General features: G+C 72.3%; 49 protein-coding genes (2 of these 49 running past the window's edge). 31 read left to right on the top strand and 18 right to left on the bottom strand.

Translation table 11 applies throughout. From position 1 onward, the window contains the following. Window positions 1–1,039, top strand: partial view of a hypothetical protein gene (locus K8Z49_RS21185; protein ID WP_412520434.1) — the 3' portion only. The gene continues 461 nt to the left of window position 1, outside the view; the window shows 1,039 of its 1,500 coding nt (coding positions 462–1,500); its start codon lies beyond the left edge, outside the window; its stop codon occupies window positions 1,037–1,039. On the opposite strand, the gene K8Z49_RS21180 is transcribed toward K8Z49_RS21185, so the two are convergent. The 8 genes from K8Z49_RS21180 to K8Z49_RS21145 all read right to left on the bottom strand — a co-directional run bounded on the left by K8Z49_RS21180 (window position 1,036) and on the right by K8Z49_RS21145 (window position 13,758). After that, window positions 1,036–2,217, bottom strand: a complete 1,182-nt coding sequence (locus K8Z49_RS21180; protein WP_412520432.1) for a glycosyltransferase family 4 protein — start codon at window positions 2,215–2,217, stop codon at window positions 1,036–1,038. The two genes, K8Z49_RS21185 and K8Z49_RS21180, sit on opposite strands and share 4 nt — an antisense overlap. Next, window positions 2,214–2,993 (bottom strand): hypothetical protein, encoded by a 780-nt coding sequence (locus K8Z49_RS21175; protein WP_143118345.1) that lies wholly within the window; start codon window positions 2,991–2,993, stop codon window positions 2,214–2,216. The genes K8Z49_RS21180 and K8Z49_RS21175 overlap by 4 nt, the downstream gene beginning before the upstream one ends. A gap of 91 nt (window positions 2,994–3,084) precedes the next feature. Then, the gene (locus K8Z49_RS21170; RefSeq protein WP_412520430.1) at window positions 3,085–6,486 is read right to left on the bottom strand and encodes a CDP-glycerol glycerophosphotransferase family protein; all 3,402 of its coding nucleotides are present in this window, start codon (window positions 6,484–6,486) and stop codon (window positions 3,085–3,087) included. Window positions 6,487–6,598: 112 nt separating this feature from the next. Further along, the gene (locus K8Z49_RS21165) at window positions 6,599–8,809 is read right to left on the bottom strand and encodes a CDP-glycerol glycerophosphotransferase family protein (protein WP_412521111.1); all 2,211 of its coding nucleotides are present in this window, start codon (window positions 8,807–8,809) and stop codon (window positions 6,599–6,601) included. Window positions 8,810–8,904: 95 nt separating this feature from the next. Next, complete coding sequence (locus K8Z49_RS21160) at window positions 8,905–10,077, bottom strand: acyltransferase family protein (protein WP_021594364.1); 1,173 nt, start codon at window positions 10,075–10,077, stop codon at window positions 8,905–8,907. Between the two features lie 16 nt (window positions 10,078–10,093). Then, complete coding sequence (locus K8Z49_RS21155) at window positions 10,094–11,344, bottom strand: acyltransferase family protein (RefSeq protein WP_412520428.1); 1,251 nt, start codon at window positions 11,342–11,344, stop codon at window positions 10,094–10,096. Window positions 11,345–11,356: 12 nt separating this feature from the next. Continuing rightward, window positions 11,357–12,778, bottom strand: coding sequence for an LCP family protein (locus K8Z49_RS21150; RefSeq protein ID WP_412520426.1), 1,422 nt, complete (start codon window positions 12,776–12,778; stop codon window positions 11,357–11,359). Between the two features lie 113 nt (window positions 12,779–12,891). After that, window positions 12,892–13,758, bottom strand: coding sequence for a TIGR03089 family protein (locus K8Z49_RS21145; RefSeq protein ID WP_412520424.1), 867 nt, complete (start codon window positions 13,756–13,758; stop codon window positions 12,892–12,894). A 70-nt stretch (window positions 13,759–13,828) separates the two neighbouring features. Between K8Z49_RS21145 and K8Z49_RS21140 the strand changes: the two genes are divergently transcribed. From K8Z49_RS21140 to K8Z49_RS21130, 3 genes are all read left to right on the top strand, one after another. After that, on the top strand, window positions 13,829–15,922 hold the full coding sequence (locus K8Z49_RS21140; RefSeq protein ID WP_412520422.1) for a hypothetical protein: 2,094 nt from the start codon (window positions 13,829–13,831) through the stop codon (window positions 15,920–15,922). 130 nt (window positions 15,923–16,052) lie between these two features. Further along, window positions 16,053–16,958 (top strand): glycosyltransferase family 2 protein, encoded by a 906-nt coding sequence (locus tag K8Z49_RS21135; RefSeq protein ID WP_021594359.1) that lies wholly within the window; start codon window positions 16,053–16,055, stop codon window positions 16,956–16,958. A gap of 4 nt (window positions 16,959–16,962) precedes the next feature. Beyond that, window positions 16,963–18,111, top strand: a complete 1,149-nt coding sequence (locus K8Z49_RS21130) for a glycosyltransferase family 4 protein (RefSeq protein ID WP_412520420.1) — start codon at window positions 16,963–16,965, stop codon at window positions 18,109–18,111. Here the strand turns inward: K8Z49_RS21130 and trxA are convergent. Then, window positions 18,086–18,409: a thioredoxin gene (gene trxA, locus K8Z49_RS21125; protein ID WP_021594357.1), complete on the bottom strand. Its 324-nt coding sequence runs from the start codon at window positions 18,407–18,409 to the stop codon at window positions 18,086–18,088. The genes K8Z49_RS21130 and trxA overlap by 26 nt on opposite strands. Beyond that, the gene (locus K8Z49_RS21120; protein ID WP_033330243.1) at window positions 18,406–19,374 is read right to left on the bottom strand and encodes a lysylphosphatidylglycerol synthase domain-containing protein; all 969 of its coding nucleotides are present in this window, start codon (window positions 19,372–19,374) and stop codon (window positions 18,406–18,408) included. Before K8Z49_RS21120 ends, trxA begins: the two co-directional genes overlap by 4 nt. A 66-nt stretch (window positions 19,375–19,440) precedes the next feature. On the opposite strand from K8Z49_RS21120, the gene K8Z49_RS21115 reads away from it, so the two are divergent. The 5 genes from K8Z49_RS21115 (at window position 19,441) to K8Z49_RS21095 (ending at window position 24,607) form a co-directional block, all read left to right on the top strand. Beyond that, on the top strand, window positions 19,441–20,145 hold the full coding sequence (locus K8Z49_RS21115; protein ID WP_024934314.1) for a class I SAM-dependent methyltransferase: 705 nt from the start codon (window positions 19,441–19,443) through the stop codon (window positions 20,143–20,145). A gap of 124 nt (window positions 20,146–20,269) precedes the next feature. Continuing rightward, the gene (locus K8Z49_RS21110) at window positions 20,270–21,418 is read left to right on the top strand and encodes a glycosyltransferase family 4 protein (RefSeq protein WP_024934315.1); all 1,149 of its coding nucleotides are present in this window, start codon (window positions 20,270–20,272) and stop codon (window positions 21,416–21,418) included. Between the two features lie 38 nt (window positions 21,419–21,456). Beyond that, window positions 21,457–22,524 carry a sugar phosphate nucleotidyltransferase gene (locus K8Z49_RS21105; protein WP_075020707.1) on the top strand — a complete coding sequence of 356 codons (1,068 nt, stop codon included), beginning with the start codon at window positions 21,457–21,459 and terminating at the stop codon, window positions 22,522–22,524. Window positions 22,525–22,604: 80 nt separating this feature from the next. Then, window positions 22,605–23,792 carry a hypothetical protein gene (locus K8Z49_RS21100; RefSeq protein WP_412520417.1) on the top strand — a complete coding sequence of 396 codons (1,188 nt, stop codon included), beginning with the start codon at window positions 22,605–22,607 and terminating at the stop codon, window positions 23,790–23,792. Next, on the top strand, window positions 23,789–24,607 hold the full coding sequence (locus K8Z49_RS21095) for a class I SAM-dependent methyltransferase (protein WP_143118347.1): 819 nt from the start codon (window positions 23,789–23,791) through the stop codon (window positions 24,605–24,607). Before K8Z49_RS21100 ends, K8Z49_RS21095 begins: the two co-directional genes overlap by 4 nt. A gap of 20 nt (window positions 24,608–24,627) precedes the next feature. Here K8Z49_RS21095 and K8Z49_RS21090 read toward each other — a convergent pair whose 3' ends face one another. Continuing rightward, window positions 24,628–25,299 carry an ATP-binding protein gene (locus K8Z49_RS21090; RefSeq protein WP_412520415.1) on the bottom strand — a complete coding sequence of 224 codons (672 nt, stop codon included), beginning with the start codon at window positions 25,297–25,299 and terminating at the stop codon, window positions 24,628–24,630. Between the two features lie 284 nt (window positions 25,300–25,583). Here K8Z49_RS21090 and K8Z49_RS21085 point away from each other — a divergent pair, with 284 nt between their 5' ends. Together K8Z49_RS21085 and K8Z49_RS21080 are read left to right on the top strand one after the other, a co-directional pair. Then, on the top strand, window positions 25,584–26,441 hold the full coding sequence (locus K8Z49_RS21085) for a helix-turn-helix domain-containing protein (RefSeq protein ID WP_412520413.1): 858 nt from the start codon (window positions 25,584–25,586) through the stop codon (window positions 26,439–26,441). A 4-nt stretch (window positions 26,442–26,445) separates the two neighbouring features. Beyond that, window positions 26,446–26,661, top strand: coding sequence for a DUF397 domain-containing protein (locus tag K8Z49_RS21080; protein ID WP_412520411.1), 216 nt, complete (start codon window positions 26,446–26,448; stop codon window positions 26,659–26,661). A 51-nt stretch (window positions 26,662–26,712) separates the two neighbouring features. Here K8Z49_RS21080 and K8Z49_RS21075 read toward each other — a convergent pair whose 3' ends face one another. After that, window positions 26,713–27,195, bottom strand: coding sequence for a hypothetical protein (locus tag K8Z49_RS21075; RefSeq protein ID WP_412520409.1), 483 nt, complete (start codon window positions 27,193–27,195; stop codon window positions 26,713–26,715). A gap of 161 nt (window positions 27,196–27,356) precedes the next feature. On the opposite strand from K8Z49_RS21075, the gene K8Z49_RS21070 reads away from it, so the two are divergent. Together K8Z49_RS21070 and K8Z49_RS21065 are read left to right on the top strand one after the other, a co-directional pair. After that, window positions 27,357–28,205, top strand: a complete 849-nt coding sequence (locus K8Z49_RS21070; protein ID WP_412520407.1) for a DNA-3-methyladenine glycosylase family protein — start codon at window positions 27,357–27,359, stop codon at window positions 28,203–28,205. 288 nt (window positions 28,206–28,493) lie between these two features. Next, window positions 28,494–29,438 (top strand): LysR family transcriptional regulator, encoded by a 945-nt coding sequence (locus tag K8Z49_RS21065; protein WP_021594347.1) that lies wholly within the window; start codon window positions 28,494–28,496, stop codon window positions 29,436–29,438. Window positions 29,439–29,791: 353 nt separating this feature from the next. Here the strand turns inward: K8Z49_RS21065 and K8Z49_RS21060 are convergent, their stop codons facing one another. The 3 genes from K8Z49_RS21060 to cofD form a co-directional block, all read right to left on the bottom strand. Then, window positions 29,792–32,350: a bifunctional FO biosynthesis protein CofGH gene (locus K8Z49_RS21060; RefSeq protein WP_412520405.1), complete on the bottom strand. Its 2,559-nt coding sequence runs from the start codon at window positions 32,348–32,350 to the stop codon at window positions 29,792–29,794. A gap of 87 nt (window positions 32,351–32,437) precedes the next feature. Beyond that, complete coding sequence (locus K8Z49_RS21055) at window positions 32,438–33,724, bottom strand: coenzyme F420-0:L-glutamate ligase (RefSeq protein WP_021594345.1); 1,287 nt, start codon at window positions 33,722–33,724, stop codon at window positions 32,438–32,440. Next, window positions 33,721–34,674, bottom strand: coding sequence for a 2-phospho-L-lactate transferase (gene cofD, locus K8Z49_RS21050; RefSeq protein WP_075020715.1), 954 nt, complete (start codon window positions 34,672–34,674; stop codon window positions 33,721–33,723). Before cofD ends, K8Z49_RS21055 begins: the two co-directional genes overlap by 4 nt. Window positions 34,675–34,795: 121 nt before the next feature. Between cofD and K8Z49_RS21045 the strand changes: the two genes are divergently transcribed. The 4 genes from K8Z49_RS21045 to K8Z49_RS21030 all read left to right on the top strand — a co-directional run bounded on the left by K8Z49_RS21045 (window position 34,796) and on the right by K8Z49_RS21030 (window position 41,091). Beyond that, window positions 34,796–35,761, top strand: a complete 966-nt coding sequence (locus tag K8Z49_RS21045) for a hypothetical protein (RefSeq protein WP_021594343.1) — start codon at window positions 34,796–34,798, stop codon at window positions 35,759–35,761. A 236-nt stretch (window positions 35,762–35,997) separates the two neighbouring features. Beyond that, the gene (locus K8Z49_RS21040; protein ID WP_021594342.1) at window positions 35,998–36,261 is read left to right on the top strand and encodes a WhiB family transcriptional regulator; all 264 of its coding nucleotides are present in this window, start codon (window positions 35,998–36,000) and stop codon (window positions 36,259–36,261) included. A gap of 148 nt (window positions 36,262–36,409) precedes the next feature. Beyond that, window positions 36,410–39,628, top strand: a complete 3,219-nt coding sequence (locus tag K8Z49_RS21035; RefSeq protein ID WP_412520402.1) for a glycosyltransferase — start codon at window positions 36,410–36,412, stop codon at window positions 39,626–39,628. Next, entirely contained in the window at window positions 39,628–41,091 is a 1,464-nt protein-coding gene (locus K8Z49_RS21030; protein ID WP_412520400.1) for a DUF5719 family protein, read from the top strand. Before K8Z49_RS21035 ends, K8Z49_RS21030 begins: the two co-directional genes overlap by 1 nt. Here the strand turns inward: K8Z49_RS21030 and K8Z49_RS21025 are convergent. Continuing rightward, the gene (locus K8Z49_RS21025) at window positions 41,070–41,507 is read right to left on the bottom strand and encodes a metallopeptidase family protein (protein WP_235206307.1); all 438 of its coding nucleotides are present in this window, start codon (window positions 41,505–41,507) and stop codon (window positions 41,070–41,072) included. The genes K8Z49_RS21030 and K8Z49_RS21025 overlap by 22 nt on opposite strands. 166 nt (window positions 41,508–41,673) lie before the next feature. Here K8Z49_RS21025 and K8Z49_RS21020 point away from each other — a divergent pair, with 166 nt between their 5' ends. The 10 genes from K8Z49_RS21020 to K8Z49_RS20975 all read left to right on the top strand — a co-directional run bounded on the left by K8Z49_RS21020 (window position 41,674) and on the right by K8Z49_RS20975 (window position 52,336). Continuing rightward, window positions 41,674–43,293 carry a substrate-binding and VWA domain-containing protein gene (locus K8Z49_RS21020; RefSeq protein ID WP_412520398.1) on the top strand — a complete coding sequence of 540 codons (1,620 nt, stop codon included), beginning with the start codon at window positions 41,674–41,676 and terminating at the stop codon, window positions 43,291–43,293. Then, window positions 43,281–44,504, top strand: coding sequence for a sensor histidine kinase (locus K8Z49_RS21015; RefSeq protein WP_412520396.1), 1,224 nt, complete (start codon window positions 43,281–43,283; stop codon window positions 44,502–44,504). Before K8Z49_RS21020 ends, K8Z49_RS21015 begins: the two co-directional genes overlap by 13 nt. Beyond that, complete coding sequence (locus K8Z49_RS21010; RefSeq protein ID WP_235206308.1) at window positions 44,501–45,178, top strand: response regulator; 678 nt, start codon at window positions 44,501–44,503, stop codon at window positions 45,176–45,178. The genes K8Z49_RS21015 and K8Z49_RS21010 overlap by 4 nt, the downstream gene beginning before the upstream one ends. Before the next feature lie 111 nt (window positions 45,179–45,289). Next, entirely contained in the window at window positions 45,290–45,670 is a 381-nt protein-coding gene (locus K8Z49_RS21005; RefSeq protein ID WP_021595992.1) for a DUF3499 domain-containing protein, read from the top strand. Between the two features lie 154 nt (window positions 45,671–45,824). After that, complete coding sequence (locus K8Z49_RS21000) at window positions 45,825–47,180, top strand: phosphomannomutase/phosphoglucomutase (protein ID WP_021595991.1); 1,356 nt, start codon at window positions 45,825–45,827, stop codon at window positions 47,178–47,180. 43 nt (window positions 47,181–47,223) lie between these two features. Next, a complete protein-coding gene (locus tag K8Z49_RS20995) occupies window positions 47,224–47,406 on the top strand; it encodes a Trm112 family protein (protein WP_021595990.1) in 183 nt (60 codons plus the stop codon). Then, the gene (locus tag K8Z49_RS20990; protein WP_075020723.1) at window positions 47,403–48,548 is read left to right on the top strand and encodes an SIS domain-containing protein; all 1,146 of its coding nucleotides are present in this window, start codon (window positions 47,403–47,405) and stop codon (window positions 48,546–48,548) included. The genes K8Z49_RS20995 and K8Z49_RS20990 overlap by 4 nt, the downstream gene beginning before the upstream one ends. Further along, window positions 48,549–49,604 carry a cation diffusion facilitator family transporter gene (locus tag K8Z49_RS20985; protein WP_021595988.1) on the top strand — a complete coding sequence of 352 codons (1,056 nt, stop codon included), beginning with the start codon at window positions 48,549–48,551 and terminating at the stop codon, window positions 49,602–49,604. Between the two features lie 431 nt (window positions 49,605–50,035). Continuing rightward, complete coding sequence (locus K8Z49_RS20980; protein WP_021595987.1) at window positions 50,036–51,607, top strand: sensor histidine kinase; 1,572 nt, start codon at window positions 50,036–50,038, stop codon at window positions 51,605–51,607. A gap of 54 nt (window positions 51,608–51,661) precedes the next feature. Continuing rightward, entirely contained in the window at window positions 51,662–52,336 is a 675-nt protein-coding gene (locus tag K8Z49_RS20975; protein WP_075020724.1) for a response regulator, read from the top strand. Here K8Z49_RS20975 and K8Z49_RS20970 read toward each other — a convergent pair. Continuing rightward, window positions 52,333–52,794 carry a hypothetical protein gene (locus tag K8Z49_RS20970; RefSeq protein WP_412520391.1) on the bottom strand — a complete coding sequence of 154 codons (462 nt, stop codon included), beginning with the start codon at window positions 52,792–52,794 and terminating at the stop codon, window positions 52,333–52,335. The two genes, K8Z49_RS20975 and K8Z49_RS20970, sit on opposite strands and share 4 nt — an antisense overlap. 38 nt (window positions 52,795–52,832) lie before the next feature. Continuing rightward, window positions 52,833–53,186, bottom strand: a complete 354-nt coding sequence (locus K8Z49_RS20965) for a MerR family transcriptional regulator (RefSeq protein WP_021595984.1) — start codon at window positions 53,184–53,186, stop codon at window positions 52,833–52,835. Between the two features lie 167 nt (window positions 53,187–53,353). On the opposite strand from K8Z49_RS20965, the gene ahcY (K8Z49_RS20960) reads away from it, so the two are divergent. The 4 genes from ahcY (K8Z49_RS20960) to K8Z49_RS20945 form a co-directional block, all read left to right on the top strand. Beyond that, window positions 53,354–54,784 carry an adenosylhomocysteinase gene (gene ahcY / locus K8Z49_RS20960; protein ID WP_021595983.1) on the top strand — a complete coding sequence of 477 codons (1,431 nt, stop codon included), beginning with the start codon at window positions 53,354–53,356 and terminating at the stop codon, window positions 54,782–54,784. A 106-nt stretch (window positions 54,785–54,890) separates the two neighbouring features. Further along, window positions 54,891–56,147, top strand: coding sequence for an adenosylhomocysteinase (ahcY, locus tag K8Z49_RS20955; protein WP_024934321.1), 1,257 nt, complete (start codon window positions 54,891–54,893; stop codon window positions 56,145–56,147). Continuing rightward, window positions 56,147–56,725: a hypothetical protein gene (locus K8Z49_RS20950; protein ID WP_021595981.1), complete on the top strand. Its 579-nt coding sequence runs from the start codon at window positions 56,147–56,149 to the stop codon at window positions 56,723–56,725. The genes ahcY (K8Z49_RS20955) and K8Z49_RS20950 overlap by 1 nt, the downstream gene beginning before the upstream one ends. Before the next feature lie 58 nt (window positions 56,726–56,783). Further along, window positions 56,784–57,671, top strand: partial view of an LppU/SCO3897 family protein gene (locus K8Z49_RS20945; RefSeq protein WP_146877296.1) — the 5' portion only. The gene runs 84 nt beyond the window's last position; 888 of the gene's 972 nt are visible here — the first part of the coding sequence; the start codon lies at window positions 56,784–56,786; its stop codon lies off the right edge, out of view.

Raw genomic sequence — 57,671 nt, 5'->3', positions numbered from 1 at the left:
GCTCGCGGCGGTGGCCGCGGCCCTGTGGCGGCGGCGGGCGCCATGGTGGCTCGCGGCCCTGGCGGGGGTGCTCGCCGCCGCCGCCGCGCTGACGCGGTCGGCGGGTCTCCCGCTGATCGCCGTGATCCTCGTCGCGATGCTGGTCCGGCGGGCGGGCTGGCGGGCCTGCGCGGCGGCCGCGATGGCGTTCACGCTGCCGATCGTGGGCTACATGTTCTGGTTCAAGGCGGAGTACGGCCGGTTCACGATGGCCAAGGCCGGCAGCATCTGGCTCTACGGGCGCACCGCGACGTTCGCCGACTGCCGGGTCATCGAGCCCCGCCCCGAGCTGCGCGTCATGTGCCCGGAGCGCTCCGACCCGCGGATCTCCCGGCCGTTCGCCGCCATGTGGACGCCCGACTCCCCGTTCCGCGACATCCCAGGCTGGATCTACGGCGACCAGGCCGACGACCTCGCCGGCGAGTTCGCCGTGGAGGCCATCAAGGCCCAGCCCGTCGACTACGCGAAGGTCGTCGTCCGCGACACCCTGCGCGCGTTCGAGTGGAACCGCGGGCCGTACCCGACGCCCTGGACGTGGCTCCAGTACGAGTTCCCCGAAGGCGAGGCGTGGAGCGACGGGCAGGCGCTCGCCGCCGAGAAGTACGACCCCGACGGCGGCGAGACCAGGGTCGTCCGGCCCTGGGCCGGGCAGGTCCTCGCCTACCAGGATCACGTCGCCATGCCGGGGACGATCCTCGGCGTCCTGCTGCTCGGCGGGCTGGCCGCGGCCCTCCCGTACGCGAGGTCCCGCGGGCGCTGGGAGCCGCTGCGCCCCGTCCGGCACTGGGGGACCGGCGCCCTGCTCCCGTGGGGGACGAGCCTGGCGCTGCTGGTGATCCCCGCCGCGACCGCCGACTTCGACTACCGGTACGTCGTGCCCGCGGTGCCGTTCGCGTGCGTCGCGCTCGGCCTGGCGCTGCTCCCGCCGTTTCGCCGGCCGGACGAGGAGGCCGCGGAGGAGGACGACCGGCCGGCGTCCCGGGAGAAGGTCAGGTCCTAGCGGCGGCCGGTGTCACGGCGGGGCGCGGCGCGCAGCCCCTCCAGCATCCGCTCCCACTTCGCCGCCACCACGGAGACGTCGAACCGCTCCGCCGAGGCGCGGGCGTTCGCCGACATCGTGCGCCGCAGCTCCTCGTCGTCGATGAGCCGGATCAGAGTCTCGGCGAGCGCCCCGACGTCCTCCGGCGGGACGAGCAGCCCGTCCACCCCGTCGGTGATGATCTCGCGGGGGCCGAGCGGGCAGTCGAAGGCGACCACCGGCACCCCGCACGCGAACGCCTCGATGATCGTCATGCCGAACGGCTCGGCGCGCGACGACATCGCGAGGATGGACGCCTTGGCCAGCTCGCCCTCCATGTCGTCGGTCGGCTCCAGCATCAGCACGTTGTTGTACAGCCCGAGTTTCGTCGCCTTGCGGCGCAGCTCCTCGCGCCGCGGGCCGTCCCCGTGGATCCGCAGCCGCCACTCCGGACGCTTCTCCACGACCTGCGCGAACGCGCGGATGAGCAGGTCATAGCCCTTGATCCAGACCACCCGCCCGGCCGCGACGACGACCTTGTTCTCCTGCCGGGAGCGCGGGAACACCCGCGCGGGCAGGCCGTTCCCGATCGTGTGGACGGGGCAGGACCCGTCCGGGAGCATCCGCTCGTAGTCCTCGGTGTCGGCGGCCGTCAGGCAGGTGAGCGCGTCCAGCCGCGGGTACCACTTCTCGATCTCGGCGAGGATCCCGGCGTCGTTGATGCCTAATTGGAGGTGCTCCTGCCCGACCACGATGATCCTGCGGGGCGCCAGCCGCGCCGCCATCAGGTTGAGCCCCGCGCGGGTGGTGACGAGCACGTCGGTGCGGAGCCTGCGCAGGAACCGGCCGATCCGCTCGTCGGTCCACGCGGAGTACTTGTTGAAGCTGCGCTCCTCCGGGTGGACGAGCGCGCTCGGCTCGGCCGTCAGCCGTTTCGCCCGCCCGGCGTTCGGCCACCCGATCTTGGCCTCCGGCCGGACGTCGACCAGGGAGCGCACCCGGACCCGGTCCGACAGCGGGAACACCGGCCGGTCGGCCGTGCGCCGCACGCTGACGATCTCCACGTCGTGCCGCCGGGACAGCTCGTCGGCCAGCGTGAAAGTGGTGCGCACCGTGCCGTCGATCGTGAAGGCCTCCAGCAGCAGGAAGGTGATCTTCACGATCCGGCGTCCTCGGGGACGAGGTGGCAGGCGATCGACAGCTCGTCGTCCAGCGTGTAGTACGGCCGCACGGTCATCTCCCGGTCGGCGGACGCGGTCACCTGCCGAGGATAGGACAGCGTGCCGCGCTTGCCCGGCGCGTCGTCCAGCCGGGTGGCGAGGCGGGCGTGCACGGCGTCGCCGACGTCCAGCCACAGGTCCCAGAGGGCGGGCTCCCAGGCGGCGAACGCGCGGACGTCCAGGCGGGCCTCGAACTCGGTCCCGTCGAGGCGGACGTCCCACGTCACGGCGCCCTCGCGCTTGCGCGCCACGGCGACGAGGCGGGCCTTCTCCCCGGGCTGCGGGCCCGCGTACGCGAGCCGGCCGACGATCCTGATGTCGCCGCCGCCCGGATGCACGGCCTCGACCTCGGCGTGCGGGACCACCTCGTGGATCTCCAGCGTCGCCCGCCCGTCCGGCAGCCGGACGACGCGTGCGGCGCGGTCGCGGGGCAGGGCGGCGTAGGCGCGGAGCCCGTCGTGGGAGAAGCCGGGGTCGTCGGTCAGCAGCGGGCGGGCGATCGAGCCCGCCTCGACGAGCACCTCCCAGGCGCCCGGCGCGAGCCCGGCCACCGGCAGGGTCACCGAGAGGCGGTCGCCGGTGAGGGGCTCGGCCCGGCCGTCGCCGGACGCGCCGTGCCGCAGCACGATCCGCGTCCCGTCCGGTACGGGGGCGGGCCAGCGGATGAGCAGGTCGTCATCCGGCCCGACCCTGCAATGATCAGCAACCGCGTTCACGGTCCCTTCGCCTTCCCCGATGTCGAGGGCGCAGGCGCGCAGCCTACCAACGCCCCCGCGATGCTCTCGCGCGTGTTCGGTCCCACTGGCCTCAACCGGTCGCGTCGAAGACCCGGTCGACGGTGCGGGCCGCGGCCCTGCCGTCGTCGAGCGGGCAGAAGCGGTCGACGAAGGCCTTGTAGCGGTCCCGGTGCCCGGCCGTGGCGGACTCGACGTCGCGGATCGCCTCGATCAGGTCGTCGGAGGTCTCCACCAGCGGGCCCGGCGACTCGGCCTCGAAGTCGAAGTAGAAGCCGCGCAGCCGGTCCCGGTAGTCGGCCAGGTCGTAGGTGAAGAACAGCATGGGCCGGCCGGTGTTGGCGTAGTCGAACATCACCGACGAGTAGTCGCTGATCATCATGTCGGAGATCAGGTACAGCTCGGTGATGTCGGGGTACAGCGACACGTCCCGGACGAAGCCGTGCTCGTCCTCGGTGACGCCGTCCACGACGTTGGTGTGCAGCCGGACGAGCAGGACGTGGTCGTCGCCGAGCGCGGCGCGGGCGCGCTCCAGGTCGAGCCGCATGTCGAACTTGTAGCGGCCGCGGCTGTAGTACTGGTCGTCGCGCCATGTCGGCGCGTACAGCACGACCCGCTTGTCCTCGGGGATGCGGAGCCGCTCCTTGACCTGCTTGGCGACCGCGTCCGCCTCGGGGCTGTGCATCAGGTCGTTGCGCGGGTAGCCGACCTCCAGCATCTCGCCCTTGAACGCGAACGCCCGGCGGAAGATCTCCGTGCTGAACGGGTTCGGGGACAGCAGGTGGCTCCACTCGGGCACGGACGGCCCGGCGGACTTCGCCTGCAGCGCCTTCTTCATGCCGGGCGCGTACGCGAAGTGCACCTCCTTGATGTCGCTGCCGATCTTCTTCAGCGGGGTGCCGTGCCACGTCTGCAGGACGACCTGGTCGGGGTGCCGCCGGAACGCGTCGCCCAGCCGGTGGTTGGTCACGATGTAGCGGGACGTGGCGAGCGCCTCGTTCCACTCGCGGCCGTTGAGCCGCACGGCCTTCAGCGTGCTCGGCAGCTCCACCTGCGCGTCGTTGACCACCCACAGCTGCTCCAGGTCCATGCCGCGGCGCAGCAGCTCCTGGTGGACGGCCTTCGGGCTGTCGGAGTACTGCCGCCCGCTGAAGCAGGAGAACACGACCGCGTCGCGCAGGCCGTCGCGGTCGACGCGGCGGCGCGCCTCCTCCCTGTACTTGGCGCCGGCGCTCCTCTCCTCCGCGGAGACGTCGCCGGTCACCGCGACGGCGAGCCGCCCGTCCCGGGACTCCAGCGCGTACCCGCGGCGCGCGACCTCCAGCGGCTCCGGCAGGCCCTGCTGCGCCGGCCCCGACAGCCGGACGGTCAGCGCCCGGCCGCCCTGCGGGCGGAACAGCACGTCCCAGCGGCCGGGGCGCAGCGGCAGGACGCCCGCGACGCCCGGCACGGCCGCGACCGGCACCTCGGCGCGCAGCACGCCCGACGACGGGTCGGCGACGAGGTCGAACGCGTGCTCCTTGCGGCGGCCCCGGCCGCGCAGCACGATCTGCCCGCCGTCGTGGGCGGGGTGCGTCGCGGTCAGCGCCAGCGTGCCGTCCGGCCGCCAGACGCAGTCGTCGACGGCGAGCCGGACGGTGGTGCGCCGCACCCGCAGGTAGCCGCTCGGGCCGCGGCCCGCGCTCACCTCCAGCGGGCCGAACGTGCGCTCGGCGTCGTCGACGCCCTCGGCGAGGACGAGGGGGCGGCCCGCGACGGAGGCCGTCCAGTCGCGGGTGTCGTCGATCTGCTCGGCCGGCATCGGGGACCCTTCCAGGTCCGCCGGGTCGATCCGGGCGGTGAACCCGCCCTCGGCCGCGGTGACCGGCACCCGGACGCGGTCGTCGCCGAGCGCCAGCTCCAGCTCCGCGGGCGCCGGGCCCTCCGCGGCCACCTCGACGGCCAGCGCGTTGTCCTCCCAGCGCAGCGCGGTGGCGCGCGCTGTGACCCTCTCGACCTTGATGACGAGGCGGCCGTCCTCGATCCGCGGGACGACGCGCACGTCGTCGGCGACGTAGTGGTACGGCGGGTGGGCGCCGCTGCCGGAGCTGCCGCCGCGCAGCGGGCCCTGCCGGAACACCCCCGCGTTCAGCACGGACGCGTCGACGCTCCAGGTGCCCTCCTCCCAGCGCCCGTGGTCGCGGAGCCGGTTCGCGTCGAAGGTGAACTCGAACCCCGACCAGCCCGACTTCTTGCCGGGCTTCGGCGTCTGCCGCGCCCGCGCGACGATCTTCCGGTCGCCGGACCGCAGCGTCATCGTCTTCACCGACGTCCAGCGGCGCCGCATGCTGACCGAGTTGATGTAGGCCTCGCCGGTGACGGTGAGCGTGTCGCCCGACCAGCTCACCGCGTGCACCCGGCCCCGCAGCCGCACCTCGTCGCGGGCCCGGTAGACCTCGCGGGGGATGTCGAGCTTGGCGTCCTTCCAGTACGGGTAGACGACGTACCGGCGCAGCGGGTCGCGGACGATCGACGGCGACGCCTTCCCGCGCTCGTACCGGACGACCTTCACCAGCTCCGTCGTGCGGCCCGTGGTGGCGAGATGCCACTTCAGCCGGGTCAGCGCGGGCACCTCGCCGAGCAGCTTCGCGGGCAGCCCGGACGCGTACGCCGCCGCCTGCGCGACGACCTGGTCGCGTTCCTCGGCGGGCACGTCCGGCAGCGCGTCCAGGAACACCCGCAGCTCGTCGCCGGTCGCGAGCAGCCGCACGCGCCGCAGCGACCGGGTGTGGCCGTGCTCGCCGAGCCAGCCGGTGGCGAGCGTGACGGCGCCGAACCCGTCCGCGATCTCCTGCGCCTCCGTGGTCGCGGGGAACGGCTCGCGCCGCCGGTGCAGGACGACGTCGGGCAGCACGTCGACGCCCTGCGCGAGGTGCAGCGCCTGGAGCACGACCGGCAGGTCGTCGTACCGACCGAGATCGGGGAACTCCAGCCCGCGGGCCGTCCAGAAGGACCGGCGGAACAGCTTGCCGGAGATCCTGCGCTCGGCGACGAGGTCGGGGGTGCGCCGCACGTCCGTCCCGGTGACCGGGTCGAGGGACGCCCTGACGGGCCGCCACGCGTGCACCTGCCCCGTCCACCGGTGCACGGCCTCGCGGCCGAGCGCGATGTCCGAGCCAGACGCCTCCAGCGCCGCGCCCAGCGTCGCCACCGCGTCGGCGGGGAACTCGTCGCCGCCGTTGACGAACAGCAGGAACTCGCCGTCGCTCTCGGCGACGCCGAGGTTGCGCGCGGCGCCCCGGCTGAGCGCGCCCTGCCGGACGATCCGGAACCGGTCGTCGGGGACGGCGGTCTCGGCGGTCGCGCCGGTGCCGTCGTCCATCACGAGCACGGCGAGGTCCGGGTGCGTCTGGGCGGCGAGGGACGCGAGGGTGCCGTCCAGAGACTCTCCGGCTCCGTGCGCGAGCACGATCACGCTGATCCTGCTGACGGACAAGCGACCCACTCCTTTGTTCACTTGGCCAGGGCCCGCGGCGATGCCGGCGGGCCTGTCGGTACTTCACGCGGCGGGCGGGCGCCTGGGAGCGTGAGGGGGTGTGCGCCGGATGCTACTGCGGCGCGGGCGACGATGGGGGCTGGTGCGGAGGATTCGGGATTTTCTCCCCGAGGAACATCCGCCGGACGGCGCGCTCGGCGGCGTTGCCGTCGTCCCACGGGCAGAACCGGGCGCGGAAGTTCGCGAGGTTCTTCGCCGCGGCGTCGCTCCAGGCCGCCCGGGACACGAACGCGTCGACCAGCTCGGCCTCCGTCGCGGCGACGACCCCGGGCGGCGTGGCCGTCAGGTCGAAGTTGACGCCGCGGGTGAGCTTGTAGGTCTCCCAGTCGTTGGCGTAGATCACGATCGGCCGGTCGAGGTTGGCGTAGTCGAACATCACCGAGGAGTAGTCGGTGAGCAGCGCGTCCGAGGCGATCATGAGGTCCTCGACGGACGGGTGCTTGGAGACGTCGATGACCCGGCCCTCCGGCCAGCCCATGTCCGCCGCCAAGTTCTTGATCTTGTAGTAGTAGTGCGCCCGCAGCAGCAGCACGTGCCCCTCGCCGAGCCGGTCCATGACCCGCCCGATGTCGAACATCGGGCTGTAGCGGCGCTGGTAGTCGCGGTGCGTCGGCGCGTACAGGATCGCGGTCGCGTTGCCCGGGACGCCCAGCTCGGCGCGCATCCGGGTGCGCTCTTCCTCGGTGGTCCGCACGAGCCGGTCGTTGCGCGGGTAGCCGATCTCCAGCATCTCGTAGTCGCACGGGAACCCGCGCTCCCACGCCTCGGTCGACAGCGGGTTGGACGACACGAGGTAGTCCCAGCGGTCGGACCGGGTGATGAGGGCCTTGAAGTCCATGTCGTTGGCGCCGACCGGGTACTCCATCTGGTCGAGGCCCATCTTCTTCAGCGGCGTGCCGTGCTGCGTCATCATGTGCACCTGCCCCGGCCGCTTCACGTAGTTGTCGGGGAAGTTCACGTTGTTGACGAAGTACTTCGCGCGGGCCAGCGTCCGGTAGTACTCGGCGGACCCGGCGACGACGTAGTCGACGCCCTCCGGCATGGTCTTGCGCGCCCCCGGCTTCACCGCCCACACCGGGGTGATGTGCGGGGCCAGCTCGCGGACCTTCTCGTAGATCGCCGCGGGGTTGCAGGCGTACCCGCGGTACCAGTACGCGGCGAACACGGCGAGGTTCTCGTCGATGGGGAGGCGCCGCTGCATGTGGTAGTAGCGCTCCTTGGCCAGCTCCTTGCCGAGCAGCACGCCGCGCCTGCGGATGCGGGCGCTCTTGGTGGCCTTGCGCTTCGCCTTGTCGCGGGCCTCGGCGGCGCGGACGCGCTGGAAGCCCCGGTAGTCGTTCGCCTTGATCAGCCGGTGCTTCTCGGCGAGGTACGGCTTGTCCTCCGGGTCCGGCGGGACGTACCCGGGCGGCTCGTACCGGTTGTAGGTCTTCGACATCTCGGCGAAGAACCGCTCGTTCTCCGACTCGTGGACGCGGTCGCCGCGCTCGATGATGACGAGCAGGTGCCAGATCGTCCGGCTGAACATCAGCGGCCGGAACTGGTCGGCCTCCGGCCCCATCGCGTCCATGAACTCGAAGATGCGGTCGTACTGCGCGAACGCGTCGAAGTGCTTGGCGCCGGTCGTCTTGGTGATCGCGCCGCGGCGGCGCTGCCGGTAGATGTAGCAGACCCGGTCCAGCAGGCTGAGCCGCTCGGCGGCCATCAGGATCGGGTAGGTGACGTTGACGTCCTCGTAGTAGCCGCCGCTGAACCGCAGCCCGAGGTCGAGCAGGAACTCCCGGCGGATCGCCTTGTTCCACGCCGTCATCATCATCTCGAGCACGCTCTGCCGCTCGGCCAGCGTGAACACGTCCGGCGCCGGCGGCTCGCGGAACAGGTGGTTGATGATGCTGCGCTTGACCTTGCCGTTCCAGTAGGAGCGGGCGTAGTCGAAGACGAGCACGTCGGGGCGGGTCTCGGCGAGCCGGTCGCAGATGGCGCGGACGGCGCCCTCGGTCGCGTAGTCGTCGCTGTCGAAGAACCAGACGTAGTCGCCGGTCGCCATGTCGAGGCCGACGTTGCGGGCGTGCCCGAGCCCGACGTTCTCGGTGAGGTGCCGCACCTTGACGCGCGAGTCCCGCTCGGCGAACTCGTCCAGAATCTCGCCGCAGCCGTCCGGTGAGTGGTCGTCGACCGCGATGACCTCGAGGTTGGGCAGATCCGGGTCGAGGATCGAGTCCATACATTGCCGGATGTACCCCTGCACTTTGTGCACGGGCACGATGATGCTCAGGGAGACGTGGTGATCAGAGCTCACGCGTAGACCAATCAGCTACTCGGTGAATCTGGACTATACCCGCAGATCGCCGTTGAATCTTATGTCCGCCCATGGGCGGGCTTGAGCAACCACCGCGCGTCGGGCTCCACGGCCCACCGCGTGAGCCGCTGGACGGGCGCGGTGGCGAGGACGACGCCGAGCGCCACGCAGGCGAGCGTGACCGCGACGATGCCGAGCGGTTCGTGCAGGAACGGCTTGTCCAGCATGCCGGTGTAGTCGAACGTCTTCACGATGAGCCCGTGGAGCAGGTACACGTACATCGTCCGGGTGCCCATCTCGGTGTACCAGGCGCGCCCGCGCGGGACGCAGGCGAGGAACGCGGCGCCGAGCAGGACGGCGAACGCCAGCGTCACGAGACGCCAGGTCATTCCCTCCGCGGCGCCGAACCCCAAGTCCGCGTAGCCCTTGTTCCAGTACAGGAAACCCGTGTCGATCCTGGGGACGACGTCGCCGAGCCGCCAGACGTAGGCGACGGGCAGCGCCGCGGCGAGCACGGCGAGCCCCGCCCAGCGCGCCCATCCGGCGCGCAGCCGGCGCACGTGCTCGGGCTTGATCGTCAGCCCGAGGACGAACAGCGGCAGCAGCCCGGCCGCCCGGCTGACCGTCGAGTCGGCGGTGAACGCCCAGCTGCCCGCGACCAGGCTCAGCGCGACGGAGATCGCCACGGGGTGGCGCAGGTGGCCCCAGAGCGGGGCGCTCAGCCGCCACAGGACCAGCGCCACGAGGAACCACATCAGGAAATGCGGCCGGAAGATCTCGCTCAACCGGAAGTCGACGTCGTTGATGAATATCAATTGCGCCCGGTAAAGCAGGATGAATATCACATAGGGAACGACAAGGGTCGGGAAAATGCTGCGGAACTTGTCCGTCGACCGCATGAACCCGCGCGAGAAGTAGCCGGAGATGAAGACGAAGACCGGCATATGGAAGGCGTACAGGACGACGTAGGCGGCGTCCACCGCGTTGCTGTCGCCGAGTTGCGCCCACACGTGGCCGAGCACGACCAGGATGGCCGTGAAGAACTTGGCGTTGTCGAAGTAGGCGTCCCGCTGCTTGGGCGCGGGAGCGGGCGGGGGCGTGGCCGGCTCGCCGGCGGGCGTCCTGACGTCCGGCGCGATGGCCGGGGACGTGCCGCCCGGGGCGGTCGCACCGCCCGGGACGGAGGGTGCGCCGCCGGTGGCGGGATGCGGGGTCGGGAGGATGTCGGTCATAGCTCCGGGGCTGGCCCTAGCGGGAGCGTGCGGGCCGTCGCAGGGGGGTGAACACCCAGGTCATCTTCGGCTCCAGTGCCCAGCTCATCGTCCGGACGACGGGCTTGGAACACAGGAACGTACCGACCACCAGGGCGCCGACGATCACGATGATCACCCCGGGCGGGGTGTGCATCCAGTCGGCGCCCCACCAGCCGGTGAAGTTCAGGAGGCGGGTGACGAACCCGTGCAGCAGGTAGGCGTACAGCGTGTAGGCGCCGAGGTGGGTGAACCAGTGCTCCCGGCGCGGGATCAGGCTGAGGAACGCGGCGACGCACACGATCGCGAAGGCGAACATCGCGAGCCGCATCAGCGTCCCGGCGAAGTTGCCGACCCCGAGGTCCTCGTGCGCGTGCTTCCAGTAGATCCAGTTGCGCGACATGTGGTTCATGACCAGGTACGTCCCGGCGAGGCCGGCGGCGAGCACCACGGCCCCGATCGGCCGCGCGATCGGCTTCTTCAGCAGCTCGAAGTGCACCGGCTTCAGGCAGAGGCCGAGGACGTAGAACGGGAGCAGCCCGAGCACCCGGTGGATGTCGAACGTGCCGCCGATGTCGCTCATGTACGACAGCAGCGCGAACACCAGCGCGACGGCGAGCGGCCAGCGGATCTGCTGCCAGACCGGGGTGGACAGCCGCCACATGAACAGCGCGCACAGGAACCACGTCAGGTAGTACGGGTTCAGCAGGCTGATCTCCAGCTCGTTGCGCCCGGCGAGCCAGTCGTACAGCGAATAGGCGACCTCGAACACCACGTACGGCACGCCGACGTTGGTGATGAGCTTGCGCGCCTTGCCGCCGGCGAACGTCCAGTTCCGCGAGAAGTAGCCGGTGATCACGATGAACAGCGGCATGTGGAACATGTAGATGAAGATGTACAGGCCCTTGGCCAGCGGGACGTTCAGCAGGTTGGCCAGGGAGTGCCCCGCCACCACCAGCAGGATCGCGAAGTACTTGGCGTTGTCGAAGAACGGGTCGCGCTTCTTGGCGGGCCGCGGCGCCGGCGTGGTGGCCGGAGCCGTCGCGGTGCCGGGAGCCGTCGCGGTGCCGGGAGCCGCGGCCGCTCCCGCGACGGCGACGCCGGGCGCCTCCGCCGCGGAGGGCACCGTCTCTGGAGGCACCGTCTCTGGGGGGATCGCCTCCGCGGGCGGCACGCCCGGGTCGCCGAACGCCGTTGGATCGGTCCGCTGTGCCGTCTCGCCCCCACTGGGCCTGGTGGTGTAGGTCATACGGCTGCCCGGTCAGGTTCCCTTGCAGATGTCGTCACTTGCGCGGATCTCGCCCTGCTGCTTCGGAATGCCGCCGCCGGAACTCTTGAGGTTCGTCCAGTTCCGCCCGACCACGAGGTCGACGACGCCCGGCGTGCCGCCCGAGGTGCGCGCCGTCGGCTGCGGGGCGCTCGGGATCAGCGCGGTCAGGGTCCGGGCCTGCTGGTCGGCGCCGGCACCGTACAGCACCTTCGTGGCGGAGGCGGGGGCGGGCGCGTTCCCGCCGACCGTGACCTGGAAGCCCTGCGACTCCAGGTCGTCGGCCACCCGGCCGGCCTGGCCGTCGATGCCGCTGCCGTTGTAGACCCGCACCCGCACCTGGCTCGGCGGGATCTTCGAGGCGCCCGGCTTGGGCTCCTTCGGCACCGTCTTGTCGTTGCGGACGGCCGCGAAGAACGGCGTGGCCGCGTCGGTGAGCGCCACCCGGTTCGGGTCGGCCGGGTCGGGCCCGGACGGGACGGTCACGAACCGCAGCTTGCCGGAGGTCATGCCCTGCATCTCCTGGGCGATGTCCATCATGACCTGCGGCTTCAGCTCCTTGTCGGTGGTGAGCGACTTGGTGACCGCGTTCATCAGCGTGTAGAGCTTGCGCGGGTTGCTCAGCACGCCCGCGCTCATCGCCTTGGCGGCGAGGGCGCCCATGAACTTCTGCTGGCGCTTGATGCGGTCGGTGTCGGAGCCGTCGCCGAGGCCGTGCCGGACGCGCACGTACGCCAGCGCCGTCTCTCCGCTGATCTCGTGCGTGCCCTTGCTCAGCCGGAGGCCGGACTTCGGGTCGTTGACGCTCTTCGACAGGCACACCGGGACGCCGCCGACCGCCTTGGTGATGGTCTTGAAGCCGTTGAAGTCGACCTGCATGAAGTGGTCGATCCGGATGTTGGAGAGGCTCTCGATCGTCTTGATGACGCAGGCCGCGCCGCCGTTGGTGAACGCGGAGTTGATCTGCGCGCGGGACTGCGCCGGGATCACCCCGCCGTTGCGGCTCTTGCAGGACGGCATCCGGACCATCAGGTCGCGCGGGAAGCTGATGCCCATCGCCTGCCCGCCGCCGGGCGACAGGTGCAGCAGGATCATCGTGTCCGAGCGCGGCGCCTCGTTCTTCAGCTGCCGGCCGTACTTGGCGTTGGCCCCCGCGCGGGTGTCGGACCCGAGCAGGAGGATGTTCATCGCGTTGTTCAGCTTCTTCGGCCGGTTGGGCCCGAGCTGCGCGTTGACGTCCTCGTGGGAGATGTTGCCGAACGCCTTGCGGTACAGGCCGTAGGCGGTGAGAGAGCCCACCACCATGACCGCCGACAGTCCGATGCACACCCAACCGAGGATGCGCCAGCCGCGTCGAGGCGCCGACTGCGGGTCGGCGTCGTCGACGTACTCCATGTACATCGGGTTGCTGTTCATCGGCTCCGAGGTCCGGGGGTCTGGGCGGTTCCCGGGGGTGTGGGGTCGGCCCCCCACGGGGTTGGACCGCTTTCAGGGGTCGGTGACGGGACTGGGGCAAGGGAGAGCGTAGGTCAGGGGAGCCGGTACGGGGACCCGGATTCGTCATTCGGTCCGGGCGGACCGGCCACCACCGTCACATGCTCCACGGTCAGGCGACGATCTAGGGTGGCTTTGTCAAAGTTTCGTTGGATTATGACGGAAGCACCTGAGGCTAGTGGTGCGAGAAGGCCGGTCAGTACCCCGTCGAGTGTGGCGAACGACATGTCAACCAGAAGCCGGTCGCGGGCGTCCAGCTCCCATTTCGCGGCGGCCTCGCGGGCCGCGGTCACCAGCTCCCCCGCGGTGAATGTGGCCTTTGTCACATTCATCGCAGGCGTCTCCGGTGTCACCTCCGGCCCAGGCGTGAACCGGTCCCCGTAGGCGCGGACCTCGGCGGCGTAGTCGGTCACCCCGGGCGGGCACGCGGCGAGCGGGCCGCCCAGCGCGTGCAGCGAGAGCCCCACGATCTCCTCGGCCCCGCCCGCGAGCACGTCGTCCGCCGTCACCTCGTCCAGCACCTCCTGCGCCGCCGCCACTATGTACGGCGCCGATCCCGCGATCGGTTCGGCCCTGCCGCGTTCGGCCCCGCCCCACCGGACCGCGTCCGGGTCGAGCGGCTCGGCGACCAGCCCGGCCGACCAGCAGGCCATCAGCCACACCGCCGTCTGCCAGTGCGGCGGCAGGACGAGGACGACGCGGGTCCCCGGCTCGGCCGCGAGCCCGTCCACGAGGAAGTTCGCCGTCTTGGACACCCAGTTGTCGAACGTCCGCGCGGACAGCTCGACGCGTTCGCCGCGCGCGTCGTCGTAGAACGTGATCAGCGGCCGGGAGGGGTCGTCGCCGACCCGCCGCCGCAGCAGCTCCGCGGGCGTGGCCGCCCCGCCGTCATGTGCGCTCATGGGTCCGAGCGTAGGCGCGCATGATCGCCCGTGCGGCGGCACCTCGCCGGTGCCGCTACGCTCCGCACGGGTGGATGACGGAACTCACGCGAGCGAGCATGGGGCGGGGACTATGAACGCGGGCCGGCTGCTCGCCCGGGCCACCGTGGCTCCGGCGCTCCTCGTCGCGGCCTGGCTGGCGGTGTCGCTGCCGCTGCTCCTCGCGGGGGTGTTCCGTCCGGCGCCGGCGGTCGCGCTGTTCGTGCCGGTCGCGGCACTGCTGCTGTGGACGGGCCTGCGCTCCCGTCCCGCCGCCGCCCGTCCCGCCCGCGAGGGTCGCCCAGGGAGTGCGCACGCGGCGCAGCGGTGGCCGGCGTGGGCGGTCTTCGCGATCACGGCCGCGTTCCTGGTGCTCCAGGCGGTCATGTGCGCGGAGCAGATCGTCGTCCGCCGCGACCCCGCGTCCTACGTCCAGTTCGCGACCTGGCTGGCGGAGCACGGGTCCCTGCCGATCCCGACGCGGGAGGCGGCCTTCGGCGGCCCGGACGCCGCGCTGCACTTCCAGAGCCCCGCCTTCTACCAGCACGACGGCGCCGTCGTCCCGCAGTTCATGGCGGGGCTGCCGCTGGTGCTGGCGCCCGCCGGATGGATCGGCGGCACCCACGGGATGCTGCTCATGGCGCCCCTGCTCGGCGCGTGCTGCGTGCTGTCGTTCGCCGGGCTGGTGGCGCGCCTCGTCGGACCGCGCTGGGCGCCCGCCGGGGCGCTGCTGCTCGCGCTGACGCTGCCGATGCTCTACGTCTCCCGCAGCACCTTCAGCGAGCTGCCCGCGCTCGTGCTGCTCCTGGGCGGCCTGTCGCTGATGGACGACGTCCGGCGGGAGGAGGGGCGGGCCGCCGACGCGAAGGCGTTCCTCGCCGGGGCCGTGCTCGGGCTGATCGTGCTCGTCCGCATCGACGGGCTGCGGGACGTCCTGCCGGTCCTGGCGTTCGCCGGCCTCCTCGTCGCGCACCGGCGGCCGGCCGGGTACTGGACGGCGGGCGGCCTGGTGCTCGGGGCGGGCGCCGGGCTGGTCGAGGGGGTCGTGCTGTCCAGGCCGTACCTCTCCTACCTGGGCTCCTCCCTGAAGCCCCTACTGGCGATCACCGCCGCGGTGATCGTCGCCACGGCGGCCATGGTCGTGCTGCTCCGCCGGGGCGGGACGGGCGCGTGGCTGCGCTGGGCGGGCGCGTCGGTCGCCCGCGGCCGGGTGCCGGGGGCCGCCGCGGTCCTCACCGTGGTCGTCATGGCGGGCTTCGCCGTCCGGCCGCTCGTGCAGACCGTCCGGCGCGTGCCGGCGACGAAGGACGACGAGATGAACGTCCGGTTCATCGAGACGATCCAGAAGATCCAGCACCTCCCGCTGGACGGCACCCGCCAGTACTCCGAGCTGTCCCTCTACTGGGTCGGCTGGTACATCGGCATCCCCGCGCTGCTGTTCGCCACCCTGGGCGCGGGGCTGCTGGTGCGGCGGCTGCTGCGCGGGCGGTCCCCGGAGTGGCTGCTGCCCTACACGATGATCGTCTGGACCACCGCGCAGGTGCTGGTCCGGCCCGGGATCACGCCCGACCATCCGTGGGCGTCCCGCCGGCTGATCGGCCTGGTCATCCCCGGGCTGCTGCTGTTCACCGTGTTCGCGTGCGCGTGGACGGTCAAGCGCGTCCGGCGGCTCGGGTACGGCCCGGCGGTGGTGCGGGCGGGCACCGTCGCCGGCGTCGCGCTGATGCTCGTGCCGGTCCTCATCACCTCCGGCGGCTTCCTGGTGACCCGCACCGAGCAGCACGAGGTCGCGGCCGTCGACGGCATGTGCCGCGAGCTGGACCCGCGCGCCTCGGTGGTGATGGTCGAGCAGTCCACCGCCGACCGGTTCCTCCAGGTCGTGCGGGGGATGTGCGGGCTGCCCGCCGCGCGCACCGGCGGCGCGACCACGCCCGGCGACGTCGAGCGCGTCGCCGGCAGGGTACGGGCCGCCGGCCGGACTCCGGTGATCATGGCGGCGACGCGGGAGCAGGTCGCCCGGTACGGGCCGCCGCGCCGGGTCCTGCACGTGCGGACCCGGCAGGACGGGCGCACCCTCACCGAGCCCCCCGGCGGGACGTGGGGCCTGTCCATGGACGTCTGGATCGCCGAGCCCGCCCGGCCGTAGATGCCTCCCCGGTGCGCGGGTGCGAGTATCCTCGCGCTGCGTGAGCACCCAGTCTGCCGAGCCGAGGCCCACGCACGCGCCCGAGCCGCCGCCGGATCCCGCGCCCGCGCCCGCGGCCGTTCCCCAGGCCGTGGAACCGCCGTCCGGGCCGGTCCACGTCACGATCGTCCTGCCCTGCTACAACGAGCAGGACCACGTGCTCGACGAGGTCGAGCGCATCTGCAAGGCGATGGACGCCAGCGGCAAGACCTACGAGCTGCTGGCCGTCGACGACTGCTCGACCGACGAGACGCTCGCCCGGCTGCGCGAGGCGGAGCCGCGGTTCCCGAACATGCGGATCCTGGCCTTCCAGCACAACAGCGGGTCGGGCACCGTCCGGCGGATCGGCTCGCAGCAGGCGCGCGGCGAGATCGTGGTGTGGACCGACGCCGACATGTCCTACCCGAACGAGCGGATCCCCGAGCTGGTCGACGTCCTCGACACCGACCCGGCCATCGACCAGGTCGTCGGGGCGCGCACGTCGGAGGAGGGGACGCACAAGGCGCTGCGGGTGCCCGCCAAGTGGTTCATCCGCAAGGTCGCCGAGCGGCTCACCAACACCAAGATCCCCGACCTGAACTCGGGGCTGCGCGCGTTCCGCCGCGAGGTGTCGCTGCCCTACCTGCGGCTGCTGCCGCCCGGGTTCTCCTGCGTCACCACGATCACGATCGCGTTCCTGTCGAACCAGCACCCGGTCCGGTACATGCCGATCGACTACGCCAAGCGGGCCGGCAAGTCGAAGTTCCACTTCACCAAGGACGCCTACCGCTACATCCTTCAGGTGCTGCGGATGGTGATGTACTTCAACCCGCTCAAGGTGCTGATGCCGCCCGCGCTGTGGCTGATCGTCATCGGGCTGCTCAAGGGCGTGTTCGACATGGTGGTGCACTTCGGCTACTTCGCCAACAACACCATCATGATCTTCGTGACCGGGTTGATCATCGCGTCGCTGGCGCTGCTCGCCGACCTGATCGTCCGATCGCGCGGCGACGTCTAGCGGCATGCGGATCGCGATCGTCGGGCCGGCGTTCCCGTACAAGGGCGGCGGCGCCCGGCACACGACCGAGCTGGCGCACCGGCTGGCGGCGGCCGGGCACGACGTCGTCATCGAGTCGTGGCGGGCCCAGTACCCGTCCTTCCTGTACCCGGGGCAGCAGACGATCTCCGAGCCGGAGGGGGAGCCGTTCCCCGGCACGCGGCGCCGCCTCGACTGGCGGCGCCCGGACGGCTGGTGGCGCACCGGCCGCGCGCTGCGCTCGTCCGACCTGGTCGTCCTGGTGGTGCTGAGCACCGTCCAGGTCCCGTCCTACCTGGGGATTCTCGCCGGCCTAGGACGCGACACCAAGAAGGTCCCGGGGGGTGTGGGGGGTCGTCCCCCCTCGAAAAGCAGGGTGGTGGCGCTGTGCCACAACGTGCTGCCGCACGAGCGCAAGGCCTATGACGAGCCGCTGATGAGGCGGCTGCTGCGGAGGGTGGACGGCGTCCTCGTCCACACCGAGGCGCAGGCGGACCTGGCGCGGACGCTCACCCGCCGCCCGGTGCGCGTCGCCGAGATGGCCGCGCATCTGCCGTCGGCCGGCACCGCGGCGCCCGGCGACGAGAAGGTGCGCCGGCGCCTGCTGTTCTTCGGGATCGTCCGCCCGTACAAGGGGCTGGACGTCCTCCTGCGCGCCCTGGCGGAAGGCCCCGGCGACGTCGGGCTCACCGTCGCGGGCGAGTTCTGGGGCGGCCTGGACGAGACCCGCGAGCTGATCGGGTCACTGGACCTGGCGTCGCGGGTGGAGCTGAGGCCCGGGTACGTCCCGGCCGCCGACATCCCCGGGCTGTTCGCCGCCGCCGACGCGCTCGTGATGCCCTACCGGTCGGCGACCTCGTCGCAGAACGTGTGGATGGCCTACGAGCACGGCCTGCCGGTGATCGCCACGGACGTGGGCGGGTTCGCCGAGCAGATCCGCGACGGCGTGGACGGCCTGATCTGCGCGCCGGACGACGCGGCGTCGCTCGCCGCCGCCGTCCGCCGCTTCTTTGAGCCGGGGGAGCCGGAGCGCCTGCGCTCCGGCGTCCGCCCGGTCGACCACGGCCCGGTCTGGGCCGCCTATCTGGACATCCTCACCGGCGACGCGCTCACAGGTGCGGTTCGAGCACCTTGAGCAGGGCCCGCTTGGGCTTGGCGCCGACGATCTGCTCCACGACCTCGCCGTTCTTGAGGAGCAGCAGGGTCGGCAGGCCCATCACGCCGTACTTGTTCGGCGTCTCCGGGTTCGCGTCGTAGTCGAGCTTCGCGATCTTGATCTTGCCGTCCTGCTCCTCGGCGATCTGCTCCAGCACCGGAGCGATCATGCGGCACGGCCCGCACCAGTCGGCCCAGAAGTCGACCAGCACCGGGGTGTCGCTGTTGAGGACCTCGTCCGCGAACGTCGCGTCGGTCACGGTGATCGGGGCCGTCACGGTCCCTCCTTCGTAGGCTGTGTACCCGTCACAAGCTCCTTGGACGGCGGTTCATTCCCGGCGGCGGGCGCCGTACGCCCGAGCAGGAGCGCCACCCCCGCGTTGATCAGATCGGCGGCGGTCAGCAGCACCCGGGACGCGATCGCGACCACGACCGGCGCGCCCGCCGGCAGCACCGGCGTGAGGACCACCGTCAGCGCCGCCTCCCGCGCCCCGATGCCGCCCGGCGCGATGAAGACCAGGAAGCCCGCGACGAACGCCAGCGCGTACGCCCCGGTCGCGACGAACGGCAGGCCCGTGCCATCGCCGCCCACGGCCATGCACAGCAGCCAGGTGTGGACGCCGAACAGCGCCCAGCCGAGGACCGTCCAGCCGATGGCCCGCAGGGTGACGCCGAGGCTCACCGGGTGCTCCAGCGGGGGCCGCCGGATGAGCGAGAGCATCACGCCGAGCGCCCACGTCACGACCCTCGGATGCAGCAGCGCCAGCAGGACCGGCGCCAGCGGGAACAGGTACCAGTACCGGTCGCGCGCCGCCTCGGACGTCAGCGGCAGGGTCACCGCGGCGACGGCCAGCCCGCAGGACGTGGACGTCGCGACCGCCAGCATCGTCGACCCGAAGCTGCGCTCCGGCGGCACCTTGTGCTCGCGCGTCATCTCGATCTGCGTGACCAGCGCCCACACCTTGCCCGGCACGTACTTGCCGAGCTGGGAGATGCCGGAGATCCGGAAGATCGCCCGGACCGGCAGCGGCGAGCCGAGCCCGCCGAGGAACTCCCGCCACCCGAGCATCCAGACGAAGAGCCCCGCCAGGCCCGCGGCGAGCGCGCCGGCGAGCGCGGCCCACGACATCTGCCGGAACGCGTCCACCGTCGCGTCCCACTGCGACGCCACGCTGTAGCCGCAGAACGCCAGCGCGAGCAGTACCAGGAACACGCGCAGTGCCCGGACGGCGACGACCTTCATCTTCACGCGCCCAGCGTAGGCGAACGTGGCGTCGCAGCCGTCCGGGCGGCCTAGAGTTGGGGTGCGATGAAGATTTCGGATGTGGTCGCCTTCATGGGGCACCAGGTGCACGTGTGCCGGTACCGCGAGGCGGGGACGCTGCTCGGTTGGATGGGAAGCGACCTGCGCGGCAAGCGGGTCCTCGACGTCGCCGGCGGCGACGGCTACTGGGCCGGCCGGGCGCGCAGGCGCGGGGCCGAGGCGGTGTCGATCGACCTCGCCCGCGGGAAGATGGTCTACGGCCGGACGCTCGCGCACGCGCCCGCGCTGATCGAGTGCGACGCGCTCCGGCTCCCGTTCGCGGACGGCGCGTTCGACGCGATCCTGTCGGTCTGCGCGATCGAGCACTTCGACGACGGCGGGAAGTCGCTGGACGAGATGGCGCGAGTGCTGAAGCCCGGCGGTGAGATCTTCATGTCCGCCGACGTGCTGAGCCGCGCCGACACGTGGCCGAAGCTGCGGGACGCGCACAAGGCCAAGTACCACGTCCAGCACACGTACACGCATGACAGCCTGCGCAAGCTGATGGACGAGCGGGGCCTCGACCTCGTCCAGCACAGCTACCAGTTCCGGACCGCAGCGACCGAGCGCCTGTACCTGTCGCTGTCCACCTACGGCGGCAAGGTCGGCTTCAACGCGGCGGCGCCGCTGACGCCGCTCGTCGCGCTGGCCGACCGCAAGGCGCCGAACGAGCGGGGCAGCATCGTTCTCGTGCGCGCGCGTAAGAGGTAGGTAGGTGGGGAGGGCCCTCACCGTGAATCGCGTGGAACCGGATCCGGCGGGCGTGCGCCCGGCGGGCGTAGGCTCGAAGAGTAAAAAGTGATCTACGCCACCGCGCTGGATGGGGGAGTGGACCGTGGCGCCTCGGATTCTGCTTGACGCCACCGCCGTGCCGGCCGACCGCGGCGGGCTCGGACGGTACGTCGATGGGTTGCTGTGCGCCCTGCACGCGCAGGGCGCCGATCTCGCCGTCGCGTGCCAGCGCGCGGACGCGAAACGGTACGAGGGTCTCGTCCCGGGCGCCCAGGTGGTGGCCGGCCCGGCGACGCTGTCGCACCGCGCCACCCGTCTCGCCTGGGAGCAGTCGGGCCTGCCGCACGTGGCCGAACGCGTCGGCGCGGACGTCATCCACCTGCCCACCTACACGATGCCCGTGGGCGTGGGCCTGCCCACCGTGGTCACGATCCACGACGTGACGCTGTTCGCCGAGCCGGAGCTGCACGACCCGGTGCGCACGTCCTACATCAAGTCGGCGACGCGGTCCGCCGCCCGCCGCGCGACCCGGCTGATCGCGCCGTCCCGCGCGACCCGCGACGAGCTGGTCCGCATCCTCGGCGCCGACCCGTCCCACATCGACGTGGCCTACCACGGCGTCGACCACGAGGTGTTCCACCGGCCGTCCGAGGCGGAGATCAAGCACGTCTCCGACCGCCTCGGCCTGCACGGCCGTCCCTACGTGGCGTATCTGGGGGCGCTGGAGCCGCGCAAGAACGTCCCGAGCCTGATCCGCGGCTGGGTGCAGGCCTGTGCCGACCGCCCGGAAGCCCCGGCGCTCGTCCTCGCGGGCGGGGGCGGCTGGGACGACGAGGTCGACGCCGCCCTCGCCACCGTCCCCTTGGAGCTGCGCGTCCTGCGCCCCGGCTACCTGCCCTGGTCGGCGCTGCCCGGCTTCTTCGGCGGCGCCCTGGTCGTCGCCCTCCCGAGCCGCGGCGAGGGCTTCGGGCTGCCGGTCCTGGAGGCGATGTCCTGCGGCGCGCCCGTCCTCACCACCCACCGCGGCCCCCTCCCGGAGGTCGGCGGCGACGCGGTCGAATACACCGAGCCCGACCCGGCCGGCATCGCCGACGCCCTCACCGCCCTGATGGACGATCCGCCCCGCCGCGCCGAACTGGCCGAGGCGGCCCACGCCCGCTCGCAGAAGTTCTCCTGGCAGGCCTCCGCCGAGGCGCACCTGGCCTCCTACCAGCGCGCAGTGGACCAGTACGCCGCGCCTCGCAGCCACTAGGCTCGCTCCCACCGGGCCGTGGTGGAGAAAGGAACCGAGTGGAAGCGATCCTTCTGGTCGGCGGCCAGGGCACCCGCCTGCGCCCCCTGACCATCTCCACCCCAAAGCCGCTCCTGCCGACGGCCGGGGTGCCGCTGCTGGAGCACCAGTTGACGCGCGCGCGCAACGCGGGTGTCACCCGCATCGTGTTCGCGACGTCCTACCGCGCCGAGATGTTCGCCGAAGCGTTCGGTGACGGCGCGCGCCTCGGCATGGAGATCGTCTACGCGACCGAGAACGAGCCCCTCGGCACGGCGGGCGCCATCCGCAACGCTTCAGCCGCCTTGACCTGCGATGATGACAGCCCCGTTCTCGTCCTCAACGGCGACATCCTTTCGGGGCACGACATCTCCGCTCAGATCACGGCGCATGAGAAGGGCAACGCCGCGGTCACCCTGCACTTGACCCTGGTGGACGACGCCCGCCGGTACGGCTCGGTGCCGACATCGCCGGACGGTCGAGTGCTCGACTTCGTGGAGAAGTCGCCGAACCCCCCGACCAACCAGGTCAACGCCGGCTGCTACATCTTCCGCCGCTCGGTGATCGACCGCATCCCGGCGGGACGGGTCGTGTCGGCCGAGTACGAGACCTTCCCCGAACTGCTCGCTTCCGGCGAGGCGATCTGCGGCTACGTCGAAGCCGCGTACTGGCTGGACGTGGGCACGCCCGCGGCGTTCGTCCGGGGCGTCACCGATCTCGTCCTCGGCACCATGCCCTCCCCGGTCGTGACGGCGAACGAGCACGGCGTCCTGTTGATCGAGGACGCCGCGGTCGCGCCCAGCGCCCTGGTCGGCGGCGGCACCGCCGTCGGCGCGGGGGCGAGGATCGGCCCGGACACCCGCGTGGAGTCCAGCGTCCTGTTCGACGGCGCCGTCATCGAGCAGGACGCCCACGTGCTCCGCTCCGTGATCGGCCATGGCGCCCGCGTCTGCTCCGGCGCCGTCCTGGAGGACTGCGTCATCGGTGACGGCGCCACCGTGGGGCCCGGCAACGAACTGCTCAACGGCGCCCGGGTCTGGCCGAATGTGGCACTTCCCGCGTCCGCGGTCCGCTTCTCTCCCGAGTAGCCTCATTTCGAGGATGACTTTCCGGCCGCACGCACTGGATCGGCAAAAATCCCTCGATGGCGAGTCTCGGCGGGTGCCCCGTGACGGAAGATCTGATCATCAATCTCGTGGCCTCGGGGCTGGCCTTCTCGCTGGGGGTAAGCGTGCGATCAGTGCGGCAGCGCATCACGAGCGCCAGGGAGTCGGCGGGTGCCCGCCGGATCAAGGAGCAGCGGCACCCGAGGTTCACCCACTCCTGGCTGCTGGAGTACTACCTGCGACGGGACGGCTTGGACGATCTGTACATGCTGGTGGACGGCAACCGGCGCCGGATCGTCCCGTTTCTCACAAAACCGTCGTGGACCGACTACGACTTCGACGAGAACACGCTGATCGATCAGGAAACGCCGCACCGCCGCTCGGATGTGGTCGTGGACGAGAAGATCCTGCGCAGGCGCCGTGCCTATCTAGCCGTCGACGATGAGAACGGGGAGCCCTGGAACGACCTTCTATCGGTGGTCCAGGAGATTCGGGAAACCGATGACGGCCCGCGCATCAAGCTGGCCCTGGCGGAGTACTTCCAGTTCTTGACGGCGTGCGGCGCCCTGGAGGACGAGACCTACGCGGCCGTCCGCAACCCGCGAACGCCGACCCCCATCCGGGAGGCGGTGCTCGCGAGCGTGGGCGACGCGGCCCAGGCCCGCCGCGGAGCGCACGGGTTCGGGATGCAATGCGCGTTCGTCTTCCCGGAGGAAGGGCGGCTTCGCGTCCTGATCCAACGGCGTTCTCATTCGGTGTCCATTTACGGCGGAGCGCTGGCCGTCGTGCCCGTCTTCGGCTGCCAGTCGATGGACCTGTCCGATCGGACCAGGGTCTCGGTCTTCCACAATTTTCTTCGCGAGGTCTATGAGGAACTGTACGGCGGTGAGGAGGTCGAAAAGCGCGGCAGTCGGGTGGATCCGACGTGGTTCTACCAGGAGCCGCCGATCGCCCGGATCATCGCCGCGGCCGAGAACGGGGGGATGGACTTCCGGATCCTTGGTTTCGGGTTCGACGCTTTGAACGGCGAAGTCGACATCTGCGGCCTCGCTCACATCAAGGACCCGGAGTTCGCACGTCGCGAACTGCCGACCCTCAAAGCCAACTGGGAGATACAAGACATCAGCGCCTGGGACCTCTTCGGGGCGGAGTTGACCGACGCTCTGTTCGCCGGCGAGTTCTCACCCGGGAGCGTCTACACACTCGGAGAGGCCAGGCGCCACCTGGCGACATCTGAGGGATTGGTGTGACCGCTTATCGACCGTGCGTGCTCTGCGCGGGAAGGACGCGTGAAACCGAGTTCACCCTGCCCATGGGCACGGTGGTGCGGTGTCACGGCTGCTCGCTCGTCTCCATGGTGGGGCGCACCGGCGAGCTCGTGCGCTGTTCCTACGACGAGCGCTACTACCGGCGCGCGGACGCCCCGGGGCCCGGCTACAGCGATTACTTCGGCGCGCAGGAGGCGGTCCGCCGGGAGATCTCGTGCGCGCTGGCGGACACGGTGCTCTCCCTCGCGCCTGCCGCGCAGCACGTCCTCGACCTGGGATGCGGCGGCGGCTTCCTGGTCGACGCGATGGTCGAACGCGGCGTCGGAGCGACCGGCCTGGACGGTTCGGAGCATGCGATCGAGCAGGCGCGGGCGCACGGCGGCGGAGGACGGTACCTGCGGGCCGGCATAGGGGCCGCCGACCTCCCGGCTGCCGCGCCCTTCGACGTGGTCACGCTGATCGATGTGATCGAGCACTTACCCGACCCGGTGGAGGCCCTGCGCTGGGCGGCCGGTCTCACGGCGCCCGAAGGCAAGATCGTGCTCCTGACCCCTCGCTACGGCGGCCGGCTGCTCTCCGAGCAAGGGGCCGCCTACGTCCATTTCAACAGCGACCACATGTACTACTTCACCGAGAGCACACTGCGCGCGATCATCACGCGAGCGATAGGCCCCGCCCTCACGAGGATCGAAGACGTGCTGACTCTCGTCCGCAAGCAGAACGTCGCAATTCCCGACTCCATGGCGCGCAAGTACGGCGTCGACCGGGAGAGCATGCTCGCCACCGTGACCCTTTGATCGACGCGCGAGTCGCTTCATCACGTGTGCGGGGCGGGGACGTAGGCGGGGGTGAGGGTGGTGTCGAGGTGGTGGACGAGGAGTTCGGTGGTCTCCTGGAGGTCGATGAGGGGGCGGCGGAGGTAGCGGCGCGGGGTGGACCACCAGCAGAAGGTGCGGCGGTGGACCCAGACGTTGAGGGTGGGGAGGACGAGGACGGAAAGGCCGTCCTCGGTGGTGCTGCGTTGGCCCTTGAAGCCGCGGCGGGTGAGGTTGAGCAGCAGGTGGTGTGCGGCGGTCCCCGGGTGGACGCGGTGGTGCATGCCGGGCCAGTCGCGCGGGAGCGGTAAGGCGAACCAGACGGTCTTGCCGGGGACGGACGCCGTGTCGACCCGGGAGCGGGTCGGAGTGCTGCCCCAGTCGGCGGTGACTTGGCGGACGAGTTCGAGGCCCTTGCCGTACTCGTCCAGCAGTCCGGCCCCGGAGGTGTGCGGCGTGGTCGATCGCGCCCCGTCGAAGACGGAGACGACGAGCTGCGGGGATGGGACGGTCCGCGCCCAGATCCAGAGTTCTGGTGCAGTGAGTAGCCGGGCGCATCCGGCGTGACGGAGTGCGTTGGTCGCGGTTTCGGACACGGCGAGCTTTCCGTCCTCGATCACGTCCGGGTCGAGCCGCAGTTCGAGCATTGTCTGACGGACGAGGCGACGTGCCATCGCCGGCCCCCTCTCGTCCCCGGGCAGCCGCCACGCGCACAACCCCCCGGTCACCAATCCCCACGCCCCCTTGACCTCCATTGAGGCCCTCCCTCCGCTATGACGATCGCCGCAAGTGATACGGAAAGCGACAAATCAATCACTCATCGTGGTGTGTCTGGGGTCACATGATGCGAGTTTGCAATGAGGTCCGCAACAGTTTTAAGGAAGAAACTAAAGATCATTTCGAGTAGCTTCCTCTGAACAACTTGAGGCGCGACTACGCGGCGGGCATGCTCGGTCACATGACGACCAGGCCACCCAGTGTTCGTGAGCGCCGCCTCGCCAGTGAGTTGCGAAGGCTCAGAGAGTCCACGACGACGCTGAACCTGGAAGAGGCCGCTGAACGGCTCGGTTGGAGCAAGACCAAGCTGTCCAGGATTGAGAACGCGATCCGCAGGGTCACCGTGACCGAGGTTCAGCAGATGTTGACCCTCTATGGCGTGAGTGGGCCCCGATTGGACGGACTCGCCCGCTTCGCTCGCACCGCCAGGCAACGCGGCTGGTGGGACGTCTACGAGAACAGCCTGCCTGCGGACTATGCCACCTACATGGGGCTGGAGGCTGAGGCCGAGTGGCTCAACTCCTACACGATGGGTCTCGTGCACGGCCTGATGCAGACCGAGGACTACACCCACCACGTGGCCAAGTCGATCTTGATGCGCTTTTCTCCGGCCTCAGAAGTCGAGCGTCGCGTGGCGGCCCGCATGGCGCGACAGAAGGCGTGGCTGGAGCGGGAAGATCCTATGCGCCTCTGGACGATCTTGGACGAGACCGCACTCAGGCGGGTCATCGGTGGTTCGGAGGTGATGTGCGCTCAGTACAGACGGATCATCGAGTTGACCGAGCAGCCGAACGTGATGTTCCAGATCATGCCCTTGGCCGCCGGTGGGCATCCCGGAGTCGTGGGCAGCTTCGCCGTTCTGGGCTTCCCCCAACGGTTCACGCCGAACGTGGTGTACGTCGAGAACATGACGAGCGCTCTCTACATCGAGGACGAGAAGGAAGTGCACACGTACTCGCTGGCGTTCGAGCAGATAGCAGCCATGGCGCTGAGCCCCGAGGAGTCGGTGGCTATGCTCGAACAGCTAACGCGACAATGAGCACATGGAGGGGCAAATGTCCAGTCCCCGTCTTCCCCGGACTGTCTTTCGTAAGAGCAGCCACAGCGAGGGTGCGAACGGTTGCGTCGAGACCTGCGTCCGCGACGCGCACCACTTGGTTCGGGACTCGAAGGACCCCGAAGGCGGCGTCCTAACCTTGGATCCGAGTGCCTGGGCGGCGATGGTGGCGCAGATCAAGCGGGGTGCGTGCGACCTCTGAGTCGATCTGAGCGCGCGGCCTACACCGGGGCTGGTTCGGCGTGGGGACCTTCTACCGGTGTATCCCTGTACTGGGAGTCAGGGCGTGGACAGTGGCGTTGGTGGCGGTCACGAAGTGGAGGAGCGCCTGGGCCGACTTCAGAGCGTCCTCGGCGGCCTGTTCCATTGTTTTCGCGTAGTGAATCTCGCCGGTGAGGTCGAATGCGCGCTGCGCCAGCATCAGGATGCGCGGGTCGGTGTAGTACAACCGCACTCCGACGAGGGCCATATGGGCGGACGAGCGGACGCGGAAGGACGCCGAGTGCGCGTCGCGTGCGGCCTGAGTGTCTGGTGATTCGAGGCGCAGGCGGATGTAGGCGAGTTCGACGCGGCGGTAGTAGGGGAGTGCGTTGGCCAGGGCGTCACGGGCCGCCGCTTGTTCCTCTCGGTCCCTTCTCTCGCTGGCTCTTGTTTTGAAATAGGTGAACACGCAGGGGGGAATCGAGATGCTCATCGCGAGGCCGAGCAGAGTTAATAGGGCCTGCGTGGCGCTCATGGGGTCAGTTTGCCAGACGGTGGCAGACTGGGCGCGGCAGCGCGGTCGAGCGAGGGGTGGGTGGGTGGTCGGTGGCTCCGGTGCCGTCCGGTTCGCGTGCGGCCGGGGAGAGGACCGCTGGGCATCTCCCCGGCCGGGTCCGGGAGTGGCGGCCGCCGTGGGTGCTCGATCTCGCGGAGGTGCTGTCGCCGCATCGGCGCGGGTCTCGCGATCCGGCGTTCCGGGTGGAGCGGGACGGGTCGTTCTGGCGGGCGTCCTACACGCCTGACGGGCCGGGGACGCTGCGGCTCCGGTGGGTCGGTGACGTCGTCGAGGCGACGGGGTGGGGGCCCGGGACCGAGTGGCTGCTCGACGGGGTGCCCGAGTTGCTCGGGGCCGATGACGAGCCCGACGGGTTCGTCGCGCGGCATGACGTCGTGCGGGACCAGGTGCTGAGGCGGCCCGGTCTACGGATCGGACGGACGCGGCGGGTGTTCGAGGCGCTCGTCCCGGCCGTGATGGAGCAGAAGGTGCTCGGGCAGGAGGCGTGGCGGGCCTGGGGGTACCTGCTGCGGAAGTTCGGGGAGCCGGCGCCGGGGGCGCCGCACCTGCGGGTTCCGCCGCCGCCCGAGGTGTGGGTCCGGATTCCCTCGTGGGAGTGGCACCGGTCCGGGCTGGAGGCCGTCCGGGCCCGGACGATCATCGGGGCGGCGCGGGTGGCGCGGCGGCTGGAGGAGGAGCCGAGCGAGCGGCGGCTGCGGTCGCTGCCCGGCATCGGGGTCTGGACGGCCGCCGAGATCCGGCAGCGGGCGGCCGGAGATCCCGACGCCGTCTCCGTCGGCGACTACCACCTGCCCGGCCTGGTGGGCTGGGCGCTGGCGGGCCGCAAGGTCGACGACGCCGGGATGCTCGAACTGCTGGAGCCCTACGCCGGTCATCGGTACCGGGTCACCCGGCTGCTGGAATCGTCCGGGAAGCACCCGCCGAGGCGGGGCCCCCGTTTGGCCGTCCGGGACTATCGGTCCTTCTGACCGGGTCCACGTCCGTGCGGCGGCGGAGCCAGAAGTTGTTCGGGGTCCAGTCGAGGCCGTCCCTGCTGTCGGCGCCGAACAGGGGGCCGAGGACGGCGAGGGCGATGATGATGCCGAGCACGTACAGCATGGCTACTTCTTCCTGGGATCGCGGTGGAGGCGTTCCCGCGCGGGGCGATCGGTGGAGCCGGGGTCTCCGTCCCTTCCCGTCGCACCTACAGTTTGACTCCGTCCAACATTCAGGTCCAGCGACGGTTTCTGTAGGGATTGTGTAAGAATCGCTTCACTATGCTGGATCTCGGGCGGTTGCGGGTGCTCCGCGAGCTCAAGATGCGCGGGACGCTCGGGGCCGTCGCCGACGCGCTCGGCTACACCCCGTCGGCCGTGTCGCAGCAGCTCGCGCAGTTACAGCGGGACGTCGGCGTCCCGGTGGTCGAGCGGGCCGGGCGGCGGCTGCGGCTGACGGAGGCGGGCGAGGTGCTCGCCGAGCACGCCGAGGTGCTGCTCGCGCGGGCCAAGCGCGCGGAGGAGGACGCGCTCGCGGCGAGCGGGCGGGTGGCGGGCGTGGTGCGGCTCGTCGGGTTCCAGACCGCGCTGCTGCACGTCCTCGCGCCCGCCCTGCCCCGGCTGGCCGGGAAGTACCCCGACCTCGTGGTGGACGTCCTGGACGAGGAGTTCCACCGGGTCCTCCAGGCGCTGGTGCTCCAGGAGATCGACGTGGTCCTGACCGACGAGTACTCGCACCTCCCGCGCCCGCGCAGGCCGGAGCTGCGGTCCGAGGTGCTGATCACCGAGATGATGCGGGTCGCGCTGCCCGAGGACCATCCGCTCGCGCGGGACGCCGGGGCGGTCCGGATGGCCGACCTCGCCGGGAGCCCGTGGGTGACCGGGCATGTCGGCACCAACCACGCCGACCTGCTCGAACGGACGTGCGTCGAGCTGGGCGGCTTCCGGCCCGAGGTGCGCTACCGGTCCAACGACCTGCTGATCATCTTCGCGATGGTCGCCCAGGGCGGCGCCGTGTGCCTGGTGCCCGACCTCGTGCTCGCCGAGCGGGAGGAGGGCATCGTCGTCCGGGACATCGCCGACGCCCCGGTCGACCGTCGCATGGTGCTGTGGACGCGTGTCGGCGCGGAGGTGCGGCCGTCGGTCGAGGCCGTCCTCCGGGAGCTGCGCCACTCCGCGGATCTGCTGGTCGAGCGGCGGCCCAGCTGCGTCCGCGGCGCTCCCTGATCAGGTCGTCCAGGACGACAGGGCCGCGTCGATCTCCGGGCGGGTGGGGACGCGGAGCGAGCCTCCGGCAGGCTCGCGGACGTCAGCGTGCCGTCGGGTGCACGGAACCCCGCCTCCTGGAGGGTGTCGCGGCCGAGCGCGTCCCACGCTGAAGCGGGACGCCACGTCGCTCAGCGCGGCGCGATCTCCGGCTGCGCGGCGACCGTGATCCGCACCTGCCCGGAACAGGATGCGGGCCCCGGATCAGCCCGGACGCCCAAGCCCCGCCCGCGGCGCCCGACAGCCGCAGCGCCGCGGTCGCCCAGACGGCCGGACGCCGCCAGAACGGGCCCGCCTCGTCGTCCACCCGTCAGTCATACAGGACGGGAAACCGGCGTCAGAGACAGCCTTCCGAAATGGCCGATGCCGTCCGTGCGGCGAGCGGCCTCCAGACGTTCCGCGGGCACCTCGCCATAGAGCGTCGTGCGCTGCCTGGCCGGCCGACCCGCACGCCCTGCGATCGCCTCCAGCTCGCTGATGGGCTTGAAGGAACCGTTCTCCGACCCGGCCATGCGGCTGATGGTCTCTTCCATCAGCGTCCCGCCCAGGTCGTTCACGCCTCCTTGCAGGACGCGCGTACACAGCTCGTCTCCCAACTTCACCCAGGACGTCTGGATGTTGGAGATCGCGCCGTGCAACAGGATGCGCGCCAGGGCATGGACGGCGATGTTCTCCCGCACGGTCGGCCCGGGACGTGCCAGCCCGGCGAGGTAGATGGGCGAGTTGTGGTGGACGAACGGCAGCAGCACGAACTCGCTGAACCCGCCCGTCCGCTCCTGGATGGAGCGCAGCAGCTTGATGTGCGCGACCCAGTGCGCGGGCGTGTCCACATGCCCGTACATCATCGTGGACGTCGTCGGGATCCCGATCTCGTGCGCGGTGGTGACGACCTCCACCCACTGGTCGGCGGGCAGCTTGCCCTTGGTCAGCACCCACCGGACGTCGTCGTCCAGGATCTCGGCGGCCGTCCCGGGCAGCGAGTCGACGCCGGCCTCCTTGGCCGCCACCAGCCACTCCCGGATCGACAGATCGGTCCGGGACGCGCCGTTCACGACCTCCATCGGGCTGTAGGAGTGCAGGTGGATGTCGGGGGCCCGCTTCTTCACCTCGCGGGCCAGGTCGAAGTAGGCCGTGCCGGGCAGATCGGGATGGATGCCGCCCTGCATGCAGATCTCGGTGGCGCCCGCCTCCCACGCCTCGTCCACCCGGTCCCCGACCTGCTCCAGGGACAGCGTGTAGGCGTCGGCGTCCGTGCGGCGCTGCGCGAACGCGCAGAACCGGCAGCCGGTGTAGCAGACGTTCGTGAAGTTGATGTTCCGGGTGACGACGTAGGTGACGTCGTCGCCGACCGTGTCCCGGCGCAGGCCGTCGGCCAGCGAGGCGAGCGCGTCCAGTTCGGGGCCGTCGGCGTGCAGCAGGGCCAGCGCCTCGTCGTCCGACAGCCCGCCCGGGTCCCGCTCGGCGCGCGCGAGAGCGGCCTTGACGTCGGCGTCGAAGCGCGACGGGGCGGTCATGCGGTCGCGCAGCGCGTCCCAGTCGCCGTAGACCTCGTCGAAGTCGTCCCGGCGGTCGCTCGTCCGCCCGGTCGTGTCGATCTCGGTGTGCAGATCGGTCCGCCCGGACGCCTCGAAACCGCCGTCCGGCTCCTGCCAGGCACGGCCCTCCAGGACGGCGTCCTCCCGCGCCAGCCCGGTCGCGGGATCGGCCAGGGCGGCGACGTGCCCGGTCAGCCGCGGGTCCAGCCAGGGCTCACCGCGCCGCACGTACTCGGGGTAGATCGTCAGCCGCTCGCGCAGCGCGAACCCCGCCTCGGCCGTCCGCTCCGCCAGCTCGTCGATCTGCGGCCAGGGACGTTCCGGGTTCACGTGGTCCGGCGTCAGCGGCGACACCCCGCCCCAGTCGTCGATCCCCGCCCGCAGCATCAGCGCGTACTGGTCGGCGACCAGGTTCGGCGGCGCCTGCACCCGCGCCTTCGGGCCGAGGACGAGCCGCGTCACCGCGATCGTGGCGGCCAGCTCGTCCAGCTCGGCGTCCGGCACGCCGCGCATCTTGGTGTCCGGCTTCGCGCGGAAGTTCTGCACGATCACCTCCTGGATCGCGCCGTACTCCCGCATCGTCCGCCGGATCTCGAAGATCGCGTCCGCGCGCTCCTCGACCGTCTCGCCGATGCCGATGAGGATGCCGGTCGTGAACGGCACGTTCGTGCGCCCCGCGTCCTCCAGGACCCGCAGCCGGACGGCCGGGTCCTTGTCCGGCGACCCGAAGTGCGGGCCGCCGCGCTCGCTGAACAGCCGCGTCGCCGTCGTCTCCAGCATCATGCCCATGGACGGTGCGACCGGCTTGAGCCGCTGGAAGTCGCGCCAGGTCAGCACGCCCGGGTTCAGGTGGGGGAGCAGCCCGGTCTCCTCCAGCACCCGGATCGCCATGGCGCGCACGTAGGAGAGCGTGTCGTCGTAGCCGTGCGCGTCCAGCCACTCGCGGGCCTGCTTCCACCGGTCCTCGGGCCGGTCCCCGAGCGTGAACAGCGCCTCCTTGCAGCCCATCTCCGCGCCCCGCCGCGCGATCTCCAGCACCTCGTCCGGGCTGAGGTAGGGCGAGTCCAGCTTGTGGGGGACGGTCGCGAACGTGCAGTATCCGCAGCGGTCCCGGCACAGCCGGGTCAGCGGGATGAACACCTTGCGGCTGTAGGTGATGACGCCGCGGCGGCCCGCGGCGTCCAGGCCGGCGTCCCGGGTGCGGGCCGCGTAGGCGAGCAGCTCGTCGAGCTGCCCCCCGCGCGCCCGCAGCAGTGTGGTGGCCTCGGATCGGTCCAGTGTCTTGCCGTCACGCGCGCGGGCCAGGGCCCGGCGAAGAGCGGAGCTCGTGGCGTCCATGCGGGCACTCTATGCCAATCGTCATAATTCGCACCCCGCCGGGTCCCACAAAAAGGACAGCCAAGGATCTTCAGGAACTATTCCCCGTCAGCGGACCTGGATGAACGTGTCCGGGCTCCGGGGCGGACGCTCGCGCGGCGGCGCGGCCGGGTGGCCGACGCCGACGGCGCCCATCGGGTCCCACTCGTCCGGCAGGTCGAGGACATCACGGACGACGTCACGGCAGAACATCGTGCTCGACACCCAGCACGAGCCGAGGCCTTCCACCGCCAGCTGGACCAGCAGGTTCTCCACGCCCGCGCCCGTCGCGACCACGAACATCTCCCGCTCGGCGCGGGACCGCCGCTCGTCCGGGTAGTCGTGCGACCCGTCCATGACCAGGCACGGGACGACCAGGTACGGCGCCCGGCGCAGCACCTCGCCGCGCCGCAGCCGCTTGGTGATCGACTCCTCGGAGAAGCCGTCCCGCCGCAGGTCGGCCTCCCAGGCGTCGCGCATCGCGTCCAGCAGCCGGGTCCGCGACTGCGCCGACTCCAGCAGGACGAACCGCCACGGCGTCGTGTGGTGCGGCGCGGGTGCGGTGATGGCGGCGGCCACCGCGCGGCGCACCGCCGCCGGGTCGACCGGGTCGGCGGTGAACTCCCGGATCGTCCGCCGGGCGTAGAGCACCTCCGACGGCCCGAACCGGAACATGTCCTCCTCGGGCGGGCGCACCAGCACCCGCGCCCCAGGCCCGTCCTCGCGCGTGACCAGCTCGGACAGCCCGCGCACCACCGCGATCGGCACCCCGTCGAGCTTGCCCTTCACCAGCTCGCCGGCCGCCGCGATCTCGTCGGCGACCGCCGTGATCGTCGCTTCCAGCCGGTTGCCGTAGGCGTCGTCGCGCCCGCGCAGGTCGCTGAGCGGCGCCAGGCCGGCGACGCCGATCGCCGCGTCCGTCAGCCCGTTGCGCCACGGCCGCCCGAGCGTGTCGGAGACGATCACGGCGACCTCGGCCCCGGTCCGCTCCCGCACGCCCGCGCGGATGCGCCGGGCGGAGGCGTCCGGGTCCTCGGGCAGCAGCAGCACCGTGCCGGGCCGGGTGTTGGACGCGTCCACACCCGCCGCGGCCAGGACGAGCCCCTGCCGCGTCTCCACGATCCGGGTCTCGCCGCGCGCGTGCGCCCGCCGGGCCACCACCCGCACGGTCTCGGCCTCGATGGCCTTCTCCCGGTCGTCGGCGACCAGGACCCGCCCCTCCGCCTTGCTGACGATCTTGGACGTGACGACCAGCACGTCGCCGTCCTCGACGGTCCCCGCCGGGATCAGCGCGGCGATGTCGTCGCCCTCGGCGACCTCCGGCATCCCCGGGACACCGAACACCCGCAGGTTCACAGCGCGTCCTCCGCCCGCTTCAGCTCCAGCGCCAGATCCAGCGCCGCCCGCGCGATCGCCGCGGTCTCCTCGGCGTCGCTCATCAGCAGCGGGCGGGACCGCACCTCGATCCCCTCCACCCGCACGTCCGCGTCGGCGTCGTCGACCAGCCACCCGTCCAGCAGCCCGAGACCGTAGTGCTCGGCGACCGCGCGCGCCGACGTCTCCACCCCGATCGCGGTCAGGCACGCGTCCGCCATCCCCCGCACCGGCGCCCCGCCGATGATCGGGGAGACGCCCACCACGGTCTTCGCCGCGACCGCCTCCCGGATGCCGGGCACCGCCAGGATCGTCCCGATGCTCACCACCGGGTTGGACGGCGGGAACAGCACCACGTCCGCCTCCTCGACGGCCGCGACCACCCCCGGCGCGGGCTCGGCGCCCTCCGCCCCGACCGCCGCGATCGACAGGGCCGGGACGGACGCCCGCAGCCGCACCCACCACTCCTGGAAGTGGACGGCCCGCCGTCCCTTCTCGTCCTCGATCACCACGTGCGTCTCGACCTGGTCGTCGGACATCGGGATCAACCGCACGCCGGGCTTCCACCGATCGCACAGCGCCTCGGTGACCGCCGACAGCTTGTAGCCGGCCGCCAGCATCTGCGTCCGGACGATGTGCGTCGCGAAGTCGCGGTCGCCCAGCCCGAACCAGGCGGGCCCGACCCCGTACGCGGCGAGCTCCTCCTTGAGGGTGAACGTCTCGTCCGCCCGCCCCCACCCCTGCTCCTCGTTGATGCCACCGCCGAGCGTGTACATCACGGTGTCGAGGTCGGGACACACCCGCAGACCGAACAGCGAGATGTCGTCCCCGGTATTCCCGATGACAGTGACCTCGGCCTCCGGAGCCGCCCCCCGCAACCCTCGAAGGAACCGAGCCCCGCCAATCCCCCCGGCCAACACCACGATCTTCATGAACAGAACCCTACTGACTCACGGAGGCGCGTCTCCCGAGCAGCACAGGGGTCGCCGCTCCGGGCGACACTGTGCAAAGCTTTGCCGTGTAATCGGATTGCCTCGGTCTGGAGATTTCACCGTGAACAAGGATGCCGTCCAGCGCCTGCGCGAACCGGCCGCCTGGGTCCTGCTCGCCGCGGCAGGTGTGCAGTTGCTCGCGGGGATCATCTCGCTGCTGGGCGGCGGGGGCAGCTTCACCCTGCGCGCGCTCGGCCAGACCAACGACGGCGTGTTCCTCCAGGTGGGGATGGTCGGCCTTGTCGCGCTGGCGATCGCGCTGACGACGTGGGGGCCGACCCCGACGCCGCAGGCCCGGACGATCACCATGGGGGCGCTCGGCGTTCTCGGCGGGACCGCGCTGTTCGGGATCATCTCGTGGCTGGGCGGGATGCTCGCCGACTCCGACTACGCGGGGGCGGTCACCAAGCTGACCTCGTTCCTCCTCGGCGCCGCCGATCTCGCCGTCGTCGGCATCGCGGGATGGTTCGCCTTCACCGTGTTCCAGGGGTTGCAACCGCCGCGTCCGCAGCCGCAGATGCAGCCGGGCTACCCCGACTTCGGCTACCAGCAGGGGCAGCCGGGCCAGCCGGGGCAGCAGTACGGGCAGGCCCAGCAGTACGGCCAGCAGCAGTACCAGCAGTACGGCCAGTACGGGCAGCAGCAGCCGGGCGGCGAGGGGCAGCAGGCCGCGCAGCCCGGGTACGACCAGCAGCAGTACGGGCAGCAGCAGTACGGCCAGCAGGACTACCAGCAGTACGGTGCCCAGGGCGGCTACCAGGCGGGCCAGCAGGGGTACGAGCAGCAGGGGTACGAGCAGCAGGGCTACGGCCAGCAGGGGTACGGGCAGCCGGAGTACGGCCAGCAGGGCCAGCCGCAGGAGGGGCAGCAGCCGGGCGAGCAGGAGGACATGGGCGAGTGGACCCGTGCCTACGGCGGCTCGGGCCAGGAGCAGGACCCGCAGGGGACGCAGCCCGCTCCGCCGCAGGGCGGCGAGCAGGAGGGCGGCGACTGGTACCGGGACAACCGGCCCCCGCCGCCGCAGTGAGCCCGGCACCGCCGCGGTGAGTCCCGCACCGTTACCTCCCGATTAACTGATCTTCATCGGAAGGTCAGCTCGCCCATCCCGGCATAAGCCGTTTTGTCGCCCGGGAATGCCTTCCGGCTTGACGGGGCGCCCGCTACACGCGTGTAATTTCGTCGGTGTAGTTTCAATGCCTTCCCGGGGGAAGGAACCGGAGGGAAGGCATTGACCAGGGGGTTCCACGGGCAGGGAGGTGCGCTGTGAGCGAGGTGGTCATCCCGCTGGCGCACGGCACAGACGGCGAAGAGTTGGGCTGGCAGGAGCGCGCCCTGTGCGCGCAGACGGACCCGGAGGCGTTTTTTCCGGAGAAGGGCGGCTCCACTCGCGAGGCCAAGAAGGTGTGCCGGGCATGCGAGGTGCGTACGGAGTGCCTTGAGTACGCGCTGCAGCACGACGAGCGGTTCGGCATCTGGGGAGGGCTTTCCGAGCGGGAACGCCGCAAGCTGAAGCGCCAGGCGGTCTGACCCGGCGGGCCGCGCCCCGGGATCTTGGGGATCCGGAGCGTGCCCCGCGCGGCCACGCGTACAGTAAGCAGCCGTGCCGGCCTCGGGCCGGCACGGCCGCTGTCATTCTCGTCCCCTGGAACCCGTCGTCTTACAGATCGAGCGACCCTTGGCCCCCACTCTCGATCGCGATGTCGTCACCGCCGTCCTCGTCGCGCATGACGGCGCCCGGTGGCTGCCGGAGACGCTGAAGGCGCTGCTGACGCAGTCGCGTCCGGCTCAGCGCCTCGTGACCGTGGACACCGGAAGCCGCGACCGCGGCCCCGCCGTCCTCAACGAGGTCGTCGGCGACCACGAGATCCTCACGCTGCCCCGCACCACCGGCTACGGCGAGGCCATCGCCGAGGCGCTCCGGCAGGGCGCCGCGTCCGCCCCCGTCCCCGACGACGAGCCGGGGAACCCGCGCACCGAGTGGATCTGGCTGCTGCACGACGACTGCGCGCCCGACCGGGACGCGCTCGACCGGCTGCTGCGGACCGCCGGCACCGACCCCAACGTGGCGGTGCTCGGCCCGAAGGTCCGCGACTGGGACGACCGCCGCGTGCTGCGCGAGCTCGGCGTCTCGGTGGACGCCGCGGGACGCCGCGACACGGGCATCGACCGGGGCGAGTTCGACCAGGGCCAGCACGACGGAGTCCGGGACGTCCTCGCGGTCGGCAGCGCCGGGATGCTGGTCCGCCGCGACGTGTGGGAGCGGCTCGGCGGCTTCGACGTCGAGTACGGCATCTTCCGCGACGACCTCGACTTCTGCTGGCGGGTCCACGCGGCCGGGTACCGGGTCGTGACGGCGTCCGACGCCGTCGTGTACCACGCGGAGGCGTCCCGGCGCGGGCTCCGCGAGATCGGCATGACGGCCGAGCACCCGTCCCGGCGCGACCGCCGGAACGCGATCCACACGCTGCTCGTCAACCAGCCGCTACCCGCGATGCTGCGCGCCCTCGTCCGCAACGTGTGGGCGTCGCTCTTCCACGCCCTGTACCTGGTGATGACGAAGCGGCCGGGCGCGGCCCGCGAGGAGCTGCGGGCGCTCGCCGACGTGCTCCGCGCCCCGGGACGGGTGCGGCGGGCGCGGGCCGCGCGCGTGGAGGGCCGGACGCGCGTGCATCGCAGCATCCGCCGGTTCCAGCCGCGCTGGGTGGTGCTCCGCCGGATCAGCGAGACGTTCTCGGAGTACCTCGCCACCCACGAGCGGGACCGCGAGGAGGAGGACGACCTCACGGCGGACGAGCCGGGCCCGATCCGCCGGTTCCTCGCCCGTCCCGGCGTCATGCTGGTGCTGGCGCTCACCGCCGTCGCGGTCGCCGCCGAGCGCTCCCTGCTCACGGCCGCCGGGCGGCTCGGCGGCGGCGCGCTCGTCCCGGCGTGGGGCGGCGCGAGCGACCTGTGGGCGCAGTACCTGTCCGGCTGGCATCCGGTCGGGCTCGGCAGCGACGCCGGGAGCCCCCCGTACGTCGGGGTCCTCGCCGTGGTGTCCACCTTCCTGTTCGGCAAGCCGTGGCTGGCGGTGTCGATTCTGCTGCTCGGCAGCGTCCCGCTCGCCGGGCTCACCGCCTACCGCGCGTCCCGGCTGCTGGTGGTCGAGGCGCCGCGGACGGGACGGCGGGCCCGCGCGGCCGGCCGCCGCGTCCCGGTGTCGGCCGTCCGGGCCTGGTTCGCGGCCGTGTACGCGCTGCTGCCCGCGGCGACCGGCGCCATCGCGGGCGGGCGGCTCGGGACCGCGGTCGTCCTCGTCCTGCTGCCGCTGATCGCCGTGCACGCCGCCCGCGTCTACGGGTACCCCCGCTCGGAGGCGGCGGCGCTGGACGTGCGGACGCGCCGCAAGCGGGTGGGGCGGGCCGCGTGGACGGTCGCGCTGCTGCTCGCCGTCGCGATGGCGTTCGTCCCCCTCGTCTGGCTGATCGCCGCGCTGGCCGCCGGCGTGGTGTGGGCGGTGCTGGACCGGCCGGGACGGCAGGGACGCCGCCACCTCGCCGTCGCGCTCGGCGTCCCGCCGCTGCTGATGCTCCCGTGGACCGTCGGCCTGCTGCTGCACCCGTCCCGGTTCCTGACGGAGGCGGGCCTGCACCGCCCGTTCGAGCCCGCCACCGCGGCCGGCCTGCTCGCGCTCGACCCGGGCGGGCCGGGCACGCCCGCGCGGTGGGCGCTCGCCGGGCTGCTCGCGGCGGCCGTCCTCGCGCTGCCGCTGCGCAGCCGCCGGGGCCAGGTGCTCGCGGGCTGGCTGCTGGTGGTCTTCGGGCTGCTCCTCGCCGTGCTGACCAGCGCCGCCACCGTCACAAAGGGGGCGGACGCGGCGCCCGTGTGGCCCGGGGCGGCGCTGCTGTTCGCGGGCGCCGGGACGCTGCTCGCCGCGACCGCCGCCGTCCAGCGCGCCACGGAGGCCGCCGCGGGCAGCCACCTGATCTACAAGGCGGGCGGGGTCGCGGTGGTGCTGGTCGCGCTGACGGCGCCGCTGCTGTGCGCCGCGCTCTGGGTGATCGGCGGCGCGAGCGGTCCGCTCGGGAAGACCGACCCCGACACGGTCCCGCAGTTCGTGCACGGTCCCGGCGGGCCGAGGACGCTCGTGCTGCACCGGGAGCCGACGGGCCGGATCTCCTACACGATCCTCCGGGACGCGCGCCCCCGTCTGGGGGAGTCGGAGGTCGGCGACGGCGGGCGGGCCCACGACCGCCTGGACGACCTCGTCGCCGGCCTGGCCGCCGGGCGCGAGGGCGACGACGGGACGGCGCTGAGCCGGATGGGCGTCCAGTACCTCCTGGTGCCGTACCCCGCCCGGGACCCGCTCACCAAGGTCCTGGACGCCTCGCCCGAGCTGACCCGGCTCAGCCGCACCGGCACGTTCGCCGTCTGGCGGCTCCAGGCGCCGTCCGGCCGGCTGATGCTCGTGCAGGGATCGACGCTCACGCCCCTTCCGGCGGGACGGATCGACGCCCGCGTGCGGATCCCGGCGGGGACGGGCGCCCGTACCCTCCTCCTGGCCGAGCCGGCCGACGGCGGATGGCGGGCCACGCTGGACGGCAAGGACCTCAAGGCACGCACGGTGGACGGCTGGGCGCAGGGGTACGCGCTCCCCGCCGCGGGAGGCACGTTCGAGCTGACCCGCTCGATGACGATGCGGCACATCTGGGTCGTCGTCCAGGGCATCGCCGTCCTGCTCGTGGCCGTCCTCGCCCTGCCCGGCGCCCAGGCCGACACCTTGATGCTCACCGGTGAGCGGGAACGCGGCCGCCGCGGACGGCGAGGACGCCGCCGCGGGTACCGTCCCCGGATTCGTCACGAGGCGCCGCCCAAGGAGCCCGTGAAAGAGCCCAGCCCCGAGGAGGTGGCCTGATGGAGAAGGTCGTGCGGCTCCTCGGGATGCGCTACGCCACGGCCGCCCTGATGCTGGTCGCCGTCGCCGCCCTGTACGGGGCGGCGTCCTTCTCCCGTCCGGGCGAGGCGTCCGGGGAGGGCCGCGAGGCACCGGTCACGAACGCCGTGATGGTCTGCCCGGGGCACGAGGGCGGGCGGCTCGCCGTGCAGTCCCTCCCGCAGAAGAAGCGCGGCGGCCGCGTCGCCATGGCGCCGACCACGGGCGGCTCGGAGCTGGCGTCCATGACCTCGCCCGGCCAGGGCTGGGACGAGGACACCGAGTCCGGGAAGGACTCCTTCACGCTCCGCGCCACCGGCGCCATCGCGGGCGGGCTGGAGGCCGAGCAGACCACCCACTGGGGCGGCGGCCCGGACCGGGGCCTCGCCGGCGCCCGCTGCGGCCGCCCCGGCACCGACCTGTGGTTCATGGGCCCGGGACCGGCCTCCGCCGACGAGCTCGACCTGTACCTGACCAATGTCGACTCCCAGCCCGCGTCGGTCGACCTCACCGCCCTCTCGGGCGAGGGGCCGCTCGACACCACCGAGGGCCGCGGCACGCCGGTCGAGCCGTACACCACGAAGATCGTCCGGATCGGCGGGTCGGCCGAGGGGCTCGGCGACATCGTGAAGACCGCCGCCGACCTCGCGCTGCGCGTGCACACCTCCAGCGGCCGGGTGGCCGCGTCGCTGCGCGCCCGGATCGGCGAGGGGAAGGGCATCGAGTGGGTGCCGCAGTCGCCCGCGCCCGCGACGTCCCTCCTGGTGCCCGGCGTGCCGGAGGGCTCCGGCAAGCGCCGCCTGCTGGTGGCGGTGCCCGGCGAGGCCGACGCCCGGATCACCGTGCGGGTGATCACCGCGGAGGGCTCGTTCGCCCCGCAGGGCCAGGACATCCTGGACGCGCCGGGCAGGAGCGTGACCGCGGTCGCCCTCGACGCCGCCCTGTCGGGCCGGACCGCGAGCGTCCGGCTCACCGCCGACCGCCCGATCCTCGCGGGCTTCGCCGCCGAGCGGGGCGCCGACGTCGCCTACGGCACCGCCACGCCGCCGCTGCGCTCGTCCGGGCCGGGCGTCGTCGCCGACAACCGGTTCGACGCGTCCGTCGTCCTGACGGCCCCGGCCGGAGCGGCGACCGTGCGGGTCGCCACGATGAACGCGCAGGGAGCCGGCGCCCCCCAGGAGGTCCAGGTCCCGGCCGGCCGGACGGTCGAGGCCGAGCTGGCCGCGCCCGGCGGAGCCGGCGGGGACACCGCCTTCGGCGCCGTGCTCACACCGCAGCCCGGATCGGGGCCCGTCCACGCCTCCCGCACGCTCGCCAAGGGCAAGGGCGACGGCTACCTGTTCACGGTGCTGCCGATCGTGCCCGCCCCCACGACGCTCCGCCTGCCGGGCACCGCCGACTCCCAGGGCGCCCTGATCCCGGATCAGTCGTCCGGGCCGTCGTAGCTCGGGTCGACGGACTCGGGGGACAGGCCGAGCAGGTCGGCGACCTCCTCGACCAGCAGGTCGCGGATCAGGTGGGTGAGCTCGGCCTCGCCGTTCGCGCGGGCCTCGACGGGACGCCGGAAGACGACGATCCGCACCGCCCGGTCGCGGGCGGACGGGGGCGGCACCACGGTCTTGCCGAGCGGGACCGGGCCGTCGAACCACGGCTCGACGGTGGGAACCTCCTCGACCGTGAACTCCACCCGGGCCAGCTCCCGGCCCCAGCGCGCGCCGAGCCGCCGGACCTCGTCGTCCACGAGGTCGGCGAACCGTTCCGCCCGGGTTCGCGAGACCGGCGCCTGCGGGGGTGTCAGAGGACCGCGGAGGCCACGACCGTGCCGGTCGCGGCGCCGCACGCCTGCCACACGGGATCGCACGCCTCAAGAGTACCTCCGCCGGTGCGGCGGCCCCCGCAGCAGGCTGGTCCGCGATACCTCGCACAACGGCTCATTTATGTCCCTCTGTTGTGAAAAGAGTGGTTACAGTGGCGAGGAAATGGCTCCCAGGCCCGTGCGGCCGCTGGTGCATGAAGGGCCGGTTTCCGTGAATCCCCTGTTCCGGCATGCGCGCCGGAGCCGCGACCAGGTCACCGTCGCCGCGGCCATGGCCCTCGCCGTGGGGCTCCTGCTCGGGGGCGGCGGCTGGGCCCTCGCGATGCGCGACACCGGCTGCGACGGGACGCGCCAATGGCTGTCGGTCACCGCCGACCCCGCGGTCGCGCCGGTCGCCCTGTCCGCCGCCGACCGGTTCAACGCCGACCGGCGCAGCGCGGGGGAGTGCGCGTCGGTGCGGGTCGTCGCCGGAGACTCGGGCGAGACCGCGGGCGTCTTCCGCGCGGCCCGCGGCACCCCGGACGTCTGGATCCCCGACTCGTCCCTCTGGCCGGACCTGGTGGGACGGACGGCCGCCGGAAAGGCGCCGTCGGTCGCGTCGTCCCCGATCGTGTTCGCGGTGTCCACGGCCACGGCGAGCCGGTACCGGACGGAGCTGGAGCGTCAGTCCTGGAACGCCTTCCAGGAACGCCGGAACGCGCCGGGCTTCCAGCTCAGGCTGCCCGACCCCGTGCGCACCGGTTCGGGCATGGCGTCGCTGCTCGCCATCCAGGCGTCCGCCGGGAGCGGCAAGGGGGCCCTCGACCGGTTCACCGCCGTGCTGCGCACCGCCACGACCCTCCCGAACGGGCAAGGCGCGGAAAGCGTGTTCAGCGGCCAGAGCGAGGCCGCGTCGACTGTCGCCGTCGTCCCGGAGCAGGTCGTCCTCCAGCACGACAAGGGCGGCGCGGAGCAGATCACCGCCGTCTACCCCCGCGCGGGTACGCCCTATCTCGACTTCCCGTACGTCGTCGCCACGACCGACGCCAAGCGGAAACGCGTCGCGGACGGCTTCCTGGCGGAGCTGCGGTCGGCCCGCACCGCCGGTGACCTCAAGCGCGCCGGGCTGCGCGGCCCCGGCCGGCGGACGCCGCGCCCGCTGCCGGTGGTCCGCCCTGGTGCGGCAGCCGGCATCCAGGAGACATGGCGCAAGCTCGGGCAGGGCCTGAACGCCATCGCGCTCATCGACCCCTCGCACGGCGGCACCCCGATGCCCGGCACGTCCGGGACGCGCCTCGACGCGATGCTGAAGGCCCTCTCCACGGGCTTCACGCTCGTCCCGGACGACGCGTCCTTCGGTCTCTGGACGCTCACCGGCGTCCCCGGCCGCCCCTACCGGCAGATCAACGCGATGGGCGAGCTGGGCGCCCGCACCCGGAACGGCGGCAACCAGCGCCTCAATCTCCAGGAGGCGCTCAAGCACATCGAGCCGAGGCAGGGCGAGACCGCCGGGCTGTTCGCCGCGATCCGCGCCGCCTACGGCGAGGTCGAACGCAACTACGAGAAGGACAGGCTCAACGTGGTCCTCGTCCTCACCGCGGGAGGGCCGCGCGGCACCGAGCGAACACAGATCGCCCGAACGGTGGAGAAGTTGAAGGGGGCCTTCGACGCGCGGCGCCCGGTGAGCGTCATCGTTCTCGGGTTCGGCGCCGAGGCGGCCCCCGCGCTGCGGAAGGTCGCGGCCGTCACCGACGGCGGCGCCTACAAGATCGACAACCCGGGGACGGTGATGCGGCTCTTCCTGCGCTCCGACCAGCTCCGCGTCTGCGACGCGCCCCGGTGTCCGGACTAGCCGGGAGCGGGCCGGCGACGACCCGGCTCGCCGTCACGTTCCGGCTGCTCCTCCTGCTGCGCGGGCTGCTGCTCGCCATGGCCGTCGTCCTGCACGGGGGCGGGCTCACCCGGAACCTCGCGGTCGCGGTCGCGCTGCTCGGCGCCGAGACCGCCGTCGCGCTCGCCGCGTGGCGGCCCGTGCTGCGGCTCGTCCGGCGGCTGCCCCTGGCCTGCTGCCTGGACGCCGTGCTCGTCTTCGCCGTCCTCGTGCAGGGCGGCGTCTTCGGGCCGTTCTTCCTGTTCACGGTGATGACGGCCGCGATGGCCGGCGTCCTGTACGCGTGGGGGCCGGTGCTGCTGGTGTGCACCGCGCAGGTCGCGCTGTGCTTCGCCGCCATGGGCACCGCGCCGCCCGCCGAACGGCACGATCCCGGCCTCCTCATCGCCCTGCCCGTCTTCTACCCGCTCGCCGCCTGCGCCGGCGTCGCCCTGCGGATCCTGTTCGACCAGTACGCCGAGGCGGAGGAGGCGCGCCGCCGCGGGGAGGCCGCCCTCGCCGCGGCCGAGGAGCGCACCCGGCTGGCCCGCGAGATGCACGACTCGCTCGCCAAGACCCTGCAGGGCATCACGATGTCGGCGGCGGCGCTGCCCGCCTGGATCCGCACCTCCCCCGACCGGGCCGAACGCGACGCCCGCGCCATCCTGTCCGCGCTGCACGTGGCCGCCCGGGAGGCCCGCGGGCTGATCGCCGACCTGCGGGAGGAGGCCTACGGGCTGCCGCTGCCCGCCGCGGTCGCCCACATGGCCGAGCAGTGGAGCGAGACCGTCGGGGTCCCCGTCGACATCTCCTCCGGAGAATCACCCGGCGATGACATTCCGGTGGCCGTCCGTTACGAGATCGTCTCGGTTCTGAAGGAGGCGCTGACCAACGTGGAACGCCATGCGCGGGCCGGCCGCGTGGACGTCCGGCTGACCCGGTCGGCGGACGGGCTGGAGCTGTCCGTCCGCGACGACGGCGCCGGGTTCGTCCCGCCGGAGGGCGGGCGGTTCGACCTGCTCGCCCGCGACGGCCACTACGGCGTCGTCGGCATGGCCGAACGCGCCCGGCGCGCCGGCGGGCGCCTGTGCCTGCGCTCGGCCCCCGGGCGCGGCACCACCGTCACCGTGACCGTCCCGTACGCGTCGCGGCCCGCCGCGGACGCCTCCGGAGCGGTGGAGCACGCCCCGTGAGCGGCCCTGTGAACGGCCCTGTGAACGGCCCTGTGAGCGGCGGGGTGCGCGTCCTCGTGGTGGACGACAACCCGGTCGTCCGCGCCGGCCTGGTGAGCCTCCTGGAGGGCGGCGGGGTGGTCGTAGCCGGCGAGGCCGTCGACGGGACCCACGCCCTGGAGCAGGCGAGGCTGCTGCGCCCCGATCTCGTCCTGCTGGACGTGCGGATGCCCGGCGTGGACGGCGTCGCCGCCGCCGGGCCGCTCAGCGCCGTCGCGAAGGTCCTGATGCTGTCCTACGACACCGACGCGGACGTGATCGGCCGGGCCATCCGCAACGGCGCGTCCGGCTACCTGGTGCACGGGGCGTTCACCGTGGACGAGCTGGTCGCCGCCGTCCGCGACACCGTGGCCGAGCGCGCCAGCCCGCTGTCGCCGCACGCGAGCCGCGCCGTCGTCGAGGCGCTGCGGGCCGAGCCCGTCCCCGCGCCGCCCGTCCGCGACGATCCCGGCCTGTCCCCGCGCGAGGCCCAGGTGATGGACCTCATCGCCCAGGGACGGTCCAACGGGGAGATCGCGCAGGCCCTCGTGGTGTCGGAGTACACGGTGAAGAACCACGTCAACCGCATCTTCGCGAAGCTCCAGGTGCGCACCCGGGGCGCGGCCATCGCCCGCTGGCTGGGCACCGCACGGTAGGGGTTCGGGACCATACGGAATGTAGTTGTTACCCCGGAAATCGACCGGTAACGGCGACACGTGCGCCGGGGTGGTGGCGGAGCCGGGTGGGGGGAGGTACGGTCAGCCATCGTGAGCCCCGTCCGCACCTGCTCCCGCACCGCCTGCAAGGCGCCCGCAGTGTTCACGCTCACGTACGTCTACCGCGACTCCACCGCGGTCCTGGGGCCGCTCGCCACGTACGCCGAGCCGCACTGCTACGACCTGTGCGCGGAGCACTCCGAACGGCTCACCGCCCCGATGGGGTGGGAACTGGTGCGGCTCCCCGTCGAGGAGGAGTCCGAGCCCAGCGCCGACGACCTGGAGGCGCTCGCCGACGCCGTCCGCGAGGCCGCCAGGCCCGCCCCCGGGTCCGGTCAGGAGCCGGTCGGCCAGGGCACCGAGGTCGGCCGCCGCGGGCACCTGCGGGTGCTGCGCTCCGAACCCGCGGGAACCCAGCCCGGCCAGGAGTAAGGCCCCGCCCCGCTCCGGCCCGCCGACCCCGCGCCCTGACCCCGCCACCTGACCCCGCCACCTGACACGGCGTCGAGGCCGGTGGCGCCCGCCCTTCCCGGTAGGCTCGTGAACCCGTCGTTTTCCGCAGGGGTCTTTCGGACAGGGAGCAGGAGTGGGCGACCTCGCCACGATCTTCAAGGCGTACGACATCCGCGGCGTCGTGCCGGACGAGCTCGACCCCGCGGTCGCCGAGGCGGCCGGCGCGGCGTTCGTCCGGGTCACCGAGGCGGACGCGGTCGTCACCGCGCACGACATGCGCGCGTCGTCCGGCCCGCTGGCGGCGGCGTTCGCGCGCGGCGCGACGTCCCAGGGCGCGGACGTGATCGAGGCCGGGCTCGGGTCCACCGACCTGCTCTACTACGCCAGCGGCAGCCTCGGCCTCCCCGGCGCGATGTTCACCGCCAGCCACAACCCCGCCCGGTACAACGGGCTCAAGCTCTGCCGGTCCGGCGCCCGGCCGGTCGGCCGCGACACCGGGCTCACCGAGATCCGCGAGATGATCGAGAACGGCGTCCCCGCCTACGACGGGGAGCCCGGCACCGTGTCGCAGCGGGACGTCCTCAAGGGCTACGCCGAGCACCTGAAGACCCTGGTCGACCTGTCGACGATCCGCCGGCTCAAGGTCGTCGTCGACGCGGGCAACGGCATGGGCGGGCACACCGTCCCCTCGGTCTTCGAGGGCCTGCCGATCGACCTGGTGCCGCTCTACTTCGAGCTGGACGGCACCTTCCCCAACCACGAGGCCAACCCGATCGAGCCGGAGAACCTGCGCGACCTGCAGGCCAAGGTCCGCGAGACCGGCGCCGACATCGGCCTGGCCTTCGACGGCGACGCCGACCGCTGCTTCGTCGTGGACGAGCGCGGCGAGATCGTCGCCCCGTCCGCGATCACCGCGCTGGTCGCGACGCGGGAGCTGGCCAAGCACCCCGGCTCCCCGATCGTGCACAACCTGATCACGTCCAAGGCCGTCCCGGAGATCGTCGCCGAGCACGGCGGCACCCCGGTCCGGACGCGGGTCGGGCACTCCTTCATCAAGCAGACGATGGCGGAGACGGGCGCGGTCTTCGGCGGCGAGCACTCCGCGCACTTCTACTTCCGCGACTTCTGGTTCGCCGACTCCGGCATGCTGGCGGCCCTGCACGTCCTCGCCGCCCTCGGGGAGCAGGACGGCCCGCTGTCGGAGCTGCTCGGCGAGTACACCCGCTACGTCGCGTCCGGCGAGATCAACAGCGAGGTCGCCGACCAGGGCGCGGCCACCGCCGCGGTGCGCGACGCCTTCGCCGGGCGGCCCGGCGCCGCGATCGACGAGCTGGACGGGCTGACCGTGAGCGACGAGGCCGCCGGCTGGTGGTTCAACCTGCGGCCGTCCAACACCGAACCGCTGCTGCGCCTCAACGCGGAGGCCGGCGACGAGCGCACGATGGCGGCGATCCGCGACGAGGTCCTGGCCCTGGTCAGGGCGAACTGACCCGGTCAGGGAAAAGCGACTGCAAGGGAGATGTGACGCTGCCATGACGATGAAGCTGGACTCCTGGCTCCTGGAGATCCTCGCCTGCCCCAACTGCGGCGGCGACCTGCGGGCCGACGAGCCGGCCGGCGAGCTGGTGTGCACCGGCTCGTGCGGCTACGCCTACCCCGTCCGGGACGACATCCCCGTTCTCCTCGTGGACGAGGCCAGGACCCCCGCCTCGTGAACACCCTCGACCCTTCGCGCCTTGAGGACGCGGAGACGGCCGAGGCCGCCGACCCCGGCGGGATGCTGCGGCAGGTCGCCTCGTCGGCCTCCCAGGTCAGGGAGGCGCAGCGGGCGGCGGCGGAGGCGGGCATCGCCGGCCTGGCCGAGGACGGCAGGCCCCGCGCGGTCGTGGTCGCCGGCATGGGCGCGTCGGGCGCCTCGGGCGACGTGCTCGCCGCCGTGTGCGGCGCGGGCTGCGCCGTCCCGGTGTTCACCGTGCGCGGATACCGGCTGCCCGGCTGGGTGGGCGCGGCCGACCTGGTCGTCGCGGTGTCCTGCTCCGGGAGCACGGAGGAGACGCTGGAGGTCGCCGCGGAGGCGGCCCGCCGCGGATGCCGGCTCCTGTTCGTCGGCGCGGCGGACTCGCCGCTCGCCGCCCTGGCCGGCCAGAGCCGCGGGGTCTTCGTCCCCGTCCGGTCGGCGGGGCAGCCCCGCTCGACGCTGTGGGGCCTGACCGTCCCGCTCGTCCTCGCCGCCCGGACCCTGCGCCTGGTGGACGTCCCCGACGCAGTGCTGGAGTCCACGGCCGGGCTGCTGGAGGACGTCGCGCACCGGTGCCGGCCGTCCAGCGAGCCGTTCGTCAACCCGGCCAAGCGGATCGCGCTCGATCTGGCGGGCGACGTGCCGATGGTGTGGGGCTCGTCCGCCGTGGCGGGCGCCGCGGCCTCCCGGCTGTGCGGCCAGCTGAACGCGAACGCCAAGTACCCGGCCGTCCTCGGCGAGGTCCCGGAGACGGGCCACGACCAGGTGATGGCGTTCGACGGGTTCTTCGCGCGGGCCGGGTCCTCGTCCGACCTGTCCGACCCCGATGACTTCTTCCGCGACCGTGTCGACGACCCCGAGCACGGCCTGCACCTCGTCGTCCTGCGGGACGTGGAAGAGCATCCGCGGGTGCGCAGGCGGTGCGACGCGTCCGCCATGATGGCCCGCGACCGGGGCGTCGCGGTCACCGAGCTGCGGGCCGAGGGGACCCACCCGCTGGAGAGAATCGCGACTCTGATCGCGTTGGCCGACTATGTCACGGTTTACTTGGCTATCGCGCTGGGCGTGGATCCGACGCCCGTGCCTGCCATCGAAGAGCTCAAAGCGAGGATTGCGTAGATGAGTGCTGAGGGTGGAACGAAGGCCATCGTCGCCGCGCTGGCCGCCAACCTCGGGATCGCGGTGTCGAAGGCCGTCGCGTTCGCGTTCACGGGTTCGTCGTCCATGCTGGCCGAGTCGATTCACTCGGTCGCCGACTCGGGCAACCAGGCCCTGCTGTTGATCGGCCGCAAACGGTCCGAACGGGACCGGACGCCGGAGCACCCGTTCGGCTACGGCCGCGAACGCTACTTCTACGCGTTCGTCGTCGCGGTCGTCCTGTTCACGGTCGGTGCGGCGTTCTCGCTGTACGAGGGCTACCACAAGATCTCCCACCCGGAGGAGGTCAAGGCCCCGGCCTGGGCGTTCGGCGTGCTGATCGTCGCGATCGTGCTGGAGACGTTCTCGTTCCGCACCGCGATCCAGGAGTCGAACGCGGTCCGCGGCGAGCAGTCGTGGTGGTCGTTCATCCGCCATGCCAAGGCGCCCGAACTCCCCGTCGTGCTGCTGGAGGACCTCGCCGCCCTCGTCGGCCTGTTCCTGGCCCTCTTCGGCGTGACGGCGGCCGTGGTCACCGGCGACGGCGTCTGGGACGGCGTCGGCACCGTGGCGATCGGCCTGCTGCTCGGCGTGGTCGCGACGATCCTGGCGATCGAGACCAAGAGCCTGCTGATCGGCGAGGGCGTCGACCCGCAGACCGAGCGGCGGATCGTCACCGCGCTGGAGTCGGTCGACGAGGTCGCCCGGCTCATCCACATCAGGACCGAGTACATCGGCCCGGACGCGCTGCTCATCGCCGCGAAGATCGCCGTCCACCACGACGACACGGCGGCCGAGGTGGCCCGCGGCATCGACGCCGCGGAGGCGAGGATCCGGGAGCAGTTCCCGGTGGCGAAGCTCATCTACCTGGAGCCGGCGCTCGACGAGCCGTCCGGTGCGGGCGCCGCGGACGGCGGCGCGACCCCGGACGGGGACGCGGACACCGGAGCGGACGCGGATGCGGGCGCGGACACCGGAACGGACGGGGGTTCGGGTGGAGACGCGGTCGTGACCCCGGACGCGCCGCCCTCGTCCTAGGCGGGCCGGTTCCCTGCGGGCCCGGTCATCGGCTGGGCCCGCCGCCGGCGGGCCTGTCATCGACGGGCCTGTCATCGGCACGGGACCCCTCGCCGGGCGACCGCGGAAGTGCCGGCCGACCCCAGCCCAGGCGAGACCGGCGAGTGCCTCCGAGGAGGCGGACCGCGGCCGTCCGGCGAGGTGCTTTCCCATGCCTCCCCGCCCGGACCCCTGAAAACCGGGCGGTTCTGGTGTGACCGCGGCGGTCCCGCCGAACCCCCTACGTCGGCGGCGACCACCGTCGCGGTCACGAGTAAGACACTACGTTCGCGGTGCTCTCCGGCACGTCCCCCTCAAGGAGGGATCACGGGTGGTACTCCAGGTGGATCCCCGTCACCCGCATACATCCGCACGGTGAGGTGTCCGCCCGCCTCAGCGGTCAGTATTGAGGGGTGAGCACCGATGACAAGGCCCGGACCGGACCCGACCCCGCGGGGTTCGGCCCAGCCGTCGCGCACCACGCGTGGCGGCTGTCCGGCCGGATCGTCGCGGGCGTCGGGCAACTCCTCCTCTGGATACTCACCGGCATCGGCACCCTGCTGCGCCCGCTCGCGGTCAAGCTCGGCGCGCGGCTGAACGGCTCGGCGGGACGCCGGCCGGCCCCGGGCATGCCCGGAGCGCCGCCCGCCCCGGCGGGGGCGACGGCGCCGCTGCCCCGGTGGATCAACGCCTGGAGGGAGGTCGCCGGCTCCTGGTACTTCGCCCCGCTGACCGGGCTCGCCCTGACGATCGCGGCGCTGGCGGAGCTGGCGCCGCGCGTCGACACGCCGCTCAGCCTCGCCGGCGGGTTCGCGGTCGCGGCGACGCTCCCGCTCGTCTGGCGCCGGGAGAACCTGCGGCCGGTCGCGGCGGTCGTGCTCAGCGCGTTCGCGGCGAGCCTGCTGACCGGGCAGATCCTCCTCGTCACCACCGGCTTCGCCGCCCTCTACACGCTGTACGCGCTGGGACGGCAGCTGCCCCGGCAGTCGACCGGCGTCCTCGCGGTCGGCAGCGTCGCCACCATCGCGGTGGTGTACCTCGCCGCCGGGACGCTCGACGACGTCCCGTGGCCCGCCCCGATCGTCGCCGTCCTCGCCGCCATCGGGCTCGGGGACGCGCGGCGCGTCGTCGAGACCGCCGGGCGGACGGAGGCGGAGGCCGCCGAACGCACCAACGAGACCCTCACCCGGCTCAACACCGTCCAGCGGGAGCAGGCCGTGATGCGGGAGCGCGCCCGCATCGCCCGCGAGCTGCACGACGTCGTCGCGCACTCCGTCTCCATGATCGCCGTGCAGGCGGAGACCGCCCCGTACACGATGGAGAACCTGTCGCCCGAGGCCCGCGCCGGCTACACCGAGATCGCCAAGACGGCCCGGGAGGCGCTGGTGGAGATGCGCCGGCTGCTGTCGGTGCTGCGCGCCGACGCCAAGCCCGAACCGGAGGCGGCCAACTCGCCGCAGCCGCGCCTGGACCGGCTGCCCGACCTCATCGACCAGCACCGCGGCGCCGGCGGCCATGTCGACCTCGCCGTGCACGGCGACCCGCGCGACCTGTCCGCGACGGTCGAGCTGTCGGCGTACCGGATCGTGCAGGAGGCGCTGACCAACGCGCGGCGGCACGCGCCCGGCGCCGGCGTCCGCGTCGACCTGACCTTCCTGCCGGACCGGCTCGCGGTCCGCGTCCGGGACGACGGCGCGTCCGCGCCCACCCAGGTCCTGAACCGGCAGGATCCCGGTTCCCGTACAGCGATACTGGACCCCGCGGGCCCGACCTCCGTGGACGCCGGACGCACCCGCCTGGAGTCGCCGGAGTCCGGTGGCGGACACGGCCTCGTGGGGATGCGAGAACGTGCGACGATGCTGGGCGGGCGGTTCTCCGCCGGCCCCGCCACCGAGGGCGGGTTCCTGGTGGAGGCCGAGCTTCCGCTGACGAGGGAGGGGAATTCCATCCGTGGACACGGTTCGCAGGCGCCCCCCGGCCGCTGATCCGGCCGCCCACCCGGGCGGACGCCTCCTCCACGAGCCCGCGGGGCGGCCCCGGTGATCAACGTGCTGATCGTCGACGACCAGACGATCGTGCGGGCCGGGTTCGCCGCCCTGCTCGACGCGCAGGACGACATCAGCGTGATCGGCGAGGCCGGCGACGGGCGCGAGGCCGTCCGGATCGCCGAGCGGAGCCGTCCCGACGTCGTCGTCATGGACATCCGGATGCCCGGCATGGACGGCATCGAGGCCACCCGCCGCATCCTCGCGCTGCCCGGCGCGGAGGGTGTCCGGGTGCTGGTGCTGACGACGTTCGACGTCGACGAGTACGTCTACGAGGCGCTCGCCGTCGGAGCGAGCGGCTTCCTGCTGAAGGACGCGACGGCCGACGAGCTGGTGTCCGCGGTCCGGGTGGTGGCGCGCGGCGACTCGCTGCTGGCGCCGCAGGTGACCGGGCGGCTCATCCGCGAGTTCACCAAGCAGCGGCGCAACCGGCCGCAGGCGCCGTCGGAGCTCGCCACGCTGACCGCGCGGGAGACCGAGGTGCTCGTGCTGATCGCGGGCGGTCTGTCCAACGGGGAGATCGCCGAGCGGCTCGTCGTCAGCGAGCACACCGTGAAGACGCACGTCGCACGCGTCTTCACCAAGCTCGGCCTGCGCGACCGGGCGCAGGCGGTGATGCTGGCGTACGAGTCCGGGGTGGTCGTTCCCGGCGAGAACGCCGCGGGCTAGCCGCGGTAGGGCGGGTACCCGCCGGGCGGCTGCGGCGGATACGGCTGCGCGGGCGGCGGGTATCCGGGCTGCGCGGGCGGATACACGGGCTGTGCGGCGGGCTGCGCGGGCGGGTACGCCGGCGCCGGCGGGTACGCGGCGGGCCGCCCGGGGCCGGTCCCGTGCGGGGTGGCACGGTGGCGGGGCCCGGTGGACGCGCCGGCGATGAACACCACCCCGCCGATCGCCACGATCGGCCCGACGATCATCATGATGACGTTCTCGCGGCCGTTCTTCGACTTCTGCACGTCGTAGGAGCGGTTGGTCGCGCGGCCGTCGCGGATCGTCGTGCACGTGTCGCCCGGCGACATCGTCCGGCTCCCGCACTTGACGTCGCGGTCGCCGCTCGATGCGACGCCGCCCACGAAGAGGCCGATGCCGATGACGATGCCGAGCACGCCGTAGACGATGGAACGCACTGTGCCGCCTCCTCCGGTTACGGCCGGGATCGTAGTGGCTACCGGCGGCGGAGAAGGCGCATCGCCTTCTCCTTCTCGAAGTCGAGGGCGCGGGTGGGCGGCGCGGACAGCCGCCCGATGCGTTCCCCCAGTTCGCGGACGTGCGCCTGCACCTGCGGCTCGGCCAGGACGCGCAGCCCGAACGCCAGCTCTGCCGGGCCGATGTCGTAGCGCTTCTCCAGTGCGAGGGCGAGCGCCACGGCGCGCAGCTCGGCGTCCCCGAACCGGCGGTGGCCTCCTCCGCTCCTGGTGAACGACGCGTCCCGGGTGGCGGGCAGCAGCCCGAGGGCCTCGCGGTAGCGGAGCATGCGGGGCGAGGTGCCGAGCCGCCGGGCGGCCTCCGTGATGCGCATACGGCAATTCTGACAAATTTGTGTGAGAAAGTCGCCTCCGACCGTGCTTCGAGGTGCCCGCCGCCCGTAGACTCGCGGCGTTGACGCCGCCTCGCACACACGTCAGGGCACACGCGTCAAGCCCTCGCGTACGACAGCGCGCACACGACCAAGGGAGCAACGAAAGCATGGACTACAAGGTCGCCGACCTGTCGCTGGCCGACTTCGGGCGCCGGGAGATCCGGCTCGCCGAGCACGAGATGCCGGGCCTGATGGCGGTGCGCGAGGAGTACTCCGCCGCCAAGCCGCTGCGCGGCGCCAAGATCATGGGCTCGCTGCACATGACGATCCAGACGGCCGTGCTCATCGAGACGCTGGTCGAGCTGGGCGCCGACGTCCGCTGGGTGTCCTGCAACATCTTCTCCACGCAGGACCACGCCGCCGCGGCGGTCGTCGTCGGCAAGGACGGCACGAAGGACGACCCGCAGGGCGTCCCGGTGTTCGCCTGGAAGGGCGAGACGCTCGAAGAGTACTGGTGGTGCACCGACCAGGCCCTTCAGTGGCCGGATGGCGCCGGCCCGAACATGATCCTGGACGACGGCGGCGACGCGACCCTCCTCGTCCACAAGGGCGCCGAGTACGAGAAGGCGGGCGCCGTCCCGGCGGCCACCGAGGACGACCCCGAGGAGTGGGGCATCATCCTCGACACCCTCCGCCGCACCATCGCCGACAAGCCCGGCCGCTGGACCGAGACCGCCACCGGGATCAAGGGCGTCACCGAGGAGACCACCACCGGCGTCCACCGCCTGTACGAGATGGCGAAGGCCGGCACCCTCGCCTTCCCGGCGATCAACGTCAACGACTCGGTCACCAAGTCGAAGTTCGACAACAAGTACGGCTGCCGCCACTCCGTCATCGACGGTCTCAACCGCGCCACCGACGTCCTCATCGGCGGCAAGGTCGCCGTCGTCTGCGGCTACGGCGACGTCGGCAAGGGCTGCGCCGACGCGCTGCGCGGCCAGGGCGCCCGCGTCGTCGTCACCGAGATCGACCCGATCTGCGCGCTGCAGGCCGCCATGGACGGCTTCCAGGTCACCACCCTGGACGAGGTCGTCGACAAGGCCGACATCTTCGTCACGACCACCGGCAACTTCAACATCATCACGGCCGACCACATGGCCCGGATGAAGCACCAGGCGATCGTGTCCAACATCGGGCACTTCGACAACGAGATCGACATGGCCGGCCTCGCGAAGACCCCGGGCATCGAGAAGATCGAGATCAAGCCGCAGGTGCACGAGTGGCGCTTCACCGACGGCCACTCCATCATCGTGCTCGCCGAGGGCCGCCTGATGAACCTCGGCTGCGCCACCGGCCACCCGTCCTTCGTGATGTCGAACTCCTTCACCAACCAGGTGATCGCGCAGATCGAGCTCTTCACCAAGACCGACGAGTACCCGATCGGCGTGTACGTCCTTCCGAAGCACCTGGACGAGAAGGTCGCCCGCCTCCACCTCGACGCCCTCGGCGTCAAGCTCACCGAGCTCACCAAGGAGCAGGCCGACTACATCGGCGTCCACGTCGAGGGGCCGTACAAGCCCGACCACTATCGTTACTAGATTCATCTCCTCCTCCGGGCCTTGACGGCGGTGGTTGGGGGAGAGTGGGCGTGGCTAAGCTGCCGGGCGGGTTTCGGTCCGTCCGGCAGCTGCTTTTGGGGGTGTGATGAGCGATATCGCGGATGTCTCGCTGGCGTATGAGGGCGTCAAGCGGATCGAGTGGGCCGATCGGAGCATGCCCGTGCTGCGGCAGGTGCGGGAGCGGTTCGCCGCCGAGCGCCCGCTGGACGGGCTGAAGGTCGCGGCGTGCATGCACATCACGACCGAGACCGCCGGGCTCATCCGCACCCTCCAGGCGGGCGGGGCGAGCGTGGCGCTCGCGGCGTCCAACCCGCTGTCCACGCAGGACGACACCGCCGCGGCGCTGGTGCGGGAGTACGGGGCGGAGGTCTTCGCGCGGGCGGGCACCGATCGCGAGGGGTACTACGCGCACATCCACCAGGCGCTGGAGACCGGGCCGGACCTCGTCCTGGACGACGGCTGCGACCTGGTCAACACGCTGCACATCGACCGGACGGACTTGCTCGGCACGGTGAAGGCGGGCTGCGAGCAGACGACGACGGGCGTCATCCGGCTGCACCAGATGGCTCTGGAGGGCGCGCTGAAGTTCCCGATGGTCGCGGTGAACGACACCGACACCAAGCACATGTTCGACAACCGGTACGGGACCGGCCAGTCGACGCTGGACGGCATCGTCCGGGCCACGAACACGCTGCTCGCCGGGAAGACCATCGTGATCGCGGGGTTCGGGTACTGCGGGCGCGGCCTCGCCGAGCGGGCCCGCGGACTGGGGGCGCGGGTGGTCGTCACCGAGATCGACCCCGTGAAGGCACTCGACGCGGCGTTGCAGGGCTTCGCCGTGCAGCCGATGGCGGAGGCCGCGGCGGAGGGCGACGTCTTCATCACGGTGACCGGCAACCGCGACGTGGTGAACGGCGACCACCTCGCCGTGATGAAGGACGGCGCGATCCTCGCGAACTCCGGGCACTTCGACGTCGAGATCGACGTGCGGGCGCTCGGCGACATGGCCGTCGAGGTGCACCGCGGGGTGCGCCCGCAGACCGACGAGTACGTCCTGGCCGACGGCCGGCGCCTCGTCCTGCTCGCCGAGGGGCGGCTGGTCAACCTGGCCGCCGCGGAGGGGCACCCGGCGGCGGTGATGGACATGTCGTTCGCCGACCAGGCGCTCACCTGCGCGTGGCTCGCGACCGCGCACGCGACGCTGTCCCCGGCCGTCCACGACGTGCCCAAGGAGATCGACACGGAGGTGGCGCGGCTCAAGCTGGCCTCGATGTCCATCTCCATCGACCGGCTCACCCCGGACCAGGAGGACTACCTGCACTCCTGGCGTCTCGGATCCTGATGCCCTCCGGCACGTACCTGCACCTGGACGGGGAACTGGAGGAGCGCTTCCGGTGCGCGCCCGGCCCCGGCGGGTGGCGCTACACCTCCACGCGGTCCGACGGCGTCCGCCTGGACCTGGTCGTGGACGCGCGCTGGCGCCAGATCCGCGTCGAGCTGGTCACGCCGGAGTGGTGGCTGCGGGGCGGCGTCACCGGTCCCGAGCTGGCCTGGGTGCGGGCGGCCGGGGAGACGGGCACCGAGCACGGCGAGCGCGCGGCCGGGTTCGTCTCCGACTCGCCCGGGTTCCTCGTCGCCGTCGCCCGCTCCCTCGACCTCGGCGAGAACGAGCAGGCCGACGTCCGACTCGTCCGGCTGAGCGGGACGGCGCTGGCGGCGCTGACCGCCACGTGGCGCTGGCGGCTCGCCGGGACGTCCTCCCACGAGACCGAGACCGAGCCGCTGCGGGTCTCGGAGTACGAGGTCACCGACCTGTCCACGGGCGAGGTCGAGACGGTCCACCTCGCCGGCGACGTCGTCCTGGCCGCGCCGGGGATCGAGCTGACCGACCTGGAATCGCCTCCCGGCTTCCTTAGCTGACGCCGTCCTAGGCGGTTGGTATCTTCATCCCGCTTCGAGATCAAAGGGGAGGCGGGCGGTGTACGGACAGGTACCGGACGGTCAAGGCCGGCCAGGGAACCCCGCACCTCCGCCGGGCCCCGCGGTCCCGCCGCCCGGCGGGCACGCGGCCTACGGCCCGCCCGGGCCCGTCCCGGCCCCCAAGAGGCCTTCGCCGCTGGTGTGGGTCGCGGTGGCCGCCGCGGGCGCCCTCATGCTCGGCGGCCTCGTCGTCGTGATGCTCCTGCCGGGCGGCGACCCGAGCGGGCCGGTGAAGGCCGGGCAGTGCGTCGACACCGGCTTCGGGTCGGAGGGGAGTGACCGCATCCCGGCCAGCCTCCGCGTGAGCTGCGACGACGCCGGAGCGAAGGCCAGGGTCGTGAAGATCACCGACAAGGGGGAGGCCTCGGGCTTCGGCTACGGCACCCGCGCCGAGCCCGACTGCCCGGCCGGGACGGACGGCGTCACGAACGTCCGCGAGAAGAAGGACGGCAAGCGGTACTACGAGGCCTGCGTCCGCAACCTCAAGGGACCCCACCCGGGCGACCCCGGCGCGGGCGGCGCCTTCCTGTCGGTCGGCGACTGCGTGAGCAGCGGCTCCATCGGCTTCGGCAAGGAGCAGCCGTGCTCCGAGGACGACTGGTACGGCAAGGTGATCGCCCGCGTCGACGGCGAGAAGTCGTGCCCGTCCCAGACGCTGGAGGCCATGAGGCTGCGCTCCTTCGGCGGCGGGAACATCGCCCGGCCCGTGCTGTGCCTCGGCCCGGGAGGCGGCGTCCTGTCGCCCGGCGACTGCATCGAGGACCCCTCGTTCACCATCGGCGACCTGGACAAGGCCGAGTGCGGGTCCGGCCAGGCCGTCGCCAAGGTCGTCGGACGGGTGACGGCCGAGCGCGAATGCCCGGCCGAGGCCACCCACTTCATGACC

It is taken from the genome of Actinomadura madurae (assembly GCF_047130825.1).
Taxonomy (GTDB): domain Bacteria; phylum Actinomycetota; class Actinomycetes; order Streptosporangiales; family Streptosporangiaceae; genus Spirillospora; species Spirillospora madurae.
This window is presented reverse-complemented; position numbering and strand designations above follow the sequence as displayed.

What these genes read in the sequence shown, in the direction of transcription:
- K8Z49_RS21060 (WP_412520405.1), bottom strand. Translation starts at nt 32,350, where the DNA reads ATGGACGCCACGAGCTCCGCTCTTCGCCGGGCCCTGGCCCGCGCGCGT.
- K8Z49_RS21155 (WP_412520428.1), bottom strand. Translation starts at nt 11,344, where the DNA reads ATGACCTACACCACCAGGCCCAGTGGGGGCGAGACGGCACAGCGGACC.
- cofD (WP_075020715.1), bottom strand. Translation starts at nt 34,674, where the DNA reads ATGAAGATCGTGGTGTTGGCCGGGGGGATTGGCGGGGCTCGGTTCCTT.
- K8Z49_RS21150 (WP_412520426.1), bottom strand. Translation starts at nt 12,778, where the DNA reads ATGAACAGCAACCCGATGTACATGGAGTACGTCGACGACGCCGACCCG.
- K8Z49_RS21085 (WP_412520413.1), top strand. Translation starts at nt 25,584, where the DNA reads ATGACGACCAGGCCACCCAGTGTTCGTGAGCGCCGCCTCGCCAGTGAG.
- K8Z49_RS20950 (WP_021595981.1), top strand. Translation starts at nt 56,147, where the DNA reads ATGCCCTCCGGCACGTACCTGCACCTGGACGGGGAACTGGAGGAGCGC.
- K8Z49_RS21145 (WP_412520424.1), bottom strand. Translation starts at nt 13,758, where the DNA reads ATGAGCGCACATGACGGCGGGGCGGCCACGCCCGCGGAGCTGCTGCGG.
- K8Z49_RS21120 (WP_033330243.1), bottom strand. Translation starts at nt 19,374, where the DNA reads ATGAAGGTCGTCGCCGTCCGGGCACTGCGCGTGTTCCTGGTACTGCTC.
- ahcY (WP_024934321.1), top strand. Translation starts at nt 54,891, where the DNA reads ATGAGCGATATCGCGGATGTCTCGCTGGCGTATGAGGGCGTCAAGCGG.
- ahcY (WP_021595983.1), top strand. Translation starts at nt 53,354, where the DNA reads ATGGACTACAAGGTCGCCGACCTGTCGCTGGCCGACTTCGGGCGCCGG.
- K8Z49_RS21130 (WP_412520420.1), top strand. Translation starts at nt 16,963, where the DNA reads ATGCGGATCGCGATCGTCGGGCCGGCGTTCCCGTACAAGGGCGGCGGC.
- K8Z49_RS21080 (WP_412520411.1), top strand. Translation starts at nt 26,446, where the DNA reads ATGGAGGGGCAAATGTCCAGTCCCCGTCTTCCCCGGACTGTCTTTCGT.
- K8Z49_RS21065 (WP_021594347.1), top strand. Translation starts at nt 28,494, where the DNA reads ATGCTGGATCTCGGGCGGTTGCGGGTGCTCCGCGAGCTCAAGATGCGC.
- K8Z49_RS21075 (WP_412520409.1), bottom strand. Translation starts at nt 27,195, where the DNA reads ATGAGCGCCACGCAGGCCCTATTAACTCTGCTCGGCCTCGCGATGAGC.
- K8Z49_RS20965 (WP_021595984.1), bottom strand. Translation starts at nt 53,186, where the DNA reads ATGCGCATCACGGAGGCCGCCCGGCGGCTCGGCACCTCGCCCCGCATG.
- K8Z49_RS20985 (WP_021595988.1), top strand. Translation starts at nt 48,549, where the DNA reads ATGAGTGCTGAGGGTGGAACGAAGGCCATCGTCGCCGCGCTGGCCGCC.
- K8Z49_RS21115 (WP_024934314.1), top strand. Translation starts at nt 19,441, where the DNA reads ATGAAGATTTCGGATGTGGTCGCCTTCATGGGGCACCAGGTGCACGTG.
- K8Z49_RS21030 (WP_412520400.1), top strand. Translation starts at nt 39,628, where the DNA reads ATGGAGAAGGTCGTGCGGCTCCTCGGGATGCGCTACGCCACGGCCGCC.
- K8Z49_RS20995 (WP_021595990.1), top strand. Translation starts at nt 47,224, where the DNA reads ATGACGATGAAGCTGGACTCCTGGCTCCTGGAGATCCTCGCCTGCCCC.
- K8Z49_RS21160 (WP_021594364.1), bottom strand. Translation starts at nt 10,077, where the DNA reads ATGACCGACATCCTCCCGACCCCGCATCCCGCCACCGGCGGCGCACCC.
- K8Z49_RS21090 (WP_412520415.1), bottom strand. Translation starts at nt 25,299, where the DNA reads ATGGCACGTCGCCTCGTCCGTCAGACAATGCTCGAACTGCGGCTCGAC.